Raw genomic sequence first — 54,751 nt, 5'->3', positions numbered from 1 at the left:
CTGTCGGGCTTGCGCGCCCACGACGAGCAGATTGCCCAGCTCCGCGCCTCTCTGGCTGCCTCGCTCGCGGAAACGCAGGGCCTTAGCGCGGATGAGAAGGCTAAAGCCCAGGCCAAGATCGAAGATCTCCTGGCCTATCAAGCCGTCTCAAAAGACGAAACCGAGCGCCTGCGGGCGTCTACGAGTCGGCCGCCGCGCGCGTGTCGGCGACGGAAGCCGAGATCGCCGAGTTGCGCGAGAAATTGACCGCAATGGAGAAGACGCGGGGAGGCGCGAAGTGACGCTGTTGGTAGAAGTGGCCCCCGGCGAGCTGATCGACAAGATCACGATCCTCGAGATCAAGCTCCAGAAGATTGAGGACGAAGCGAAACTGGCCAACGTGCGGCGCGAGCACGCGCATCTGATGGAGACTTTCCGCGCCAACATCCCGGAAACACCGGAGCTCCGCGAGCTAATCGACGAGTTGCGTGCAGCAAATCAGAAAATATGGGATATCGAGGACGAGATCCGCGAGCTCGAGCGCAATAAGGACTTCGGCGACGCCTTCGTCGCGGTGGCGCGTTCAGTCTATCGGAGCAACGCGCCCGTGCTGCGACGAAGCGCAAGATCAACGAGCTGCTCGACAGCGTCATCATCGAAGAGAAGAGCTACGCAGAGTATTAGGCCGAGGCTCGATCTGTCGCAAGCGTCGAACATGTCGCCCTCGCTCACCAGAAACGCGGAACAAAAGTGCTCGACAGCTCCAGGCCTGGCAGCGGCGTCACCATTTTTCTGCGGCGGTCTCTCTGGCCTCCTTGTCGAGTTCTGCTTCCGCCAAAACCTTCTTCCGGCGATCTAAAGCACTATTCGCGGCCGGGAATTCTTGTTTCGGGGTCGGTCGCCCAAGGAACGTGCACAGCGGATCCCACCCGAGACCAGCGGTGAGATCGATCTCGAGAAAATCATCTCGTCCTTCAAAGTACGCTCGGGCTCCGTCAACACGCTGCCGCCACTCCGCCCGCCAACCGTCTTCGTCAACCTCCAAGAACTTGCCCGAATACGTGCCGGCGGTCTTGCGCTCCCGGTTGAGGAGAACGTGCTTGGTCCGACTTTGAATCCACGAGTCGATCGGACGAACCGTAAGAATGAACTTGCTGCCCGGGTACTGCTCATCGAGCAGTTCATAGTTGCGAGCCAGGATGTGAACGTCGCTAAACGCATCCAGTGTCGGATCAAGTCCCTCTAACAAGGGTCGTCCGTTCTTGAGAGCCTCAGCCACCAGATCAGTGACTGTCTGGCCGCCCCAGTGGAACGCGTTGAAGCCGAGGGCTCGCAACGCCTCGGTCAGCGATGTCGTACCGGTCTTGTTCATACCGATGCCGAATATCCGGGGTCGTCGCGGGTCAGGGGTTACTGGCATGCGCTTCCGCTTCCTCTCAACTCAGTCCGCGGGCACACGGCAGCACGTCGGGCATGTCCGGTTGGGAGATGAGGCCGACGAACGGCCACGTCAAGCCGAGCCGTGTGAGCCGATCTCGGACGTCCACCCCGAAGTCAGTCTTCGTCTTGGCTTTCCACTTGTAGAACGTCGCGCTGGCCACCCCATGCCTGCGGCAGACGTCGCTCGTTGTTGATCCGACTTCCTGCTCGCGCAGGAGCCCCATAATTTGCTCTTCCGTCAACCGTCTCGGCTTCATGCCCATCCCCCTCAAGGTGATGGACTCTAACAATTTTAGCGTCGCAGAAAAACGTTTGACCTGAGCCCCGGAATCTCTTCCCTTGGAAGGTCGGAAAGCGCATTCGCTGTCGCAGGCCTAGGTTCGGATGGCTCACGCAAGTTACAATTGCACTAATCCCATCGGGGTAATTGAGGCGGGGCTACAGAGGCGGAGGGCAAAGCAATGGTAGGGTTGCGTGAACACCTATCGAGCTGGGTTTCGTCCCAACATTTGTTTCTCGGGCTTATGATAATTGCGATCGGCGTGAATTTCCTTCAGTTCCGTCATATTGATAAAAGGACAGTTCACAACTATCAGGCTCTACGCGACTATAGGGCTCATAAGAGTGGAAACATTTTTGAGATTGGCACAGCTCGCAGTCAATCAGTTCGGTACCGCGTAGGGCCTTTCTACTATTTCGGCGTCATTAGTCCTAATTCCACGGTCATACTGCCTTCTCGACGCCTAAGCAGTTGGTTTGAACTCCACACCAGTTTGATTGGGTTCGGCAAAGCCAGAAAATTCTGCTTCGAGACTACGATCCCGTAACAGAATTTGAGGGGTCAAGTAACAGTGCCTACGAAGTCGACTTAAGCCACTATGCTCCTATGAACACGAGACTGATGGAGGAGCTAAAGGAGCGCCTTTCTGTATTCAGGCTATCCCCTGACGCGCGGACATTTGTAGTCCTGGCACCGAAGGGAGATCCGGGGCGTGTCAATCCGATACTTTTTGTTGACGTGCAACTGTTGGACGATGCGCTCCGAGAGGCGTTGGAACTGTGATTTATGAATTCTTGGTCGTTAGTGTCGTTTTCGTTGCGGGCGTGTTCTTTGTGGCCGCCTTGGGAATGCGCGGCCTGGGGATTGCTGCTCTCGGCTTCCTCGTCGGATCGTTTGTCCTTGTGGCCGTCGGTTTCCTGCTCGTAGTTTGTGGTCTGCCGACGAACCCGGTCTGGATGCTCGCAAGCACACTCTTTCTCTCTCTTGCTCTTTGGTTTGGAAGTCCGATCCGCGTTAAGCCGACGCAACAGGAGTGGATCTATCTAGCCTGCGCCTTTTCCGGATTAGCGCTCATAGTTTTCCTCGCCCATGAACTCAATCTGGTCAAATATCATATTGACAGCTTCAGGTACCTACTGGGCGCATGGCTGCTGGCGAACGACAATTATGATCTCGCCAATCTCAACCTCATCACCAAGCGCAATCTAGCTGTCCCTATCCTGCAGTCCCTGGGGCGACTTTACGATGATGGCTATGTCAGAACGATCTCACCCGCCTTGTCGGCGTCACTGCTGTTAGCGCTGTGGTGGTATCACTCAACTGGCACTCAGCCCGCGCAATCAAATCGACCTCAGGGAACGCCATCGCAAACCTATCGCTATGCCGTCGGCGTTGCGATGCTCTTGCTTCTTGTGTCAAACAATCGGTATGTCTTCCATTCGTTCTACGTGAACGGTCATCTTTTTTTCGGCATCTGCTTTGTAGCGATTACGGCATCAAGTTGGCTGCTGGCTACTAGGCCAAACATGCCAGGGCCGGCGCTGCTGGGACTCATTGCGGCCGCCATAATGGCCTTGACGGTGACGCGGCCAGAAGCGCCGCTTGCGATTATGCTTGCTATTGCGCCGCTATTGCTAAGCGACATGGTGACTTTGCGCAGCCGCGCCCTTGTGCTTGGCGTTTATGGTGCTTCGACCATAGTTTGGAGCAGCTTTGTAATCATGGCATTCGTGAAGGCTGGGGCGCAGGTTCCCGCATTTGCAATTGGTCCACTTGTTCTCGGGATAGCAGCTCTGGTTGCCATCCCTGTTCTAGCCTGGTCAAAGCTTACCGGCCACCGCCGCCAATTGCTGATTGCCGGGGAAGCTTTGTTGTGGCTGGCGTTGGCCGGTGCTGCGATCCTCAATCCGCAGATCTTAGTTGAGAGCCTCGCGGCCACATATGAGAACGTTGTGGGTGGTGCGGGAGCGTGGGGAGCTTCATTGGCATTCCTCGCTGCCCTTGTGCTGCTCGTCCTCATTCTGTGTAGGGACGACACCCTTGTGTACCTGCAGTTTCCGTTGACGGCCGTCATTCCACTTTTTCTGCTGCTCGCTTATTTTCGCGGTGGAGGCTATCGTGTGGGAGATGGCGACTCGCTCAACCGAATGCTGATTCAGGTTGTTCCTCTTGCTGCTCTTTATATCGCGGTAGCGGCAACCTCGCGTTGCTGGAGGGCTCCTGCGTTTCTTGCGCGAAGGACGGGGCTCAAAAATCATTCCTAACGGTAGTGTCGGGATCCTGCAGGATCCCTGAGTTCTGCCGCAAGGCTGCATTCGGCGCTGACTGGTGGTCACCGCACGGCCCTATGACAAACTCAGGCGAGGCACGCTCTAATCTTCAGAGAAATTGAGCTGAGCTCAATTCACTGCCGCAGTCGCGGGGGTCTTGAGCTCAAGGCCGGGGGCCACCCAATTCCTGTCGCCACAACTTCAGTCGAATATCCTCTAGCAGGCGCCTGTTTGCGGCGATGAGATCCGCAATAATCCCCGTGACCAGCAGAATGGCAGAGACTGCGACTAAGCTTCCGCCAAGAATGAGTGACTGCAAATGTCCTCCCCCGTCTCCCAGGGCATAGAAAACGAGAAATCGACAAATGGCGATTAGACCCGGCACTAAGACTATCAAACTCAGCATTCCGAAAAACCGAGCCGGCTTGTAAACAATGAAAATCCGGAGAATTGTGATCAGTGAGCGCCAGACGTAACGGGGAATCGATGAGATCAATCTCGATGGTCTCGTGGGGCCGTTTGTTTCCACTGGCACCCAAGTGATAGGAATGTTTTTACGCCCCGCCTGGATTATTGTCTCTAGTGTGTATGTATAAGCATTGAAGGCGTAAAGCTGCATTGCCGCCTCGCGATAAATCGCTCGGAAGCCGCTGGGCGCGTCGGGGATGTCAGTGTTGCTTGCTACGCGTACGACCCAGCTGCCTAGCCGCTGCAACCGCCGCTTTAACCACGAGAAATCTTCGGTCCTCTGAATCGGACGCGCCCCGACGACTATCTGTGCGGAGCCGTCCAAGATCGGACGCACAAGCTCCGAGATATATTCGGCACGATACTGATTATCAGCATCGGTGTTCACTATGGTGTGCGCCCCAAGCTTTAGACTGGCCTCGATGCCGGCTATAAAAGCCACCGCAAGGCCGCGCCTTGTGCCAAGGCTCACTATGTGGTCGACACCATGCGCCTTCGCTACCTGCACGGTGTTGTCAGTACAACCGTCGTCAATGACGAGCCACTCTACGACGTCATATCCCGGCACCTGACGCGGCAAACACGCCAGTGTAACGGGCAACGTCTCTGCTTCATTTAAGCAAGGGATCTGGATGATCAGCTTCTTCTTCTGTCCATCCGGCCGTGGTTCCACTGATTGCATTGGGTGAATGTTCTCGGGGGAGAAGTCCATTCGACGGTCTCTCAACAGTGGATGAGCGGGTTGGGTCAAAGCCTCAACCATTATATCCGCAAAGGCGGTTAGCACACGACTCAAACATCGAAGGTCGCTAGCCGCAATGCCGGGGCACCCCTAGGCTTGCAGTCGCTCACAGCGGCTGTCTTCCAGAATTTTTGGGCTCCAAGCCGTGGCTTGATCGCTGCAAGCGCCGCAAATGCGACGAGAGCACGGAAAAGTTGGCCGAATACCGATCCGGGTATGCTGTTTACGTTAGACGAGATTGGCCTTAGCATCACTCGATATAAGGACGGGCAGGGCACAACCCCCGATTTCACCTTATTTTTCAGAGACTACTTATGTCGAGTGCAGCATCTCAGCAGTGCCAGACTACGGCCGCACCCCCGCTCCGTAGCGCGAGCCGTTTACTCAAGGCTGCCAAATGGCTCGTGCTGGTTCTGCTGTTGGGTGCCTTTGCGGCATACCTCTGGGCCAACCAATCCGAATTTCAACGATTGCTCGATCTATCAGGCATCACAGTGCTTCAGGTCGTGATGGGGCGGGCCATAGCCTATCTGGCTCTTATAGGCGCCACCACCTATTGCCTGCGGCGCTATGCGCCCAACTTGAATAGCTTAGAGTTTGTGGCTGCTAGTTCGGCGGGAACCATTTTATCGCTACCTGGTGCGGCGCAGGCCGCAAAATCGGCCTATTTGAAAGGCCGACATGGAGTCGAAGTTCAAAGGTCTCTAGCCATCAGCGGGGTCATAGTCGTCGTTGCGTTGAGTACGGCTTCGCTGACTGCGCTCATTGGTCTCGCTTGGCTCGAGGCACATGGGATGGCCAACCTGCATCTCCTTTGGCTGCTGAGCGCATGCACATTGTTCGGCGCTAGTCTCATTCTCATTTTTGCTGGGAGGCTACCAAAGACTGGTCGTCTGCAACGCTTTTCCTATTTTCCAGAGACCTGGGCTCAAGTCGTGGGAGACCATCGGCGCATGTTGACTGTCGCCACGCTGCTATGCGTAAGGTCGCTATCAAGCTTCCTTGCCTTCGGCCTCCTGTTCGCGGCTTTGGCTAACGTGCCAAATGGCTCGTGGTCGGCGGCGTGGTGGATGCGCTTACCTTCGCGCTGCGGCTTGTCATGATTACCCCTGGCAATCTCGGGGTCTATGAATGGGTTGTTGCCCTCTTATCCAGCAGTGTTGGTTCGACGCTGGTAACTGGTCTCGTCTGTGCGGCAATCTACCGTGCTGCCGGGCTGCTGGTCACTGGCTCGGCAGGGCTGATTTCTGTTTTGCTGCTGGGGGGCTCACGTGATTATCGCAAGGAGAGTGTCAAATGAACGCCGTCAGTGATCGGAGTTTGCCATCGTTCTCGCTCGTTCTCGAGACCGTCAATCTAGAGTTAGCTGATGTAGACGATGTCCGCCGTAGCTTGGCGAGTCTAGCGCAGCAGGATCTTAGTCCCGAAGCGGCGAACGAGGTCGTCTTGGTCGAGAGTGGTGAGGTGCCGCAAGAGGTGCTGGCCACGCTTCGTAAGGACTTTCCCTGGTTAAGCTTGGTCAAGGTTCCGAACGAGACGGGGTATGAAGAGGCCAAAATGGCAGGCGTGAAGGAGACAACGGGCGAAATTATAGTTTTTTTTGACGCCGATTGCGAATACCAACCCGGTTGGTTACGGCATCTCATCGAGGGCTTGGCTGAAAGGCCGGACATCAGCGTCTTAGGTGGCGAGACAATGATCCATACCGACTCGGCGTGGGCCATTGCTTCGGCAGTTCTATTCAGCTTCGATTGGTACACGGACCGCGAGGAAATTTATGAAGCCGAGCGGTTTCACTTTAACAATGTCGCGTTCCGTCGCTCGGCACTTGAGCGCGTCCCGCCCCCGACAAACCTGCCGGTCTTCCGGTTGCCGACGACCTATTATGCGGCGCTCCTGCGCGAACATGGCTACCGCATTGCTCGACAGCCGCTGAGTCGCTGCCGTCATGAGTCGCCAAATGGATTGGCCCACTTTTTCTGGCGCTATATCGTGTTCGGCCTGGACGGCGTTTACACTCAGAAGCTGCCCTGGCCCGGTCGCTCTGGCGCGCACCATAACAGACCATCGCGCGGGTTTTTGTTTGGCCGAATGTTCTCAGTTGGAGCCGATCACCTGACAAAGGTTTCTCGCCGACTTGTACGCATTTTCGCCGAGGATCCCAGACGGCTAATCTATCTACCGGTAGTCCTCCCGCTGGTCATGACGGGAGCTATCCTGATGGTTTGCGGCTTCGTTAGCGGCGCATTCGCCCCGAAGCTCCTGCCTTCCATGATGCCCGATAGCGTAAAACGGGGAACAGCCTATGATACTAGCCGCGCCCCTGTATGAGACTGCTGGCAGAATTTTCACATCCTGCTCAAGTCCACAAATTCAAGCACGTGCTGCGCCGGCTGGAGTTGCGCGGCGCTACGGTAAAGGTGTTAAGCCGTGACAAGGACGTCATGCTTTCTCTGCTTGATGAACTCGGCTGTGACCACCTTTGCATCAGCCGCGCCCGGAAAGGCTATCTAGGCACATTATTCGAACTTCTCGTGCGGGAATGGCGGACGTTCATCGCCGTCTTGCGATTTCGTCCAACGCTCGTGCTGTCGGCGCACTCAGTCGCGATCACCCACGTCGCGTGGCTCATGCGCATCCCGTGCATTGTGCATGAGGACACCGAGTTCGCCACATTGCAGCAACGACTTTTCCTACCATTTGCCTCGAAAATCGTAACAACGACGTCCTATTATAAGGACTGGGGCCCCGCCAATTGCGCATTAACTCGCTGGAACCCCTTGCATACCTTCACCCATCTGAGTTCCAGCCTGATCCTTCTGTCCTCTCGAAATATGGCCTCTCGGCTGAGGAGCCGTATGTGGTGCTTCGGCTGATAGCCTGGCGTGCGCTGCACGACCACGGGGTTTCCGGTTTGAGGCCGGATGACGTTGCCAAGCTAAGCACTACCATTGGGGCAAGCGGCATAAAAAAAATCGTGCTCAGCTCGGAGAATGATCAAGGCAACACACCCTTGGTTGGGGCCATCAAAGTGGCGCCGCACGACCTGCACCATCTGCTCGCTTTCGCCCGGTTGTGCATCTCGGAAAGCATAACGGTTGCAGGTGAATCAGCGGTGCTTGGTGTGCCCACAGTCTTGGCGAATCCACTTGAGGCCGGACACACCCGCGAGCTTGAGCGCTACGGCTTAATCGAACGCATCCTCGACAAGGAGACGTTAGGCGAACGGGTCGGCGCAATATTGGCTGACGAAGGTATCATGAAAACCAAAGCACAGGCGCGAGCGCGCTTGCTCGCCGAGAAGGTCTCCTTCACTGACGCCTTTGAAGATTTGCTCATCAACTTGCACCGCCAATATGCTGGCGCCTATTGACATGAGTTAGGTGGGGATTTCGTTAAGCAACAGTGGCACGCCCAATGCCGCGATGCTAGAGACGCGCGTCCACCGCGATCGGTCTAACAGCACCATCGTCGAAGAGAAGAGTTACGCCGAGTATTAGGAGCCTTCGCGCTCATCCGTCAGCGATCGCCGGATATCGGCCCGAACCGTGTTGAGCGCGGCCAGTACGTGTCCGGGCCGTTTCCACGGGGCGTAGAGAAGAGACTTTCCCAGCGCACCGAGCCCTGCACCGAAACGACCCTTCCGGTAATAAGTGGCGGCGAGTTCGTATTGGACCGCGGAAAGCAGAATCCTCTTCTGAGAAGGTGAAAGTCCGTAGCGTCCCTCGCGGGCGTAGTCTGCGATCTTCCGAGCGGCGGCAACGAGCTTCGCTTCGTTGACGTGCGCGTAGCGGTCGTGATGCACATCGGCGAGTGTTTGGCGCAAGCCGTCGAACGGCGCATGCCTGGCGGCTTTTATCATCCAATCCCAGTCCTCCAACCGGCCCAGGGTCTCGTCCATCGGTCCAGTGGTCTCCCAAAGGGCGCGTTCCACCATCAAGGTGGTGCCGGGCGAGATGCGGCAGCCCCAGAGGATTTCGTCGAGGTCGCTAACTTTCGGCGGAAGCCGCCGGTCAAAAACGCCGTGCTCGCCAACCAACGCAAAGCCAGTGCAGGACATCCGGCGCTCTGTCTCCGCCTCCATGAAAGCGATCTGCTGCGCCAGCTTCTCGCTGCGCCACGTATCGTCGGAGTCCAGAAAGGCGAGATAGCGCCCCGTGGCGGCGCGGGCGCCGGTGTTGCGTGCCGCTGCGGCGCCGCGGTTGCGGCCGTGGTGAATGAGGCGGAAAACGATCTTATCCCGCGCCTCAGAAAGCGCGTCGGCGACACGCTCTGTCGAGCCGTCGTCAACCACGATCAGCTCGTAGTCCTGAAATGTCTGCGACAGAACGCTACTGACGGCCCGCCGCAGGACGTCCTGTCTGTTGAAGACCGGTATGACGATCGAGACGGCTGGCACGCGGGTTGGCTCCGAGCTGATCCCGCACCCTGCCTCGACGGCCCCCCGCCAAATCAACCTGGATGGACGTGCCGACCCTCTAATCTCCAGAAACACTGTATCTTTTCGCGATGGCGAGGCGCCGGCGAGGCTTGTATACAGGCCGCTACGGTTGGTTCGCGCTAGGCGGCAGGGCGCCCGGCGCCAGTGGAGAACGCCCATGGCGGCGAAGCGCCTACGCATCGCCATGTTCAGCACTATGATCAATGGTGGCGCGGGCTATGCAGCGCTTCGCGTGCATGATGCGTTGCGCCTCAGTGGCGCGGGCTCCACGCTCTATGTCGGCCAGGCCGAGCGCGGCAGGCACCCCGGCATCAGGCGACTGCGGGGCGCTGAGGAGGGGTGCCAGCCCAGGCGGGTTCCTGGCTTGACCATTTTCTCGGTGGACCCGCCCGGCATTCCGGACGCCGAGCTCGATGAAATCATCGCGCAGGCGGACATTTTCAATTTGCACTGGTTCGCGCGATTTCTCTCGGTGCGTAACGTCGAGCGCCTGTCCAGCAGCGGGAAACCCGTGATCATCACGGTCCGCGACATGAACCCACTCACCGGCGGCTGCCACTTCTTTCATGGCTGCGAGAATTGGAAGCGCGATTGCTTCCCGTGCCCGCAGTTTATTCCCGATACGCTGCCGCTTCCTGGTGCCACGCTGGATGCGAAGAGGACGCTTTGGAACTTAGAGAACATCACGGTCGTCGTGCTGAGCGACCACACCGCGTCGCTCATCGAATGCTCCCCGCTCTTTGGACAGTGCCGCATCGAGAAGATTCCCAACCCCATCGATGTTTCGATCTTTAAGCCCCATCGTCGGGAGGCCGCCCGCGCGGCGCTCGGCATTCCGCAAGACAAGCACGCGGTTGCCTACCTGCCCTCGTTCGGCAGTTCGGTGAAGGGGGGCTCGCAAGCCGTCGCCGCGCTTGAGCGTTTGGCCCGCGATGTTCCCGCAAAGGATTGCGTGGTCGTATGCGCAGGTGATCTCGAGAAGCCGCTACAGGTACCATTCGAGACGATCGAGGTGGGATTCATCGCCGACAAGCATCGCTTGGCGCAGTTCTATTCCGCGGCTGACGTCACCCTGATCCCGTCGACCGAGGAGACTTTCTCCAACACTGCGGCGGAATCGGTCGCATGCGGCACGCCGGTCGTCGGCTTCCGTGTCGGCGCCATCCCGGAGATCGCGCAAGGCGCGCGAGGGCGCGCGGTCGCGGTGAACGACATTGAGGCCCTCGCAGGCGGCTTGCGCACCATGCTTTCCCGCTCGCAAGACAGGCCGGAGGAGCTTCACCGCTATGTGGCGGAAACCTTTGCCGCGAGTGCGATCGGTCCTCGATATTTGGCCCTGTTCGAGGAACTCCACGGGACCGCCCAAACTCAAACGGTATCGGCTCAGGTTGAGCGGCAAAACGCTCCAGCAGTTCACCGTTTCGACCAGCTGCTAGCCGATTATCGCGTGGTGAGGTTCGATGAGCTCCGCAAGGAGCGAGGCGCCCGAAGGCGTGAGACGCGCGGCCTGCGCGGGCGCTTGAGGCTCATGCTGCGAGTAATTCGCATGTTCTTCGCCGACAACGAAGATTTTAGGCGCCAATTGCGGAGCCTGCTGGAGGGTCGGCGCTGACCGGATCTGTTGCCTTTACAGGTCCGTTCCATGGGGTAGAGAAGGCCTCTGGACTTCGCGGTCGAGAGAGCTGAAGGCCAGACTTTTACGCGTTGCGAGTACGATCAGCATGAAGCCCTCCGACAAATCCTCCTCTAGCGTGCCATCGGATCCGCAGGGCGTTCAGAACCGCGTGCGGGGCGCTATGTCCGCGATGCTGCCGTTCTACCGGCGCCTCCTGCCGACGGAGGTGCGGGCTCTCATCCCCGAGGGTCTGCGGCGCGCTGCCAAATGGGCGCTCGGGATCAAGGATCCGATCGTCCGGGTGCAGGAGTTGCGGGTTCGCCTCAACGATCTTGGGTTCACTGAGCGCGCGCTCGAAGACTTGACCAGCATGTCCGAGAGCGATGAGCCGGTGGAGCGTCAGCTCGCAATTTGGGATCTCGCCGTGTGGCATGCCAACCGCCGCTCGGCGGAGGGCTCCGCGGCTGCACTTGAGCTTCTCGATCGGGGTCTCGATGACGTGGCGCATCCAGAGCTAAGGCGGCGGGAGGCGATCCTGCGGGCGGAGTGTCATGCGACGCTGGGAGAGGTCGACGCGGGGCGTCGAGTGATCGAGGAGGTTCTCCGCGTCACGCAGCATCCAGACCTTCACCTCGCGGCGGCCAACCTGCAGCAGGCCCCCGATGACCGGCAGCGACACATCAATGGCGCGCTGGCGCTTTTCAATCTACCCCATGTGTCGCTAAGGCCCAAAACGGGAGAACCGCTCTACGACTGTCTGACCGTGACCGAGACGCTGCCCCCGGCTCACGGCGCGAAGGTCAGCGTCATCGTGCCGGCCTACAACGCGGCCGACCACATCGGCACGGCGCTTCAATGTCTGATCGATCAAACTTGGCGGAACGTTGAGGTGCTGGTGGTCGACGACCTCAGTACCGACGACACAGCCGCGGTCGTCTCGGAGTTCTCGAGGCGCGAGCCGCGCATCAAGCTCATCCGGGCGGAGGCGAACCGAGGTAGCTACGTCGCGCGCAATATCGCTTTGAGTGAGGCCTCCGGAGAGTTCGTGACGACGCACGACGCCGACGACTGGTCTCACCCTCGGAAGCTTGAGATCCAGGCGCGGTACCTGCAAGCCCATCCCAAGGTCATGGCCAACATGTCCCAGCAGGCGCGCGCCACGAGCGAGCTTGTCTTTCACCGCCGCGGCAACCCGGGGCACTATCTGTTCGACAACATGTCGTCGCTGATGTTCCGGCGGGAACCGGTGCTGCAGAAGCTCGGCTACTGGGACTCGGTACGCTTCGGCGCCGACTCGGAGTTTATCGAGCGAATCCGCGTGAGCTTGGGACGCAACTCAGTAGTAAGCTTAGCACAAGCTGGCCCCCTGTCGTTCCAGCGGCAGTCCGAGAGCTCTTTAACCGGAAGCAGCGTCTTCGGCTTCCATGGTTTCTTCATGGGCGCGCGGCTTGCGTACCACCAAGCCTCGCGTCGCTATCACCGCTCGCGGAAGCGGCTCTTCTACGAGTTCCCCCAAAAGAAGCGCCCCTTCGCCATTCCGGAGCCGATGCAGCCTTTCAGGGAGATCTCCAAGGGCGAGCGGCGGCACTTCGATGTGGTGATCGCCTCGGACTTCCGGATTCCGGGGCGGATCAAGGCGCGTAACCTCCAGCATATAGAGCAAGCCATCAACCGAGGAATCCGGATCGGTCTAATCCAAACGGCATGCTACGATTTCGATCCCACAACCCAGGTTCTTCCCGAGTTCCGCAACCTGGAAGACCGGGGCGAAGTCCAGTTCCTCGTCGCCGGCGAGCACGTGGTCTGCGACCAGGTGGTGGTCCCGCACCCTCCTGTCCTCGAGAAGTTCCAACGCTTCATGCCGGCGGTGGAAGCCGGAGCCGTTCATGTTCTCGTCGAGGAGATTCCCCCGAACCTTTCGGACCTGAGGCGCTGGAGGGTTGGTTGGCGGCATGCGAGGCAAACGCGTCGCGGTATTTTGGTCGTTCCATCACCTGGTTCTCCGGAGACCCGCGCTTGCCCCGAGTTAGCTGGCTAGGGCGCCGAGGGTAACGGGTTTTGAGAAGTCGCCCGGGTCTTGCCGTGCCCCCGAAACTTCGCTAGGGGACTCGAGGCAAGGGAGACGGGGATTGAGGGGCGATGCGTGCGTTCAGGGACTATTGGGATCTGCCTTCAGTTATTTTCCTTGCGATCCTTATTGCGGGTGCCGCTGCCCGCTTCTACTTCGCCGACGTCAATTCATACTGGCTCGACGAGCATTACTCGGTCGTGGTCTACGGCATCGCCCATGATTCCGTGTCCGATGCATCCACAGGCTGACCCGCTCGATACATCCGCCGCTTTATCAGTTCATCCTATACAACTGGATGGTGGTTTTCGGAGACAGCGAGGTCGCGACGCGCTCGCTGTCCAATCTCTACATTGTCGGCGCGACCTGTGCCTCTATCTCGCAGTCCGGAGGGTCTACGGCGCGTGGCTCGGCGTCATCGTAGCGCTCTCGTTCACGCTGATGTTCACGCCGACCTATTACGGCATGGAGACGCGCTCCTACGCGCAGAGCATCTTCCTGTCTTCACTGTCGACGCTCTGTCTCGTCTATGCGCTGCCTCGGATCGCCGAGAAGTCGTGGCGTGCCCTGCTCAAGGATGGATGGTTCTACGCGTTACTGGCAGCGAACACGGCGCTGCTCATGACGCACTACTACAACGCGATGTTCCTAGCAGCGCAAGGCGTCTTCCTCATCATCTATCTCCTGTACCGCAGTGAACGGCCGTTCGACGCGATCGCCAAGACATTCGCGGTGGGCGTCGTGCCCGTGATCGTGCTCCTGCTCGTTTGGGGGCCGGTGATGATGAAGGTCTACGGCAAACATTCCGACGGCTACACGGTGGATGGTATGCCCAAGCTTCCTTGGGAGACCCTATCGGCGACGGTGATACAGCCGAACTTCGGGAGCTACTATACCTATTATGCCGTCGTTCTCCTGATCGCATTGGTGACAATCACGACCTTGGTAAGGGTCGTGCGACGCACGGACGGCGAGACACTCTTCACGTTATGGTTCATACTGGCCGCGCTTACGCCGGTACTCTTCGCCTTCCTCCTCTTTCTCTTCTCGGGGCACGAACGCTATAGCGACCGCTACTTCGCTTTTTCGGTTGGCCCGTTGTCTGTCCTCGTAGTCATCGGTATTTACCAGATCATGATGCTGTTGAGCCGCATGGTGCCGGTGTTGAGCCGTGCGGCGCTGTTCGCAACGGCGGTGTTCGCGGTCTACTTAGTCTATCCCGGCGGCTCTTATGGCCTGGAGAAGCCCAAGGCCGACTGGCGTGGCATCGCCGAGGCCATTGTGGAACGCATCAATCGCGAACCAGACAAGAAATTCGTGGTCTACGAAACCACGTTTAAAAAGTACCCCACTCTTAATTACTACTTGAGCAGGTTCTCCAACGACATCCGTGTCCACGAGATCTTACAGCGCCGTTTTGAGAGGAAGAAGGAGCCGATCTCAATCGCGGTGCCAAACGCCGACTATGCGATTGTGGCCTTTACCCACCAGAAGACTGAAGACTTTCCTAGGACGCTCGAGGCTTTCGATCGCGATATGACGCTTCAGGAGAAGCACTTCAACTCATGGAGTCACGGTTATCTCGTCTACTCGATCCATTGAAAAAAGCGCTGTTCCGAGGGCGGCGAAAGCCAACCCGAGAGAAGGCCAGTCGACTCCCACGGTCATTCTCGGCTACAGAAGAAGGCAGGCTGCAGAGGTCTCGTAGATCTCCTAGCCGGGGGTGGAGATGACCGGGTTGGGCGTTCAGACAAAGCCGCATTCCGCGCGCGAGAAAACCGCCAAAAGCATCTCGGTGGTCATACCGGTTTTCAATGAGCGGGAATCGCTGCTCTCCTTAAAGGAAGCTTTGCGGAGCGTTGCCCAGGACTCGCCTGAGATCGGATCGCTGCGAATCATATTCATCGACGACGGTAGCACCGACGGCTCTTGGCAAATCATCGCCGACATGGCGAAGGATGATCCGGAGATTACCAGTATCCGGCTGCGCCGCAACTTCGGCAAGGCGGCCGCACTGGACATCGGCGTCCGCGAAGCCGCGACAGACGTTATTATCACGATGGACGCGGACCTGCAGGACGATCCTAAGGAAATTCCGAAGTTCCTGGCCAAGCTCGACGAAGGCTACGATGTCGTGTCGGGTTGGAAAGAGGCCCGCAAGGACAACGCCGAAAAGACGCTTCCCTCTAAGGTCTTCAACTCCGTGACTTCGCGGCTTACGGGCGTGAAGCTGAGAGACATGAACTGCGGCTTCAAGGCTTATCGTCGCGAGGTCTTCGAATCAATCGCGCTCTATGGCGAGCTTCACCGCTACATTCCCGTCCTGGCAGACTCTGTCGGATACCGGATCGGCGAAATTCCGGTGAGGCACCACGCCCGCAAGTTCGGCGTCTCCAAGTACGGCTTCAAGCGCTACTCACGCGGATTCCTCGACCTTCTGACCACTCTGATGATTACACGTTACGACCGCCGCCCGGGACACCTTTTCGGAGGCGCCGGGCTGTTGCTTTCATTCATCGGCGCCGTCGTACTGACCTATCTCACGATCATTAAAATCGCGTTCGGCGAATCCATCGGCGAGCGGCCTCTGCTGCTTCTGGGCGTGTTGCTCGTTATCGTGGGTGGCCAGCTGTTGCTGTTCGGCATGCTGTCCGAACTGATCATTCACCGAACAGAGCCTCTCAACACTCGGGCCATCGTAGCCGAAGTGGTGGGTGACCCGAAGCGTTAGTACGAACGGTGCCGAATCGTATCGCCTCTCTCGCCCTGTCGGGCCCACGCCATGAACAAGTTCAGATCTGCTGCCTATGCGTTTCTTGAACAGCACGCAGCGCTCATCGTCGTGCTCTTTTTGGGTTTCGTGCTGCGCAGCTATTTGGCGCCGTGGCGTCCCTATTGGTATGACGAGTTCATATCGGTTTACCTCGATGGTTCTAATCACGATACCGTTTTCGATGCTATCCTCTCGCTGGCGTACAGCTCGATCCATCCGCCGCTGTACCAATTCATTCTATATAACTGGATGGATTTGTTCGGGACGAGCGAACTTGCGACGCGCTCGCTGTCCAACGTCTACGTCGTAGGGGCGACCCTTTGCCTCTACCTCTTCTCCTACAAAGTCTATGGGAAGCGCGTGGCGCTCGGTTCCGCCATCATCTTCACGGTGATGTATTTCCCGATGCGATACGGCTTGGAGGCACGTTCATACGCCCAGACCCTATTTCTGACGTGTCTCTCCTCGCTGCTCCTCTATCGCTACGTCACCAAGCTGCCGAGGCCGTGCAGCTGGCGAGGGCTTCTCAATCGAAGGTTGGTGTGGCTGACGCTGGCGAACGCTGGCCTAATCATGACGCACTACTACAACGTCTTCTTCCTAGGCGCGCAGGGTCTCTTTCTTCTGATCTATCTTCTTACGATTAAGCCGCATTTGAGCGCCATTGCCGAGACCGCAAAGGCTGCGTTGATTAGTGTTGTTCCGGTGGTCTTGCTTCTCTTTAGCTGGGGCTGGGCAATGGCGTATCGCTACGCTCAGTTTGAGGAGCGCGGTACCTACAGCGCAGATTTCCCTTCAGCTGACCCGTGGACAATTTTCTCTGACTACGTGATAGACCGACATTTGGCGGGGCAGACCTCGGCGCCCTAGCGCCAGTAGCCGTGGCGGCAGTGTTGATCCTTCTGACAATCCAGGGCGTGTGGGCCGTCTATCGATACGATGGACGGGGCGCTGAGGACCGTGGCTACTTCACACTCTACGTTGTCATCTGGGCCTTTGTGCCCTGTGTCATGGCATTCTTGCTGTTTCTTGTGGCTCACGCAGAAAGATACAGCGCGCGATATTTCATTTTCTGTGCGCCACCCCTCGCTGTCATGACGCTGCTTGCTGTGGAGAACATCTTTCTGTCTGCCAAAAAGCTTCTCTCAAAGATTAAGGCGCTTGATCCGGCACGTCACTACGTCCGGTATTCGTTGATTTACGCCATCGTCGTGGCCCTCGCGATAGCGGCTCCAGGGGGTCGCCAAGCTGCATCTCTGATCAACGAAGATTATCGCGGTATAGCTCAGCTCGTGGTGAATACGGTTCGCGGAAATCCAAGCGAAAGCTATGTCCTGTATGAAGCCAATCATACTGGCACGCTCAACTACTATTTGCCGAAGATGAGCAAGGGAGGGGTGAGGGTCGAGGACAAGATACGGCCATCTTACGAGAAGTTGTCCGCGCAAAAGTTTCGAGAAAAGATCGACGAGATCGATGGCCACGACTTTTTGATTGTAGCCTTCACGCATAAGCGGCTCAAAAGTTACCCAAGGACTGTGCGCCGGCTAGATGAGCTTTATACGAGGCACATTACGCAGCTTGATCGAAGGGGCCGCGGGATCATCGTTTGGGACACGAGGAAGTAAGCAGCTACCGCTTGCTGGACCATCGGCTCTCGAGAATCATCCCGCGAACACCAAGCATAGCGATCTTCCGGCGCGCCACTGACTTGAGATAGCCGCGCCGGTCCCGTTGCGCCTTGACAATTTGAGACACGAAACCGACGGCGCGATCGGCCAGAAGGGCCGCGACATAGGATTTGTTTATCGCGGCCTCCGGCTGGGTGCGATCATAGCGAGGCGCTCCATAGGCTTGCCGCATATACTTTCTATGAGGCTGAGTTGGCGTGGCGAGAGCTGCGTGCGCCAGAGGTCGATGCGATCCGGGTCCGGCGGCTTGTCGAGAAGCGCGTGAGCTTGGCTGTACCAGGATCCGTACTCGCGCATCTCGTTGCCCTTCGGAGCCGCCATCCCCGCCTCGTACTCGATGCCGAGATGCCCGCATACCTTCCTGAGCACCGGTTCAGGGTCTCGTACCAGATCCTCATACCGAACGAGAAGGACATCGTCGGGAAAGCGGTCCTGCAGATCAAAGCCTGCGGTTACGTCCTTCAACCACCGCAACGCCGCGAAGAAAGCGTTGCTCCGATGCACGTCTGAGCGGATCAGCGATGATACGACAGCCCGCGGGTCCCGCACGACATTGACAAACTTGGCGTGCGGCCATGCCCTCTTGAGGAGGGCGCCGTATCGCACGAAGCGCGGTGTTTTCTGTCCCCAGATTGTCTTGCCGACCTTGGCGAGATATAGATCGTGCAACTTCTCGATCGCCTCGCGGGCGTCCCCGGCTTCGGTGAGATCGCTGGCGCGGACATCCACGCCCCATTCTTCTAGCTCGTACTCTCGGACCAGCATCGCGAACAGCCGTCTGCGATCGATGTTCTGCGAGGCGCGTAGGTAGTCGACGATGAACAGAGACTCCAAAGGGATGGCGACTTGAGAGTGACGATTGAGCATGGTGCGCAGCAGCGTGGTTCCCGATCGCCCGCAGCCGACGACGAAGAAGGGCGAAACCGCAGAGCTACGCTTATCTCGGGAGGGCGTCAGGTCTCATGACTCCGAATGATGCGATGGCTTCACAGGAACCGGAACGAAGCGTTGCACGAGCCAGCCCATTGCGGCAAAGAGAAGATCGCCCAAGGTGGTGGCGACCCGGAAGGCCAACGCAAGAAGGGTTGCCTCTGCGACAGGTATCGTTAATGCCACCAAGGCAGCCATCATGATCGCCTCGCGGACCCCCAACCCGGCTGTCGCCCCGGGGGTGATGTAGCCCAAAGTCCAGGCAGCCGCCCACACAGCAATGGCACCGCTAGGGCAAGCTCGCCAGAACCGAGCACAGGCATCGCGAGCCACCAAAGAGCCGCGCCTCCGACCACGCGGGCGCCAATATGCAGAAGCAGCGCTGCGATGCTTGCTTGGAGAACCTGCGCCCGGAAGAAAGGGCTGAGGAAGCTCTGCAGGGTCTCTCTTCGTCCAAGGAGGAGGGCTGCCATCCCCGCGCCGACGACCAAGGCCAGAGAGCCAACCACCAAAAGGAGAAGGCTGGTGCTGCTGCTCAAGTCCGCCACTGCATTGCGCACCAGCGGCGCGCCGAAAAGTAGCGCCACGAGCGTGGAGGCGATCAGGATCAGCACCACCTCTGTGAGAAAGCCCCACGCCGCAGCCCTGTGGTCGACGCCACGTTGGCGGAGCATGAAGTACCGCCCGATATGGTGGACCACGTTTGATGGGACATATTTATAGATCTGCGAGATCGCGTAGATGCAGAAGCCTTCGCGCCAGGAGATAGGAATCTGCGAAATGCTCATGATCACGAGGTACCATGCTGCGAATATGAGGCAGAGACAAACGGTGAAAATCGCGGCAGAGGCGAAAATTCCAGCCAGGACCGCAGGATCCCGCCATGCGTCCGTCTCCAAAAAGTCGGAGGTCGATATGCTCCAGCCGATGAGGGCGAGAGCGAGCGCCGTGATCGCCCAGCCGATGAAGCGCAGGCGCTGCTCTATCAGGAGCTTATCCTTCACAGCCAAGCCCTCGAGAGCGTGTGAACCCAAGGCCGCATTGTTTTCAGTTTGACTTGCTGCTGCCCGACGCCAAAGGCGGTCGGGGCATGGTTAGCATCGAGCCCCCTCGAACGCCAGAAGGCCGCTCTGGACGGGACGAACCTTAGGGCCTAAGAGAGCGCCACGGTGACCAAGCGCAAGGGGGATTACCGCCTTCAGGGCGGTACGCCGCGCGGCGCGACCTGCAGAACAGAACGAGGCGGCCCCTCGGGAACGCGACATGGACGCAGCCGCATACAGGGACTATCAGCGCGAAAGCGAGAGTTGGCTCAAGAAGGGGCGCCGGAATCTGCTGAGCTCAATGGTGCGGCAGTCCGGAGGCGGCCGCAAAGATCTCAAGCTCCTGGAGGTGGGAGCCGGCGTAGGCCAGAATGTGCCCGCCTTGCTGGAGTTTGGCCAAGTCGATGTCGTTGAAATCAGCGACGTCGGCCTGGAGGCGCTCAGGAAAATCGGCGGGATCAGGCACGTCATGGGCGATCCCATCCCGTTCGATCTCAAAGAGACCTACGACGTTATCGTCGCCATGGATGTGGTGGAGCACATCGAGGACGACAGAGAAGCCTTGAACTGGATGGCTCAGCACCTGAAGCCCGGCGGCTTTCTCTTTGCCACGGTGCCGGCCTACCAATGGCTCTTCTCGGAGCATGACGTCGCTCTGCACCATTTTCGGCGCTACACCGCCCGTCAGCTCAAGCGCGCGTTTCCCCCCTCGGTCGAGGTCGTGCGATGCGGCTACTTCAATTCCGTCCTCTTTCCCGTCGCCGCCTCGGTTCGCCTCAGCAAGAAAGTCGTGCGCCGAAGCTCCAAGGAGCGGCCGGCTCGCAAGCAAAGCGGTCTGATGCCGCGACCGGTGAATGCACTCTTTCAAAGCGTTCTCGATTCTGAGGTGTGGGCCATACGGAAGGGTCTCGATCTTCCTTTCGGTCTCTCCGTATACTGCCTTGCGAAACGGCCGCCTGGGCAATTTTGACCTTTGGGAGGAGCCGCATACCGCAGCCGCCAGAGCCACGTCGCCAGCTTCCCGCAAATAGTCTGATGAACTACGGTGAGCCAAAGCTTCCGATGTTCCAAAATGGCCTCACACCATCGTGAGGATGAAACAGTGGCTTCGCTTCGTAAGCAGTCTCCGGACGCCCGGTAGGACTGAGATCCCCGATCCGATCGCGAGCCGCAAACCAGATCGGTAGGAAGCGATCCTGGTCAAAGGCATCATTTTGTGGGAATGGCCAGCGGCTCTGCCTGAAACCAAGGAACCAGCGGACACCTCTCTTAAGGCTGCCGCCCCTAGGAGGGTTGTAAGTCCAAAAATTGACGTTCCACCGCATCGCGAGCTCAGAAAGATTGATCCAACTTTGGAGATTGAAGCAACAATAATGCTGCGTCGTTTTGCGTTGGAGTTCGTGGGGCTGTGAGCCGTCAGCCGCGAAGTGAGACCCTATCCTTGACTGTGCTCGGGCGAGCGTCTCGTACAGCGTCTCTTTTCGGCCCAAGAAAGAAGCGATTGCGGCTACCTGCAAGTCATAACAGGTACCATGGTTATTCTTCGCCGCTCGTTCCTTCCTACCTTGCTTGGAGTCCATGAGCCAAGACAGATAAGCGTCTAGCCACGCAGAGAATGCCTCGACCTCTCTCCGGCTGATACTTCCTGCACGGTCAAGGATCCGAACCGCATCGAGGTAGAAGTACAAGTCCTTCATCTCGATAATGCCTGACGAGTATCCAAGATTGCTATTGTATCCGGCACGAACCTGGCTATAGACCAAGTGCGGGTTCATGCGACTCTCTTCGGCTATAAAAAACCTCCTGAAAATATTGCCGGCGTGGTCAGCGAAGACCTGATTGCCGGTGAGCTGCCACGCCATTGCTAGAACAAATGAGTCATCGAAGACACGCTGGAGGCGGCTCCGGTCATATTTGTCGCTCTCAGGCTCGAACAAGCTCGTACCGGGTATTCTCTCACCATCCCTTCGGACGTAGGGGAGACCGTCGGGGGTATCGGGGTTTGGCCACCAGTAGGGGGCCGGATGCCAGTAGTCTTGCGCACACCCACTCGGCGGGAGGGTCGTCTTGTCGACCACTGAATACGGTCCACGACTTAAGGCCTGCTCAGCCGTTTGCTGTATTAGGTCAATCAAGTGTGAAATTTTAGGGTCTGAAGATCGCCTTTCCTGATCCAAGACCAATTCTCTGACGCTTACCAACGTCTCTTTCGATGTTCCGGCAACTGACGCATCAAGGGCATGAAGAGTTGAGAGAATGGCGCTTGTGTGCGCTAAACTACGCTGCTCCCTGTCCTCAATCTCCTGATCTGCCACCCCTGAGGATAGGCGAGCAACCCAGCCGGCGACTCCGAATTGTCGTGCCTCTTCGGACAGAGTTCGACGCTGTTGATCCCACGCATCATCCTTATAGTGGTCCCACTCGCCAGCGACCTGAAGCCGCCAAAATAGCTCGACGTTTGAGTGTCTCCCGTAAGTAAAGTCTTCATCAAAACTTTCAGCGGCATCCTTCCGGAACACGAGCTGCGGCTCTTCACTCTGGTTACACTCGACCCGCTCCGAGAGGAGATCCTCGTTCGAGGCAACGCGTGTCATGGGCACCACAAAGTATTTTAGGTAGGGCTTGTGCTGTACGTCTGACATGAACTGACGCCAGCCTTGATTCGTAAAGAAGCAGGTCCCGTCAAATGGGAGAACCCATTTTGCTAGTCCGCGCCCCTCGCGCAGAACTGAGTTTTTGGCTCCGTTGTTATGAATGACGTAGTTGGCCTTCGAGCGATGGAGACTCATCAGCAAGCGCTGGCGTTCGGACACGCTCAAGAGATCCATCGTTGGGCCAGTCAAGAGCTCTGGTTCTGGCAGAGATTGGAGGTCAAAACCGATCCTCGCGTACTCCGAGCGATCGAATGGTACGACCGTGTAGGTCGCTCCGAATCTTTCTAGCAGAGCGACTATTTTCTGCTCCTCTTCTTGGTCAAAGATTCTGTAGACCAAGTAGCGCTTTTGGCAATTTGGAAGCGCCTCTTCGTGTTCAAGAATGAACTGAAGATTTGTTCGCGACTGTCCGGCTACAGGTGGATACAGATCGACTCCAACGATCCGGTAGAGGACGAAGGTATCTCGTACTGCCTGTAGCCCACTCTCTCTAGACTCCCGCTTGAGAGCGCGCACCTCGCTAAAGGTCAACGGCCGTTGAAAGAAGGAAGATGCCTTGCGGCTTGGGCAGCTGCTCTGAGAAAACCAGCGCACTATGCGTCCCTTGGCTTGCGATCTGCCGAGTTCACATCCATTGGCACAAAATACTCGGCAGCAAGGGGCCGTAACTCGTCAAGCGAAGCGAGCCCGGAAAAGCCCGAACGGAAACGCTCGCGAAAGGTGGCTTATCCTCTGGGACAGTCTCCCGAAACTGCTTATCAGCATCAATCTCCACAAGGACGCAGTTTGGATCATAGACAAGCTGATCTTGAACGCGGGCTATGACGGTGAGTTCGTTGTCCGCCTTGTGCGCTTTGTAAGCTGGGAAGAAGACAGGCCCCCCGTAAAGCTGTTTCACCCAGCTTAGACGCACCAACCCGAAGGCGGCGATGCGCCCTCGCCACTTTCCGCAGTTGAAGGCAAGCAGGCCGCGGTTGGTCTCCTCAAGACGCGCGTGTGCACTTCGGAGCCAGTCAACTCCCGGAAAAGCATCCTCCGCAACGTAAGCCAGATATCGAACGCGCAACTGAGCAGCGGTGTCGTTCAGGGTTTTGATGAAGCCCTGTCGCACCGTGTCCTCCACAATAAAGACGGTGGTCGTCATCCCCGCCCTCTTCAACAGGATCTTTGCGGTTTCGGTGGCCTTCGCGACATTTAGGCTTGGCATAACAATGGCGACGCCATCGGGGTCGCTGTATGACAGGAGGTGCAACTTTTCTACGCGTGTTGTTTTGATCAGCGCATCCATAGTCAGACTACTTTCTTTCAGCAAGACCGTTGTACATGGTAACGGTCGGCATCTGCCGGTGCGTCAGCTCGCAAGACGGCGAAGCGAAACGGCACCAAGATTTGAGCGACGGATCGGCAGGGCCCGTGGCAAATCTCCTTTGCGTACACGGCCATGGTGAATTGTACCCGGCCTATAGGCAAAAGCACGCTTGAGACTGGAATCTTGTCTCCAAGAAAGTTTGGCTGGCTGCTTAGGTGCCGATCTTCATGCCCTCCCCGACCCCGTTAGAGCCCGGAATCCCACGTCGACTCGGGCGGCGCAATGGGTTCTTGCGGCTCAGAACTGCAGGCTCTAGAGAGTAGCCACGAAATGCTATAGTACCGGCATTTATGGGGAGTTTGCCGTGAAGATTTGTATGATTGGCGCGGGATATGTGGGGCTGGTCTCAGCCGCCTGCTTCGCTGACTTCGGCTGGAACATTATTTGCGTCGACAAGGACAATGATCGCGTCGAGGGGCTGAAGAAGGGCCGAATTCCGATCTACGAACCCGGCCTTGACGACCTCGTCGAGAGGAACGTAGCCGCCGGCCGCATGCACTTCACTATGTCGCTCGAGGAAGGCGCCCGGGGCGCCGATGTGATCTTCCTAGCTGTCGGAACGCCGATGCGCCGTGGCGACGGTTACGCCGACCTGAGCTACGTCTTCGAGGCCGCCGAGGAGCTCGCGCAGCATGTCGGGTCAGAGATCGTCGTCACCACAAAGTCAACCGTGCCGGTCGGCACCAGCCGGGAGCTCGAACGGCGGTTGCGTGCTCTGCGCCCCGATGTCGACTTTGCGGTTTGCTCGAATCCCGAGTTCTTGCGGGAGGCTTCCGCCATCCGCGACTTCACCCACCCTGATCGTGTGCTCATTGGTGTTGACAGTCCGCGCGGTCGAGAGGTCATGGCGCGGCTATACGAGCCGTTGGCTCTGCGCAAGGCGCCAATAGTCTTCACCAGCCGCGAGTCCGCCGAACTAGCCAAATATGCCGCTAACGCCTTCCTTGCCATGAAGATCACCTTCATCAACGAGGTGGCGGACCTTTGTGAGATGGTTGGGGCCGATGTCGGTGAGGTGGCGAATGCCATCGGTGCCGACGGTCGCATCGGATCAAAATTCCTGCATGCCGGTCCCGGTTACGGTGGCTCTTGCTTCCCCAAAGACGTCAGCGCCCTTGTCAGGACGGCGCGCGAAGCGAGATGTCCGGTTTCACTCGTGGAGCAGGTCGAGAAAGTCAACGCAGAGCGCAAGATCTCAATGGGGACGCGCATCGAAGAAGCCGCTGGCGGGTCCGTGCGCGGCAAGACGATCGCGATCTTGGGCGTAACCTTCAAGCCTAACACCGATGATATGCGTGAAGCGCCTAGCCTCGTGATCGTGCCGATGCTCCAAGCTCGCGGCGCAACGGTCAAAGCGTGCGACCCCCAGGGTCGCGAAAATGCGGAGATGTTGTTGCCGGAAGTGGAGTGGTGCAGCAGTGCGCTCGAGACCGCGAGGGACGCCGACGTTCTGGTGGTGCTCACGGAATGGAATGAATTCCGTGCCGTCGATCTGAAGCAGCTTCGGGCAACGATGCGCGGCGACGCACTCGTGGATCTGCGGAACGTTTACCAGCCGGCGCAGGCGGAAGCCGCAGGCTTCACCTATCGAGGCGTGGGACGGGGTGCTGGCACTCTCAAGTCTCCGCGTCAACTAGATGTCGCGCTATCGCGGCAGAACGGCCTCGCAATGGAGATCACAAATACGGACGCCGGCTAGCGGTTTGTTTCTCAGGGCTCATCCGCCATCGCGGCGCCGCGTCGGGCCAATTGCGCTGGATCGCCGCAATCTTGGCGAATTCTTGCGCGAGACCGAAGTCGCAGGGGTGTCGGGAACAGCCGGCATCCAACAGAACCTCGGCCGCCGGCAGGTCCCGTCGAGCGTAAGACGCGGCTTACCTCGATGTGGCGGGGAGAGCCCGTTTCCCCACGAGAAACGACCAGGGGACGCCCCCTTGCGAGCACAACCATAGAGGTTTTTAAATAGATAGGACGTGTTCGGATTGCACGCCTTCTGCTGAGCCAAGTTTCATGTCATGCAACCCCAGGCAAGCCCATTGGGCTGGTGCGGGAGGGGGCTTATAGAGTTGCGACGGCGGGCGGGACGCCGTATCTATGTTACTCTAGGTTGTCCTGCGTCAACGTAGCGTGGTGTTGGGGGTTGGTTGTCTATCAGCGTTGAGGACCTTGAGATTCCGGATGTCAAAATCATCCGGCTTCCCAAGCATGGCGACGATCGGGGGTTTTTTACCGAAACGTACAGCAGGCGCAAGTTTGCTGACGCCGGCGTTAATGTCGACCTCGTTCAAGACAACCATGCTTTTTCTGCGCACAAGGGAACTCTACGGGGGCTGCACTTCCAGGTCCCTCCCTTCGCGCAAGCCAAACTCGTGCGCGTGGCCAGAGGTGCCATACTCGATGTCGCGGTGGACTTACGGGTCGGGTCGCCGACTTTTGGACGTCATGTGTCGGCCGTCATCAGCGCAGAGGAATGGAATCAGATTTTTGTCCCTGTTGGCTTCGCCCATGGGCTCCTCACGCTAGAGTCTAACACCGAGGTGCTTTACAAGGTGAGCGACGTATACTCGCCAGAGCACGACAAGGGCCTGTTGTGGAATGATCCGGCGCTGGGGATCGCCTGGCCGGTCACCGACGTGATCCTTTCTCCTAAGGACCGGGCACAGCCGCTACTTGCCAACTTGCCAGCCTATTTTCAGTTCGAGGGGGTGAAGCCGTGATTGTCGTGGTGACCGGCGGCGCCGGGTTCATAGGGTCGGCATTGGTGCGGATGCTGATCAATGAAACGTCTGTCAACGTTGTCAACGTCGACAAGCTCACTTACGCCGGAAACCTTGCCTCGCTTGCAGTGGTTGAGGGAGATCCCCGCTATCGTTTCGTCCGAGCCGATATCTGCGACGGTCAAGCCATGACTGAGCTCTTTCGCGTGATGGAGCCCGATGTTGTGATGCATCTCGCAGCAGAAAGTCATGTCGATCGGTCAATCGATGGCCCCTCGGACTTTATCGAGACGAACATCGTGGGCACTTACACACTGCTCGAAGTGGCGCGCGCCTATTGGTCGTCGCTGCCGCCGCAGAAGCAGGAAGCATTTCGCTTCCATCACATCTCCACGGACGAGGTTTATGGGTCACTGGGGGACATCGGAAGCTTCACGGAGACGACGCCCTACGCTCCGAGCAGCCCATATTCTGCGAGCAAGGCTTCCTCCGACCATTTGGTCAGGGCCTGGCATCACACCTTCGGGCTCCCGGTGGTCATCACTAATTGCTCCAACAACTATGGCCCCTACCAGTTTCCGGAAAAGCTCATCCCGCTGACCATTTTGAACGGCTTGGAAAGCAAGCCACTTCCCGTCTATGGTCAAGGCACCAACGTCAGAGACTGGCTCTATGTCGATGACCATGCGCGCGCCCTGTGGACGGTAGTAAGCCGCGGCGAGATTGGCGAAACGTACAATATTGGCGGCGAAGCGGAGCTTCGTAACATAGACGTTGTGCGGCAGATCTGTGACCTGCTGGATGAGTGCGTTCCGCATGCTATCTCGAAACACGAACTGGTTACATTTGTTGCCGACCGGCCGGGCCACGATGCGCGCTACGCGATGGACATCAGCAAGATCAAGCGGGAGCTGGGCTGGGAGCCGCGGGAGAGCTTCGAGGCCGCACTGCGAAAAACTGTCCATTGGTACATCGAAAACACCCGGTGGTGGGAGGACATTCGCAATGGGCGCTATGCGGGCAAGCGGCTAGGATTGCAGAACATCGCGGCTACAGTCTGATGGCGGGAATTCTACTTACTGGCGCCAATGGTCAGGTCGGCTGGGAGATCGCTCGGCAGGCCAGACTTCTCGGCCTGCCTTGCCAAGCTTTGGAGAGAACGTCACTCGATATCACCGTGGCTGACGCAGTGCTTCGCGCCGTCGTACATTTCGCGCCCCTCGTAGTGATCAACGCCGCAGCATATACGAACGTCGACAAGGCTGAAACCGACTCAGAGACAGCATTCTCGGTCAACCGGGATGGAGCGGCCCACTTGGCTCACGCCTGCGCTAGAGTCGACATACCCATCATCCATATTTCGACCGACTACGTATTCGATGGAACCAAGAAGACGCCTTACACCGAAGACGATCCCGGCTCTCCTCTTAGTATCTACGGAGAGAGCAAACTGGCGGGTGAGGCGGCCGTCCGTGAGTATTGTGCGAAGCATGTAGTCTTGCGAACGGCGTGGGTTTACGGGCTTCACGGCCCAAACTTCGTGAAAACCATGTTGCGGCTCGCAGGGGAGCGAGACCAGATCAAAGTTGTCGATGATCAGTTCGGCAACCCGACCTTTGCCGGAGACCTCGGCAGGGCGATTTTGACGTTGGTTCGGCGGTTGCAGTTAGGCACATGGCCGAAGCAAGGCTTCGGCACGTTCCATCTCGCGGGCGAGTGGACAACCAGCTGGTGTGGCTTTGCCCAAATGATTTTTGAAGAAGCTCGTCCTAGGCTGGCGCACGTACCAGCGATAGAGCCGATCACGACGGCTGATTATCCTACGCTAGCAAAGAGGCCTGCCTACTCGGCACTCGATTGCGGCCGCTTCGCTAGAATCCATGGTATCGCCATGCGACCTGGCAGAAGCGCTTTATCCGAGATGCTCGATACGACCCTTGGTCTTTTTCCGGCTAAGGGAATAAGGAAGTTCTAGCGGAGTTGGGGAAAAAGCAATGAAGGGGATAATTCTGGCTGGGGGATCCGGCACGCGACTCTATCCGGTCACGAGGGCAGTATCCAAGCAACTGCTACCAGTCTTCGATAAGCCCATGATCTACTATCCCCTAAGTACGTTGATGCTCGCGGGAATCCGGGACGTCTTGGTGATAACCACTCCTCAGGATGCAGCCAGTTTCGTCGAGCTTTTGGGAGACGGCAGCCAATGGGGCATCTCGATACAATTTACTGCTCAGCCGCGACCGGACGGGCTCGCACAGGCATTCATCTTGGGGAAGGAGTTCATTGGAAAAAGCTCCTGCGCGCTCGTGTTGGGGGACAATATCTTCTTCGGACACGGCCTCGTGGACCTATTGCGGCGATCATCAGCCTTACAGATGGAGCGACCATCTTTGCGTATCAAGTGCCGGACCCGGAACGCTACGGCGTTGTACATTTCGACGAAGAGCTCAGGGCCACAGATCTGGAAGAGAAGCCGACTAGTCCGCGTTCTAACTGGGCGGTGACAGGGCTTTATTTTTACGATAACGACGTCGTCCGTATTGCTGAAAGTATAATGCCAAGTGCGCGCGGCGAGTTGGAAATTACTGACGTTAACAAGGCCTACCTAGAACGTGGGAGACTTGGTGTCGAGAAGTTGGGTCGGGGCTATGCATGGTTTGATGCGGGGACCTGTGAAAGCCTTTTGGAGGCATCGTCTTTTGTTCGGGCTATTGAGAGGCGACAGGGAATGCGAATCTCAGTCCCCGAAGAGATTGCATTTGACAATGGTTGGATTGATTCTGATGAACTGGGCCGATTAGGCAAGTCCTATAAAAACAATGAATATGGAGAATATCTCGTCAGGCTTTCTTCATCATAGACTTCGCACTCCGTTTCCTCTGCTAAGAACCTGCCATGGCCAAACAACAACAGGCTGTTGCTGCGATAATCCCATTGCACAATGGTGGGAAGTATATCGAAGGGTCACTCAACAGCATCCTGTCTCAGTCTGTCCTTCCGACGGAAGTGGTGGTCGTCGACGACGGGTCTACGGACGATGGCCCAATAATCGTCGAAGCATTTGCGGATAGGAATGAGAAGATCAGGCTTGTGCGGCAGCAACAAGAGGGGCAGTCGTCGGCGAGAAATCGTGGCGCTAGAGAGGTGAAGGAAGCGTTGCTCGCTTTCTTGGATCAAGATGATCTATGGCTACCCGATCACATCGAGAATCTCATAGAGCCGTTTGCAGAGCGTCGAGCGAGACCACTGGGTTGGGTGTATAGCGATGTCGATCTGATGGATGAGAGAGGTTGTGTATTCAAGCGCTCCTATCTTGGGGCCACCAACCGGGGAGAGGAACATCCAAAGCGCACGCTGGCGGCTTGTTTGCGGAATGACATGATGGTGTGGGTCTCTTCAGCTGTCATTTCTCACGAAGCATTTGACGCAGTTGGAGGATTTGACGAGACTTTGCGTGGCTACGAAGATGACGATCTTTGGTTGCGCTTTTTCCAAGCTGGATTCGACAATGTCTTTGTTCCGGAGGTCTCAACGAGAGTGCGCAGACATGGTGCATCCGCTACACATTCAGACCGTATGAAAATCTCAAGAGGCCTATACGGAAAGAAACTTTTAGAGGCCTATGAGAACGGTTCGGGATCAAACGCAAACCTCGTCAAACATCACATTATTCATCGTTTTGTGGAAGCGGAGCTGAGAGATATCCGCCGCTGCATGAGAACAGATGACCACACAAAGATGGTGGCCTGCATGAACAACCTAAAGGGGTATCAGCCCTACTTGGACGCTGATACTGAACGTCGCGTCGTAGAGGTTACGAGTAAGATCGAAGCTGGCTTACTCTCAACTGAGAGCAACGCTTCAGAGGTGACATTAAGCTGCGATTTTGGCGCTGAGCATTTTTCAAAACTACCTTCAGTGCAGCCTCAGGAGATTTCTCAGAGCGATATCTTTGCCGCACTACAAGCAGCCTTCTGGAATGTGCGGGATCCAGTCCCCAGCGCATGGAGTGAGCATATTCCATTTTTGTTCAGCCTAGTGTCACTTCTGAAACCCCGTCGATATGTCGAGCTTGGCGTCCACCACGGAGCGAGTTTCTTAGCTGCTTGTCAAGCGGTGGAAAGGATGCAGCTACGGTGCAATTGTGTGGCCATAGACAGCTGGATTGGGGACCCGCACGCGGGCAGACATGTCGACAGTGTCTTCACTGATTTTCGCAACAATATTTCGAAAAGCTATGATTCCTTTGCTGGCTATATTCGAAAAAACTTCGATTCCGCTTTGGAGCAATTTGAGGACTCGTCGGTTGACCTGCTTCATATCGACGGATTCCATTCATTCGACGCTGTCCGCAATGACTTCACTACGTGGCAGCCAAAGCTGTCTGACGTGGGTGTAGTACTTTTTCACGATGTGAACGAATACCGAGCCGACTTCGGCGTTTGGCGCTTCTGGAACCAAATTCGTAAGCAGTACCCGAGTTTTGCATTTGGCCACGGACATGGATTAGGTGTTCTAATTGTAGGTGAACATAGTCCGCTCAGGCGTCCGATTGAGGGGCGATCGGCTTCGCTACTGTCGGACGATATATTGGACCTGGCAATAGTGCTATTTGGTGGCCTCGGTCAATTTCCCGAAACGGCGATACAAAAGCCATCGAAGGATGCCCTGCAAGCCAAAGACAATAGAATAAGGCAGCTGGAAATGCAGATCAGCGAATTTCAAAGGTCTACTTCATGGCGCATCACAAAGCCATTGCGGGCGCTGGCGCGAGCTTTATCCCTTAACAAAAATCGCTGACTGCGGGGCCGTTGCTGCCAGATCGCTTGCACGCTCTTGATCGTGTTGCAAGAGGACATTCAAAACGCACGTTGGGGCATGAGTTGGATATCAGGGCGATTTCATTGATACGCAATGAGCGAGATATCTGGCCATACGTACTGGAAAGAGCCCTGCAACTCTTCGACCACATCTATGTTGTCGACCACCAGTCAACAGACGGCACAGAAGAGATAACTAAGTTTTTTGCCAACGCTTATCCTAAAGCCATTTCAAGGTTTGCCCTTCGACAGCAGGGTTATTACCAGAATCAGGTATCGAATCGATTGGCGCGCAGAGCGTTTGAAGACGGAGCTGATTGGGTGCTTTTTCTGGACGCGGACGAGTTCTACCGCGTTAACGACAGGGCTGGCCTAGAAGACGCTCTGGCTACTCATGCTGAGACAGTCGTTTCTTTCGTTTGGCGAAATCTGCTGCCATCTGAATTCGGCTCATTCTGTGACTTCCCGATCGTTCAGCGATACTTCACGCTGAATACACCCTCGACCTTTTCGAAAGTTTCGATTTCTGCCCCTTGGGCAACACGCTTTCCAACTTTTCAAATTTCTATGGGGAACCACGGGGTAGCACCTTGGAGGGGCGCTCAGCCAATAGCCGGCCCACCAGTGGGTGAAATACTCCACGTGCCTGTTCGCTCTCTTGAAAGGCTAGCGTTCAAAATTGACTGCGGAATTTCTGCCTATGAGGCCAAAGCAAATAAGTCGCCAAATGAAGGTCACCATTGGTACACTTACGGGAGCTTCTGAAATCTGGTCAGGATTCGGATCTGCGAAGATTCGTTCTCAAGTATGGTTGCCGACCTGAGGACACAGGAGGCATGGAACAGGCTATTGAGGTCGTCGATGATTTTCTAAAAGAGAGCTTCGATCCTCCCGATACACCCGCTGTCATGCGCTCATCGGTCCATAGTGCTGAAAGGGCGCTCGGTTGGGTGCCCTCACCTGACACGCAGGACCCGGTTGCCCAAGTCGAGGGAGACGAGATAAAAATTGGGCTACACCCCGTCTCTGGTCGGGGATTGGACCAACCTACAACTTTCAGGCAGCTCTCTGAAACAAAGTGCGACTGGGCTGGAATTTCAGACCATCCGTTGCATCTGGGAAGCATTCCATCTGTGCCTGAAGTAGGCCCAGAAGACAGGTCACGCGACGTTGTCCCAATTATTGCTGTCTTGGTTGGGCTCCTAGAGCCTCGCAGATACGTTGAGCTCGGTGTTGCTACCGGAGAAGCATTTTTTGCTGCGTGCGAAGCGGGACGAGGCTATGGCAGTACAGCTGAATGCATCGCAATAGACGCTTGGGCCGATGATTCCGAATGGTGCAACTTCAGAAACTTAGCTGAGACACGGTTCCGAGATATGACTCACTATATCCGCGGTCGATTAGAAGACGCGTTGTCATTCTTCGAGGATGGTTCAATAGATTTCTTGCACGTCAGCCCTCTTGTTATCAATGACGGCACGTTGGAACTCAAGGCATGGCTCCGGAAAATGTCTGATCGAGGCGTGGTTGTAGTGCAATACGGCGCGCTCAATGCAAGCGAGATGCAATCAAATTGGAAGGACCTAGAGAGCAGCCTGCCAGTCTGGCGCAATGATTACTTTCATCTGGGGCTCGCGTACGTTGGAACTTTTGAAGGTATCGTGGCAGAGACGCTAAATTGGTTGAGAGATAATCCTTCAGCTGGGCGGAGACTGACCCAACTGTTTAATCTTTTCTGCCATAGCCAGAGTGTAATTGCACAACAAGCCTCGGCTTTAGAAGTGGAGAAGAGGAAGCGCCAGGACGCGAAGGATCAACTCTCGGCGGTTAAACGGTCCACGATGTGGCGGGTCACCAGTCCAGTGAGGTTGGTAGGAAGCTTTCTGAAACCGTTGCTGCGAGCAGGCTCTAGCAAATGTCATTGATCCTCGGGTCAGTGTTGCAACGCTTGAAGAAGGCCGGTTTTCCCAAAGCTGAAGTGCCCCTTATCGAACGTGTACGGCAGTCCCAACGTGATTTTTACTCAAAGATAGAGTTCAAGCTGCTGTTCGATAGAGGAAAGCAGAGGCGCTTCCTAGTCTTTATTCAATGCTCAGCGAACAGCTATAACAAGGCACTTCTTTCTAATAGAAATCGGTCGTTTGATCTGCTACTTAACTTTTACGATGGCGTGCCCGACCTTAGGCCGGAGGTTGAAATAGCCTGCCATCAGATAGGTTCCAAGTGCACTGCCATTTCTAAGATAACCTGTGAAAGCCCAGATCTGCTCGATCGGTATGAATGGGTACTCTTCTTGGACGATGACATTGAGCTAAGCACCGACCAACTGAATGCGCTGTTTGCTGAAGTGGATAACTCTTCCTTAGATGCGGCCCAGCCGGCGCTGAGCCATGACAGCCCGGGCGCTGGGACGCCCTTCGAGAGACCGGCTTGGAAGGTCGTACAGCGGTCACCAACACGATCGAGATCATGATGCCGTGTCTGTCAAGGCGAGCCCTTAAGGAAGCGGCGTGGGTGTTCAAAGAATCTGTGAGCGGCTATGGCGTAGACCTCTTACTAGGGGCTTACCTTTCCAGAAGGTTTGGGATCGATACGTTCGTTATCGGTTCTGTTGTAGCCACCCACCAGCGGCCCATCGACCAGCGCGACGGAGCTTTCTACAAGTTCCTTCGTAGCCAGCGTATCGATCCATTAGAAGAGCTGCGAGTTATCACAAAACTCTTCGGTCTTTCGCTCGAGATCTATCGTATACGGCTTCTTTAGTGGCGAGCATGCACCACTTCGGGTCGAAATCGCAATCCGTGGAGAGGTTCCCATGTAAGTTTGCGGCCGCGTAAGAGCCCATCGATAAGATCGCCGCCGCGGGACAGAACAGATGATTAGCCGACACTCGACGCCGCTAGAGGCACTCAAACTATAGACGGCCAGTATATCCGAAAATCGCCACATCTTTGGCGTATAAATCAGTTACCCGTTTTCTCGTTTCATAACTGTAAAGGTCGGCGGATGTTGATGAACTACTGCGGTTTTCGTGCGGAATATCGACCACCGGCAAGCCAATGTGCGCAGCAACAACGCGGAAATCATTATCGAAATTTTCGAACCGACCAATGAAGTCAACGTGATTGAGGTCAATAAGCCGACATTGTAGACGCAGGTGAACATCGCAGGTCTCAAGGTCTTTTGTCTGCACCCAATCGATGAATGAGTTGAAATTCGACATCGATTGACGCTGATCGCCACTAAGATGAAAATAATTCTGATCCAGAACCCTGTTGCGCCAGCATGAAGCGAGACGATCCAAGGGGTCGCGAACGAAAGCGAATCTGAAATAATTCGCAAAGTGTTTTGGCGGGTAGTAACAATTCATGGGATGATCGGCATCTAGCTTTATTCCTCCCGCATCGATTGCCGAAAATACTGTTCGCGTGCAAACCTTGCTACGCGATACCATAAAAAGCGCCGATCATGGGATATAGATATGTTGTACTGTGTCTCTGAGGGAAGCAACGGCAATCCACGACGGACTATAGCCGCATAGGACTGATATAGTTTGCTGTACTTAGTCAGTTCCTGTGACCGTTTGGCCGTTGCACGAGTTCTTATCAATTGTACCTCCTGAAACGAGGTTGCAATATTATCAGGGCGTCTATGGTGGGGCGAGAGCGTAGTGCAATGAAGTCATCGATCACTGAACGAACCGGTCCGGAGACTTTAGACAGCTAATTTCCACTCCCAAAAAGCTTGAGGCGCTATTTGAGAGGTCCACGCACCCTTCGCTGCGCTACATACGTTGGTGAGCGAGCTGCCCGCTACCAAGAAACTCAAGACGCAAGAAGCTAGAAACTCGTGCGTGCCGCAAGAGGGTCGACCTAGGCATCGAAATTTCCGACCATCCGGCTCGTCCCGATACCTAAATGGCTGTTCAGGGATAGGGAGTTTGGCAGTCTCAGCAATGGTAGTGCCTGCGCGGTGATAAAAAATGAGCAACGAAACACTACGGAATCCTAGCGGCAACTCCTTACAACCCAACTTCTGTGTCTTCACGACACTTGTTGGAAACTACGAGCGCTTAAATGAGCAATCCGTCGCGGCCATATCATCCGTTCCGTTCATTTGTTTGACGGATGACGCAAAGTTGCAGAGCACCAGCTGGCAGGTTCGGCGCGTTCCAACTCTATTCGGTGTGGACCCAATTCGGAGTCAGCGTGCGCTCAAGATCCAGCCCTTCGAATGCCTCCCGGAGTTCGACTGTTCGCTCTACATCGACAACAGCGTTCTTCTAACCAAAGCGCCCGAGAAGCTCTTTGAACAGTTCGATGAGCAAACGGGGTTTGGGATCGGCCAACACGCATTCAGGGAAACGGTGCTCGATGAGTTCTTAGCCGTTGTGCATCAGGGCAAAGACGAACAGGGCCGCGTTTTCGAGCAACTGAATCACTATTCTCTAGTATGCCCCGAGGCCCTGGAAGAAAAGCCCTTCTGGACAGGCCTGATGCTGCGTGACCATCGCAACCCGGATATTCGAGAACTTATGCGCTTTTGGTGCGCTCACGTCCTACGTTACTCCAGGCGCGATCAATTGTCGCTAAACGTTGTTCTTCGATCCAGCAATCTGCGCCCGCAAGTGTTGCCAATCGATACGCATGCGTCACAATTTCACTCCTGGCCCCATACGGCAGGGCGAAGCGAAAGCAAGCGCGCTACCATCGTAAGACTCGGCCAAGTTCCGTCCGCGGTCGGCATTCGGACCCTCGAACTTCAGATGCAGGAATATGAAAGGGCACTCACAGCGGAAAAAGCGAAGGAAGACGCTGCGAAGATTGCCCTTGACCGCGAACGCGCAGATCATATTGCCACGAGAAAGGCACTATCGACGTTAGAGCATTCGGTCTCGCAACTGCGGTCCTCGACTAGTTGGCGCCTCACGGCGCCGCTACGAGCTGTGAAAAGCCGCTTGCGCACGCCGCGAAGGCCGCCTCTTAACTCTTTACGCCCGGCTAAGGAAGCCGCTCGCCCCCGGTTTCATGTCAGCCCTTCGGACAGACGTGGACATGAACTGCTTCGCCGAGCGGGCGACCTAAATCCGCTGACCCTCAAAATATGGTGCCGCTTAGTTGCAGAAGGTCCGTGGACCCACATAATCGACGTAGGGGCCAACTATGGGGAAATGCTGCTAGGCACAAAACTGCCGACGAGCGCAAAAGTTTTGGCTTTCGAACCTAACCCGCTAATTGCACCCTATTTGGAATGGAATCTCGCCGAGGCGAGGATTCGCGCTGATGTTATTCAAACCGCTGTGTCCAATCACGTAGGCGAAGCGCCGTTCTTGATAGACTACAATTGGTCAGGAGTAAGCCGTATTGGCGGAGAAGACAGCGAGACAAAGGACAAGAACCAAACCATCACCGTACCAACAACGACGATTTCGAAAGTCCTTGGCGATGATTCAGATGTCGCCTCCGGGATCCGCTTGCTGATCAAGGTCGATGTCGAAGGACATGAAGTTCGCGCTCTCGCAGGCATGCTGGAAATGCTAGATAGTTTTGAAGATTTTGCGGCATTAGTTGAGCTTCTCCATGTTTCACCATCGGATCGCAGTTGGATTATCAAAAAATTCGACGTCGAACTCCTTGATAAGAAATCGCCTCTTAACGCTCTTGTACGAGTTGTGCCGGCAACGCCAGAAGCCTTCTCTGTAGCTTTGGGCGATGGTCAATATTATCGGCAAGACGTTGTCTTGCGCCGAAAAAAGCGAATTCCAAAAGCAGGCTAGGCAACCGCTCGACTTGGAGAGTGGAATTTTTCCGAAACTCACGCTTGGTCCAATGGATATAGTTTATTGCAGTAACCGGTCCAGGGCCTCCGAGATCTTCGGGGTATTGGCAAGGCCTCCGGTCGAGATGCAGGCCGCTTATAAAATGAGGGGACCATGGGGAGCTCTCGTAGCGACGGAGTCCACTTACTGGGGTTATGCGCCGACTACTCTTGGTGGTGAACTATTCTGTGTTGTCGGGGATCCTTTGGTGTCGGACGTTGCTGTGCGTGAGCGACTGGGGGCAAGCCGCACCATAGGAATCGCCGGAAAGTGGAAGCTCGATGCCAAGTCAGTTGAGCCCGAGCATCCGGCTGCCCTCATTCGGGCGCAGGCTCCAACGACGGTCCAGGTCATAACCGACGCCTGGGGCGCGGTCCCGCTGTTCTACGGTTTGTTTGGCGGCGATCTCTACATCGCAACGAGTCCTGATCTGATCGCGCTTTGCGTTCCAACCGAACTGGATGACCTTTCGGTCCGCGAGTTTCTGGCGACCACGCAGCTCTCGTTCCCCAACACTTTGTTCAAAGACATTTGGCAGATCGCACCGGCCTCAAGCACAACGCTGACGCCAGACGGCATTGTGTCGTCGAGCCGCTATTGGACCCCGCCGCTTCCGATCGAGGGAGAATCGGTTCCAGCGTGGGCTGAACGCCTTCGCGAGAGTGTTACTAAGACCTTCGGGCGGATTCGCGCGGAATTAGGCGGCAAAGGAGCCGCCACGTTAAGTGCTGGGTTGGATACACGATATCTGGTCGCAATGGCCACGCGTGGCAACCTGCTCGACGTCGAGGCAATCACGATTTCGCCGATTCGAAATCAGGAGTCTGGTTGGCGAAGCGCGCAGCACATTTGCTTGGCGTGAGGCATAAATGCGTCGCCCCCCCGAATGGCGGATACGGAGCGCGCATGCTCAAAAACGCGCCTGTCATTCCGTCCCACACGGACCGGGAGCACGCTCATTTTAGGGATCAGGCCCTCGGAGAGATAAAGAGTCCCTTCCTGCTCGGCGGATACATGGCCGACACGATATTGCATCTCGCTAGTCCCTTCTATTGGGCTCGGTGCAAGGCCATGCGGGCAGGTACCATCTCGAGCGATGCCCCGCGCTGGATGCTGACGACATTCGGTACAACGCTTGATAGTGAAACCGTCGACGGCATCTCTGGGCGCTGGGAACAGTCGGATGCGTTGCTGAGCATCACCGGGCACCACGAGCCGAGTTTGACCACCGCCTATCCGGCGACCCGCCAGGGACATATTGCTCATTTCCAGGCAGCACGGCGTGAATACCCCATTTACGAGGCGTTCATGACCCGCACGGCACTGGAGATCGGCTTCGAGATTCCGATCAAGCTGAAAGAACAGCACCCTAAGCACGCCTTCTATGCGCCGGACATGGAGGATCTCCTCTCAGGCTGATGATGCCTGAAGCTTCCGCGTTGATCACAAGCCGTATTCAGCAGCGACTACAGCGCGAGCCCTCGCATCAGTGGCCTCGATGGGCCAGGCTTAATTCGGCATGGCATTCCGCTCCCGGGCCCTCGCATGCGGAATACAGACAGAAGCTCGTCAACTCCCTAGATCAGGTAAGTAAGCGCTACAGGGGAGACTACACGACGGTTCCGCGGCAGCTATGCTTCCAGGTCGCTGGCGTACTGGATATTGTCGGACGCAAATTTTCGCCGATAACGCACGCGCCGGGGTGCAGAGATGGCTATCGGGCTACGCTCGCCGACTATGGTCAACCGTGGGGGGCGGATGCCGTCGAAAGACCGATCGGCGATAGCAAAGAGAGCTTGGCCTCAGAGCCGCTCGTTTGACGCTGCTCTGCTGTCGTCAAGATGGTGGCCATCGATGTTGCGTCGTCCGGAAAAATTTCGCCCTAGAATTCTGTTCGTCGTCCACGGCTGGGGTGGCGGCACGATTCGCTTCGCACGCGCTCTAGCCGATTTGGTGGCTGACAAAGTGGATGTGACCTGGGCGTGGGGCGTCAGGAACAAACTGTTCCATGTCTCGGAGCGTGGGCCGTATTACAGCCAAAAGAGCTATGATTTGGCAGCCGGATTTGATGTTCCGTTGCGGGATCTGAAGGAGCGCCAGTTCGACCGCCTGAATGTTATTCACACGATCGGACTACAGGAACACATCTCAGAACTCACAGAGGGTCTCAGCGTGCCGTACGACGTAACGCTTACCGATTACCACCACTTCTCTCCGACCCCACACTTCGAGGATGAGCGCGGGTACTTCATCGGAGACGATGCTATTGCCCAAATGCGCAATGCTGCTGGACTGACTTTGCCGCCTTTCCTAGCAAAGGCCGATCGACGAATTGCAATATCTGGTGATCTGGCGCATCGGTTGCAGTGGCTACTCCCTGAGTTGCCGGTGATCGCTGCACGAGTCCGCGATCCTCAAGAGGTTCGTGCAGCTGTAAAGGCCCCAGTACTAAAGCCAGGCCAGCCAATGAGGGTGCTGGTGCTAGGCCGGCCTCACCGGGCCAAAGGACTAAGCATCATCCTGGACGTGGCAAAATTCGCTCGATACGAAGCTCTTCCTATCGAGATACTTTGCCTTGGCGAGAGCAGTAGAGAGGCGGCAGCCGCGCTGGATACCTTGCCGAACGTCCGGAGTCTCGGTGCATATAAGGACACAGATCTTCACGATATTGTTGCCCAGATCGATCCCCATATTGCATGGCTTCCCTTCACGGTACCGGAGACCCACAGCTACGCGCTCTCCGACCTACTCGGCTTAGGTTTGCCCATCTTGGCGACAGCAATAGGCGCCGTGTCAGAGCGAGTTGCCGGAAGAGCGTCAACTTGGCTCGTACCGTATCGTCCCGCCAACGCCGACGACCACTTCAACTGGATTAAGAGGCTGTACCTTAGCGGTTTGGCTATCCGGCATCGTGGCAGCCAGTAAATCATCTTCCAGAGGTTGACCGTCAGTTCTATCCAGATATCTACCTCAAGCCGATCCTTGCCCAGCGCGGACTATCTTTGCGTTGGTTGCGTAGGCATTGGCCACGGTAGTCCTGGACAAAACTTCGCCATGCGCAATCGTCTACGAAAGATGAAGATACTGGTCACCGGTGCCGCTGGGTTTATCGGATTCCACGTTTCGCGCAAATTGCTCGACCGCGGTGCCGAGGTTGTCGGGCTCGACAACATGAACTCATACTACGACGTCAAGCTGAAGGAAGCGCGACTTTCCCAACTCACTCGTTACGACAGCTTCTCTTTTATACGTGGCGATTTAGTCGATTCGCCGATGGTTTTTGAGTTGTTTGCAACCCACAAACCCGAGCGTGTTATCCACTTAGCCGCGCAAGCCGGCGTGCGCTACTCACTCACGCGTCCGGAGGATTACATCCAATCCAACATTGTTGGCTTCCTTAATATTCTTGAGGCCTGCCGTGAACACGAGGCAGAGCATCTCATTTTTGCCTCCTCAAGCTCCGTCTACGGAGCGAACACGCGCGTGCCCTTCAGCGTCCACGACTGCGTGGACCATCCGCTCAGCATTTACGCCGCGAGTAAGAAATCGAACGAGCTTATGGCGCATGTCTATGCTCACCTCTATCGGCTGCCAGCGACAGGGCTCCGCTTCTTTACCGTGTACGGACCTTGGGGACGACCAGACATGGCATTGTTTAAGTTCGTGAAGCAGATACTCGCGGACGAGGTGATCGACGTGTACAACAACGGCAATCATGCCCGCGACTTTACGTATATCGATGATGTCGTAGAGGTGATGCTGCGCATGATCGACCGGCCGCCAGCACCCAATCCCGAATGGTCGGGGGACAATCCGGACCCGGGCACGTCGTTAGCACCTTACCGTCTGTATAACATCGGAAACCACACTGCGGTGTCACTGATGGACTTCATCGGTTTGATCGAAAAAGCTCTTGGTCGCGAGGCGCGGAAGAATTACTTGGATCTCCAGCCGGGCGACGTACCGAGGACATATGCGGACGTAACTGACCTGACGAGAGACTTCGGCTATAGCCCAAACACATCAGTCGCAGAAGGTATTAGCAGGTTCGTTGCTTGGTATCATGCCTATTACGGAGTATAGGTTCGCTCTGCAGCCCATCGAGTCGTCCTAAGGCGCAGAATGATCTGGTAGCGCAACCGTCAACGGAGAGCGTAAAAGTGCGCGAAAGTGCCGAGTATGCGAGGCTGCCCGATAAGAAGGGAAGAATTGTAAGCAGTTGGCGTGAGGCGGACGAAGCACCACTGAGAGCTAGATGCAAGCGATTGAGGAGAGCCGATGAGACGCTTGCGATGTTCGCTTGAGGCCGCGTGCTCAACTTAGTGTATTCAGGAGCGATGGATGGTCTCGTACGTGATTGTGTCAGTGCTTGCCTGGCACGGCTGCGCATTTCTTCTGTGAGCTGACACCTTATGTCTGTAAAGGAATACTTGCAGAGCCCCTGCCTCGCTCTCTTCCCGTTCGCCTTCGTTGTGACGTATGGGCGGTCAGGCTCTACTCTCCTCCAAGGCATTCTGAACTCGATTCCTGGCTACTGCATAAGAGGAGAGAACAATTCTACGCTCTTTTACCTCTTCGCTGCGGCTACGAAGTATGAAACCGCGCATCGCGGCTTTGGCAAAAAAGAGACTTCGTCCACATCGCCCTGGTTCGGTGCAGACACACTGGATCCGGGAAACTTTTCCCAAGAGCTCGCAGATCTATTTTTGAGGCTTTGCCTCCAGCCACCGGAGGCTGCTCGGTGCATAGGCTTTAAGGAGATTCGGTATACGCCAGCCCAGATGCCGGATGGAATGTTTGTCGCTTACCTAGACTTTGTTAAGAGGGTATTCCCTGGTGCCGCGATCATATTCAATGTCCGCGAAGTTAGAAGCACTCTAGATAGTGGTTGGTGGGCAGAAAGCGACCAAGCAGCATCGAGGGATATGTTGAACAAAACGATAGAGCGATTCCAATCCTACGCAGCGAGCCGAGATAACTGCTTTGTCTTCAACTACGATTCTCTTATCGAGAACTCTAACTATTGTAAGAATCTTTTTGACTTCCTTAGAGAGCCATTTGATAAGCATGCGCTGGAGCGAGTTCTTGGCCAAGCGCATAGCTATTCAGCGCCGCATCGTGCGAGCTTGAAAGAGCTGATTGTGAAGAAGGATACGGAACTCAAGGCATTATATGCGGAGCTTGACAGTGCAAAAAAAAGCTTCGAGTTAATGAGTCGAAAGCTGCATCAGCTAGAGCAGTCTATCGCTTTGATTCGCCACTCCACCTCTTGGAGAATAACGGCGCCGCTCCGGCAATTTAGCCAGTCGCAGCAACATTGGATTAAGAGACTAAAGGAGCGCCTTGCCCTCAAGTGAAAGTTAATGCCGCTGCGCTTTGCCCTTTTTGCCGTTCCTCATCATTTCGAGAGGTGCGCGACTTGCTGTGCTACTTTTTCATTTGATTTGATTGAAGTAAAAAGAAGCCCAGCGAAGCGGTGCAGTAAGCCGCCAAGACCGACTACTTATCATTGCCGCGACCTGCCCTTCTGATTTTTTGGAGTGAATCTCCGCTCGGCTTGCCCGGAAATCTGCGCGCCTTGCTCGCGTCTCCGCCTCAGCTGCTCGCTTTTCAGCTTGCGTAGCTCGTGACCTTGCTTGGGCTGCTCGTGTCTTTGTTTCCTCCCTGCTTGCTGCGGTGTAGTCATCGAGGTCGAGTTCGCACGTCACGGCTAGCTGGCTTTGCTGGTCGCTGCAATAGCTGTTATCTCCGGTGCCGCTCAGCATCTCTGGCAGAGAAAAAAATGCGAGTGGCTGCAAGTCATTCGTTGTCGCGACGATGCCCATGCCTTCGTTGACATCAATGCCTTTCGGACCTCCTTCTTGAGGATTGCCGCGGCCTCGCATGAACATTTCATCACTTAAAACGCGGTACGATGAGGACGGATAGTGCACGCCTCGCCAGTCAACACCGGGCCTCGCGTAAATTCGCACGAAGGGAGCGCCCGCATCGGCTACCAAAATTGCGCTTCCATCGGCTGTAAAGCGCAGACCGTGAGGATAATAGACGCCCTTCAAAATTCCTTGCGGACCTGTGGACGCATTCAGCGATCCATCATTGAGATAAACGAAAACGCAATGCTTGTTGTGGTTGCTAACGGCAATCCATCTACGATCGCTGCTCACACATATGCCGTCCGGAATATCAATGTGCTTTTGCAGAAGCACGGAGCTGTCTTGAACTGAGTAACAGCCCGCTGTCGTCACTATGTGCCTCGTAATCTTGTGGCCGAAGTTGTCGCATATTAAAACTTCGTAGCGGCCCCTGGAGAGCCTGTTGACTGATACCGACCCCGGGGAGTCCAAGAGGTCCCGCTCGGCAATCGCCCCGCTCGGAGAGATTTCATAGTGCCCGGCGCCGTTAGTGCATTCGGGTAGCCGCAATATGCAGGCGCTGCCATTTCGATTGGCGACAATGAGTGAATCGTCGCCGATGAAATCAAGCCCATGAGGGTAATCGAAGCTTTCAGAGAAGATCTCTGCTGCTCCCGTCAATATTAGCTTTGTTTCAGGACCGTGCGCGACAGAGAAATCGAACAGAAATACCTTACTTGCAGAGAACCCCGCGACGGCAAAGCGCCGATAATCCGGCGAGAACTTGATGTCCTCAGTTCTCCCCAGGCGGCCGATAACGTCGAGTACGTCCTGAGAACCCGTGTAGGCAATTACCATTGCACTGTGCCTGACGCTTGCGTGGTGCCTCGTCCCAATCACGACGAGAGTACCATCGGCCGACAGTTCCTCTACAACGGTTATCGTGTCGATCAGCCGCGACGTACCACTGGTCCGTTCGAGCCCGTGGCGTTTCGTTTGTCAAATAAGCTCCGCGGGGCTACTGAACGGGATAGCCGAAAAACTCCAACTCTTCATGGAACATCTCATTCAGTCTCTTGATGGTCTCCGGCTTCAGTTTCTTCTGGTAGTTTCCCGGATGGACCTGGCGGACGTGCCGATCGGGACGCTCGCCGTCAGGAAAAACATCGAAGGGCGCAACGGCGCGTGCGATCGCTTTTTTTGACCTATCCCAGCCGAACTGGCGGCACACATCCTGAGCCCATTCTTCTTTGCGATAGACCATGTCTTCGTAACGGGTGAGCATCGAACCCCTGCATGATGCGCGCACCCTGAGACCCCTCATCATATCGGCGACACCTCGGGTCGCGAGACGCAGGACACCTTGGTCCACGTCCACTTTCCTCAGAATTTCTCGCTGGTTTAGAAATGCCTGCTTTTTATCCGAGGCGACGGCATCGCCCGGCTCCGGGTGGCTGTCGCGCAGCGAGTAGTACTTTGAAACGAGAACGTCACGAATGTCGCGGACATGCACCAACGTGGGGGCGTCGATCGGGATCTCGTATTCCGTGGGCACATTTGAGAAGTGATAGAAGTATCCTGATGGCTGGAAGATCTCTGAGGTCGACGCAGGAATTTCACTCTGAGGGATACCAGCCTTGAAGAAGGCACCCCCGGGGCCGGTAGGCTGGAGACCCGATTGTCTTGCCAGCTCCCGCAGGATGCCTCGCGCCATCTTGCTGCCGGATTTTGGCTGCGTGAACATCAAACACGAGGGCTTGTTCGAGAGTGGAGGCGGCAATCGGTAGATCACCTGCCCGTCGTACTCGATGACGGGCCGGTTGCCCCATTGACCTCGAACAAGTTGTCCGAGCCGGAAGACGATTTGTGCGGGGGTGAGCATCAGACGGTTCGCGGGTCCGGCTAGGGTCTCCAAGTGTAGAAGCCATATAGCATGAACAGCAGCACCATCACGACGATCCAGAGGTGGTGGAGGCAGCCCTTCTCCCCGCTCTGCTCAATCTGCGCCACGCGGGCGCAGCAGTAGACGAAGGCCACCGTCAACATGTGAGGGTGGGCGCCATCGCGTGGAAGAAGGCTACGGCGCCGCTCAGGGATAAAGAAGGTCACTGACCAGAAGTCCCAGCCCGTACAGCACCCCCGCGGCGATGATCGCCAGGAAGTAGATCGCGAGCCCGCAGTTTAACCACGAGATAGCCCACATAACTATCGGGGGCCATCCGGTGTTTACAGGTTGCTTTGGCAGCTTGGGCAGGTGCATTCGTCGCGGCCTTAAAAGAATGCTACTTCGAGTACGCGCAGAGGCGAAGCGTGATCAGGGGATCGACGACCTAAGCGGAATCAGGCAGCGATCGCATTTGGCGGGCATCCATATTTTGAAGTGATAGCGCGCCTATCGCGGAACCCGCGTCTCTCATAGCTGCTGACCATCGGATGCAAGGTTGGCCCGTTGATCACTCTTAGAGGCTGGCGCAGCGGCGGTTTGTGAGGAGAATGAGTGAGAACGGAGGCTTTGCTGCCACAGGCTTTGAGCAATGCCCATGGGTTCGATGTTTCGCTCCCGCCACCAGTTCTCCTCCCTGCCTACGCGGTGGACCTCGTTGTGGTGGATGGCGCATAGCGGCACAGTAAACTCGTCGCTGACCTTCAAGCCGACCCCCCGTTCTTGCGCGTGGCGCAGATGATGCGCGTGGCTGGGCTGCCGCCCGCAGACGACGCAGGGTTGCCCCGCGACGAAGCGGAGGTGCTCCTTGCAGCGGACCCGTTTCGGCTCGCTGATTGTCAGGACACTCTTGTCGACCTTCGGGCGTGAGGTCTCGTTCACTTTGCTGGAGGTGGACATTTCCGGTTGAGAGTTCCCGCTGCCGCCGTCGCGCGGCGTTGCCAAATCGACGGCGCACTGCTTGAGGTGCCGAACGAGTTGCGGCGCGATCCCTGACTTCGGGAGGTGCTCCTGCCTTAAGGTGCGGCTGAGCGACCGGACGGCGTCAACATTCTGCTCCCACAGCGCGAAGAGCGCCTCCATGTCGGCCGCCTCGCTCATCGCCTTCTGGAGTGCCGCCGCGAATTCGCTCGGCTTCCCGAAGGTAGCCCCCGCCTCGCCGGAAGGTGACCGCAGCGTCCACGACGTCGCGGGCTCCGGCGCCTCCTGCTTCCTCATCTTGCGGACGCCGGCCTGCTCGGGGTCGTAGAGGGCGAGCCCGAAGGAGTTGCCGAAGGTTGAGAGCGCCCGCTTCGTTGCGTCCGTCTCGGCGGCCTTTAGGGCGAGGTCGTGGGCTTGGCCACGGGTCGGCCCCTTGCCTTCGCCGGAGCCGGATCCATCTCTCACGATGGTGATGTCCCCGGCGCGGACGGAGATGCGCACCTTGGCGGTGTACGCCGCGACGAAGTCTCCCCCGCCGGTGCCGCTCCAGACGCAGCTGTTCACGAGCGTCCTCCGGTCCCAGGCGTCGAAGCCGAAGATGCGGTTGGCTTCGGATACGGAGTGCCACCCCTCGACGTAGTGGAGGTCCACGCCGTCGGCTCTCCGCGTCTTGATGTGTTTTGGGTCGAGCTTCGCCTTAAGTTGCCGGAGCTGGGTGTCGCTGAGCGCCATTACTTGGTCCTCACGGTCAGAACGGGTTTCGGGTTGCTGAGTTGGGCGCCTCGATGGCGCCGCCGCGCTTCAGCTCGCTGACCACGGCCTGCCGGTCGAGCTTCGGCGGCTGAGGGATCCAGTAGGCTGGGGGGATTGTCTCCTCGGTGACCACCACGAGGGATGGCGTCCCGGGGCGGGTCGAGGCGGTGAAATCCGGCTGCTGGAGTTTCGAGAGCCCGACCTCGGTCATCGCCTCTAGCGCCAGTTCCCGCTTCTTCTTGAAGCGGAGCTCGAGGCGAGAGAGGCGCTCCCTCATCTCCTCGAGGCGGCCGCGGAGGCCGGCGTGGAGAGCTTCATCCACTAGCGCGGAGCGGATGACGGCGGCTATCATCTCGGGGAGGTCGCTGATTCCTTCCAACGTGTCCGTTAGAGTTTCGGGGTCTAGTTCAGGCCAAGCCTTGAGCAAGCGCTCCCTCGTGGCCAGGTAGCCTGAAATTCCAATAGCAAGGTTCATTTGGTTAGACCTTTTTAGATCGGATATGATCGCAATGATATCATTCAGACGCCCTCTGTCAACTAGATTAGATCAATTTCGATATGGATACGATCAGGCATGATCTTTTCAGCTGAATTCGGGCGGGCCGAGCTCTCCTGGGCTGGAGCCAGACCAACCTTGCCGACGCAGCTACGGTTGGCGTCGCCACGGTCCGGCGATTGGAGTCTGTCCGGGGAGAGATACGAGGTTCCGCGGAAACAGTTTGGAAGGTTCAGAAGGCGCTCGAGGCGGCAGGTGTCGAGTTTATCCCTGCGGAAGGGAAGGGCCGGGGGTTCGTCTCCGCAGAAACATCCAAACCCCTTGAGCCCGCGCGTCCTGATCGGGTGGGTGAGGAGCGCGTCTCAAAATTCTCTAGCCCCTCTGACCGATAAGGAATTGCAGCCGCCGCAGCGCGGCCCACTGGTCGGAGTGGTCGCTTAGGCAGCCCAATTTGATTCAGGGGTCTCGGCAAAGTATGGCGTCATGGCTTTGCTCTTATCGCGGGTGGCGAATGTCAGCAGGAAGGCGTCTGCCGCGTCTGGTGACGCGACACCTCGCTTCTTCAAGTCGGACTTCGCCTCAACCACGATTTTTCCGGCGGCGGTGTAGCTGTACGTCGGCAAGACCAGCTCAGCAATCAGCGTGTCGTCCTTAGGGATGGAGCACGCCCTGTCGGAAAACCACTCGCGACCCTTGAACCACAGCTCATCACGCAGCCGCATGCAGTTCTCCCGAGTGGGCGCAGTCTCACCGACATTGATCCCTCTCACGGGTAGGCCGCGCACTTTGCACTGGTCGTAGACGCCGGCACCGAGGCCGATGATGTCGATGAGGATAACGTGCGGCTTCATATCGTGGGGCGCGGCGTTGTACTCCTGCTCAACTACGCCGTCAGTTGAATGCTGTCCTTGTTACGCCACCTCTTGACCGGCTCGAGCAGCTTGTTCGCTTGTCGCTTCGCAAGTGCACTTGAGTCGTCACCGAAGCGAGCGACATCCAATCCCCAAATCGGGATGTAACTAGAAAGAGGCATCACGTCGCGGTCAACGGCTGCGAGCACCAGCTCCAGCGGCATGACGGTGTCATCGTCAGCCGTCGGGAATTCCCCAAGAACCCTGACGCGCCATTGGTTTGAATCCTCGCCGTATTTCGCTCGGATGTCCTCGATGTGCCCCTGCGCCCTCGGCACATCGAGGCAGCTGACGTGCATCGCGTGCCACCGATCCCTCTGCGAGTGGTGGGTGTCGTGGAAGAAGCCAGACGAACGCGTGGGGTTGCCCGCTAGGACAACCTTCGCGCCGGGCGCGAGAGGGCACCTAAGCCCACTTCGAAGACAACGTCGTCGATCCCGGAGGCCTCGTCGATCAGGAACAGCAAGTTGTCGGCGTGGAAACCCTGCAGAGCCTCGGGGTTATCTTTCGAGGCGGTGCGTCTCACCGCAAACGAGCCCTCGGGGTTGGTCAGCAAGACGACGCGTTCAGCTTGGACTTCGATCTTCTCCCTCAGTGGCGCCGGAAGTTTTCTGTGCCACTTGGCGATCTCGGGCCAGATCGTGTCCCTCAGCTGACTTTGTGAGTTCGCCGCAACGGGGATCTTGCAGCTTGAGCGCGTCAGCATGAACCATAACACGAGCCACGCCTGAAGCGTCGTTTTGCCGACGCCGTGTCCGGAGCGGATCGAGACGCGGTCGTGCTTCCCGATGGCCTCTAGAGCTTGCGACTGCCACGGCTCCGGCTGCGCCCCTAGGACGCCGGTCACAAACCGCAGCGGGTCGTCTCTGCTCTCAGCCCAGGCTTTCTGCCAACTCACGTCCGCGTCCATCGCTAATCATCTCCAGCAACTTTCCGAATGCATCCCCGCTTTGCGCATCGGCCTGAGAACTCTGGCGACCAATGTCAGCCACAAGGCGGAGGAAGGCTTCTGGGCGTCTCAATCTCAGCTTGGTGATCGCTCGCTGGCCGTGCTGCGCATACTCGGCCTCCAGCGCCTCGACGAAGTCGCGGCTCGCATGGGCTCGTGGTGCGGCGCCCCTCGACCCGCGTTTGCTTCGTCTACGCATTGGCTGCTGCTTTCGCCATCTTGCTTGACGTTCTCAGGTGGCATGCGTCGGGATGAGATTACGCCGCCGACTGCCGGGGCTCCGAAGTCGCGGGTGACGCGGCCGCGGCTCTCTCTTCATGGAGCTCACGCAGCATCTTCAACGTCTTCTCGACCTCCCTCGTCAGCCGGACCTCGCGTTGCGTAAGTTTTCCGAGGGCGTCGTTGTCGCTCGCGTCGTGGATCAGGCGTCGCCCAGTTCAATGCGGCATACGTCGTCACTCTCATCGCGCGCCGCAACGTCGGCGAAGCGAGCCGCGATAATTGCGGCCTCGAAGAGGGGTCCGCGGCGGAGGCGCCAAAGGAGAGCGAGGAGATGCCCTAGAAGCTCCGCCTTGACGGCACCAAGGGGCTGATACTCCTCCTCAGCGCCGCGCGGAGTGCCTCGAAGCTGTCGCCGCTCTCGCCGAGAATTAAGACGGTCTTCGCCGTCAAGCCGTGCGTAAGCGCGTTCATGCTGGAGCACGATTTCCCGGCTTCCGTCTTTGGTCCGGTGCTCTTCTTCGCGTTCGCTTTGTTTGCTGCAATCTGTTTGCTTGATGCCATCGACACTCTCCCTGAGGTTTTGTGGATCATGCGCAGAGGTTGTCGAGGCACGTGATTCGTTCCAACACGCCAAATCGTATGAGCTTCAGTTACAACTTATAATTGTAGTTTTGGAGTGTGCTACTTCAGGAGTGTCGTCTGAAAAACGAACCCAATTTGCGCAACTGTACTAGGAGACGGGGATAGAGCGGGCGTCCGCCGAATACGGTGAGCCGGTTCGAGAAAGGTGCTGGTGCCAGAGCCGACACCTTGGGGCACCTGCAGGAGATCTTGGAGGATGCAGGCGTGGTGTTCGTGCCGGCGGACGAGACGGCAGGGGTTGCGTCCGGCTACGGGAGCCAGAAAGCGGATCGCTGCGGGGGGTCCCGGCTAGGCTTCGAGTCGACTGACTACGTCTGGGGCGAGATTCTCAGCGCGCCTACACCGGTCAGTTCGGAGACGGCGCCTCCGATGCGGGCGCAAGGCCGGGCTTCACGCGGCGGTTCCATTGCGGACCGGGCTCCGGCCTAGGCCGCGTGAGCAAGCATCAGTCGACAAGGCCCTTCTGTGCTAGGGCGCTGCGCCAAAGAGGCGGTTCGCCCAGCATTCTCTGTATGGGAGTACGGGTATCGAGAGCTCGTAGGGCCTTGCGGGCCTCGTTGGCATCCTTGACGGTCATGGGCTCTCGCGTCGCTAAAGGCAGATCCAGCCAGGACAAATGCGTGGGCTCCACGTCGTCCCCATACTCGGGCGTGCTTACCATCGAAGGGTTCTCCAGGCTGCGTTGCTCGTCGTATCTTCCGCCCAATTTGGTTAACGAGATCTTGCGCGACCTTAGCCATGAGGAATCAATTTGCGCCGCCTCCGTGCGGCTCGCGTCGTGGCGGCGAGAAGCGGGACGAACCCGCCGTCCCGCCTGCCCATCAAAGAGCACGAGTAGGCTTCACGACCGGATGTCCGCCCAGGTGCGACTCACCCTCCTCGCCATCCCTAGCCTTACCGTTTCTATTCGACCTTAGTGATATCGGACTTCTTTGCCTCGTCAGGCTTTCCCTTCTTGAAGGCGACTTTGCTGTAAGCATCCCCCGACTTTGTGATCCTGCTGACCCAGCCGTCCTTCCATCGGATCACGGCAATGTTGTCGTTCTTTTTCGCTGTTTTCCAGTTTCCAGTCAGACTTTCGTCGGCTCGCTTTCCGGTAGCGGCGCCATTTTCGGCGAGCGTGATCTCCATCGGTTTGCCATCCGTATCCGTGGTCTCGTATTTGCCGACAAAATCGCTCGCTGCGGCCAAGGCAGCGTCGGCTGACAGGGCGACGACCAAAGCAGCAGTGGCGAAGGTGCGCTTCAACATGGGGAGGTCTCCTATGCTTAAGGGGGTAGCTACAACTTGCTGAGCTATAACTGCTCAAGTGATAATCAAGATCCAGCATCTGGCTCCCAAGAAAAAATTATTGCACCGGCGAAACCTGCGCGAGTTCATCGGCAACCAGCCGATCGTGCAGGGCGAAAATAGGACCAGGCTATGACCGACGAAGCGACGCTTGCTGCAAACCAACTCATAGGGCGCCGCGTGCTGCTCGAGATGTGGGGCGCCGGCGACCTTGGCGTCGCCGATGAACTTTATGCGCCGGATTACGTCGACCACGTGGCCCGTGGGCCCGAGCCATCACGGGTGGTCGGTGTCGAGGGCATCAAGCAGGCGGTCAGGCTATTCCGGGACGCTTTCCCGGACCTGCAGTATGCCGTCGAAGAGCAAATGGCGGAGCGCGACCTTGTCTGGACGCGGTTCTCGGCGGCCGGTACGCATCTTGGGTCGTTCCTCGGCGCGGCTCCGACCGGCAGGACCGTGACCTATACGGGTATGGACCTCAACTGCATCGCCGACGGCAGGATTGTAGAGTCGTGGGTCAACTACGACGCGCTCGCTTTGCTTCAGCAAGTGGGTTTGGTGACCCCCATTAACGGCTTTTAGTTGGCGCGCTCCCGGCAATCAGGATGCCGCGGACCCGAAACGCGTTCTTCGCGAAGTCAAGCCCGACGACCTGAACATCAACGCCGTCGAACTCAAATGTGATGCACCACGGTCCATTGACGTGGATCGAGTAGCGGGTCGGCTTGAGGCCCTCCGGGGCGCGATTTCAGCCAGGGCGTAGTGCACCGCCTCACCTCCGCGGCCGGCGGGCACGCTAAAAGGTACGTTCTGCAGACTGGGCCTAAGGTTTGATCCTGGTCAATACGGGCTTGGGCCTCGGGGACTATTTGCCTTTTGTAGCATCCCTCGTCTCGCTGCCTAACAGACGGAACCCATCACAAAATGGGTTCGCACAACCTCAAGCTATCTTGGGCTGCGCAATTATGCTGCATTGCAACATTGTGGTCTTGTTTTTTGTGCAGTGCAACATTAAGTCTAGAAGGTGATTGAAATAGGCCGCAAAGGCCGCCCTGAAAGGAAATCAGAGATGACTGAGCATCAAAAATTTAGTGACGAAGTTCAAAAGGCAAGCAAGCAGAGCTTGGATAATTCCACCCGCTCCTACCAAGAAGTGACCAAGGGCGTCCAGGCCGTGACCGCTGAGATGACAGGCTACTCGAAAAAGACTTTCGAGGATGCTACCCGGACCTTCGAGCAATTGCTTGGCGTGAAGTCTTTCGAGCAGGCCGTCGAGATCCAGTCGCAATATGCCAAGAAGGCCTTCGAGGCCCATATTGCTCAGATGACCAAGCTCGGCGAGATGTATACCGACATGGTGCGGAACGCTCAAGCCTTTCGAGCAGACCTTTTCCAAGTAGGTCTAGCAAAGAGATTTGAGCGACAACTGAAAGGCTCGGAGCCTCGGCTTCGGGCCTTTGTTGCGCCTGCCGCAGCGGTTGTGAGTGCCCTAGCGCCGTTCGCATCCGCCGGCGCATACGCTATCGCCGCCGACAACTTGGCAGCATGACCATCTGAAACCTGGACGAGGACGAACTGGCGCAGGCCGCGGCGCTAGCGGCTTAGCAACCCGCTTGGCCTCTCGGAGGTAGCCGGCGCGCCGTGGCCGCGATCATACTTGTTGCTGGCCTTCCCCATTCAGAACGAATCCAATTTCGTTGAGGGACCTCGGTGGGCGCCAAGGTTGGCGACGGAGGTGCCGATCGCGGCGGCAAGGCCGGCATGCGCGTCAACTGGTAATAATGCGAGTACGACGGCGGAGATGAGAGCTCCCCCGTATCGCCAGCGTTTGGCACGCGGGGCGTGATGTCGGACCGCCCGCATGTGCTATTGGGCGATGCGCAACTCACTGAGTCCTTGCGTAATCTCTTTAAACACTGTGGCGAGCTGTGCGTTAGAAGGCGAATTGTAATACATGTCGGGCTTTGAGGCGCAGTTCCTCAACAGCTGCTGCGTCGTCGAGTCGTGCACCTGGAACCCGATCGTATAAAGCAGGATGTCCTTCTCCTTGATGGCGTTGCACACCTCGGATGTCTTGTTATTGAGCGTCTGCTCCGTTCTGTTTCCGCTCTTCGAGCCCAGATGGCCGGCGTTGCCGCAGCAAGCAGCAAAGCCGAAGGCGTTGTAGAAGGAATTGTTGTGGCCGTTGCCGCCACCTCCGACGTCGTTCTGGCCATCTGTGAGCAGCACGATTGCCTTAACCCATTTCTCGCCGCCGTAGGGGGCCCCTTCCGTAAAAGGCTCTCCCGGTGAGAGCAGTCGCCAACCCCAAAGCAGCCCTGCCGGTATCACGGTACTGCCCTCCGGCTGTAGCTGCTCAACGGCCGAGATAACCCGGCCCTGTTTGTCGACAAGGGGCGTCACGGCGCGGGGCGGGCAGTTGAAGTCGGGGCCCTTGCTTGAGCTGCGCACAACCGCGCGGCTATACTTTGATGTATCGCGCTGGCATTCCTCCGGATCGGGGGAACCGCCGCCGCCCCAGCCACCCCAGCCCCAGCCGCCGGACGCTTTACACGCGCCTGCATTGCCGTCGTCGAGGTAGTCGTTGCTGGAGGAGTAGGTGTCCTGTTCGTCGGGAGCGAAGTAGGGCGCCCACTTCGTCGCGGCGGCACTGCCGGGCGGGTCGTCCGTCAATTCGTACGGTTCGGCGCGTTCGCGGACACACCCAGCCCACTCGCGATTCCTGAGATCGTCGTAGAGCGTCAGCGCACTTTCGCCGTTTCTAAAATCAAAGTCCTCTTTGGCGACACTCGACATATGCGGATATGTGCGCGTATCGATCCAGCCGGAATCAAGATTATCCGCGCCGACATTCACCGCGCCTGAAAATGGCACCACGCCAATCCTGAGTGTCTCCGAGTCAGATTTGCCTTTGAACAGGTCCTGGACCATCGTTTTCGCAGCACTCTGCATTGCCTGCATCTTACCCCGTTGACCCATCGAGCCGGTGGTGTCGAGGACAAGCGCAAGCTCAAGATTTCGTTGCTTCTTCGTGACGACGCTGGTCGCACCGACGTCCAGGGAATTGATATTAGCGAGGCCCATGAAGGTAGTCGGTAGCGACCCCGACACCTCCACGTGGATATCGTCACCTGAGAATGACACCTTCAGTGCCCGTGCAGTGCCTAGCGATGACTTAGGGAAGTTGGCGTTGAAGTAGTGCTGGGCTCTGGCCTCGAGCTCGGCTTCAGAAAGCCCGGTCCATGAGCCGATGGCCAGCGCGGCGGCGTCCGCCGCGTCGGCCATTCGCTCGCGCGCGGCAAGCGCGCGTCCGTAGTCCACAGCGGCGCCGATCGCGAGGAGGATCGGGATAAGAGAAAGGGCAAAAAGGAGAGCGACGCTCCCCTTATGGTTCCGGGCGAAGTGCCGAATATAGAAATTCATTGCATACAATAGGGCGCCGCCTTTCCGTGTGTCGCGTCACTCTCCTTCAAGTGGCTGGGTACGGAAAACTTCTTACCGCGAGGTGTCTCTTTGTCAGAAATGTCGTAAAGGCTGAGAGTCGACGGTGGTCCGGTCACCCATCATCTCCAGCACGCGTACTCGCCAAGGCTGTGCTATAGTGCGGGTCGGAGCTTGCTATGGGGGTGACAATGGGCAGCGGACCAAGGAACTA

At 57.1% G+C, this 54,751-nt stretch carries 53 protein-coding genes and 2 pseudogenes; 34 read left to right on the top strand and 21 right to left on the bottom strand.

The window, feature by feature from the left end:
* The coding region (locus AUC71_RS20475; RefSeq protein ID WP_204376766.1) for a hypothetical protein at window positions 1–246 on the top strand (246 nt) is incomplete at its 5' end.
* Between the two features lie 31 nt (window positions 247–277).
* Window positions 278–838, top strand: coding sequence for a DUF6165 family protein (locus AUC71_RS18260; RefSeq protein WP_244501013.1), 561 nt, complete (start codon window positions 278–280; stop codon window positions 836–838).
* Here AUC71_RS18260 and AUC71_RS16215 read toward each other — a convergent pair.
* Together AUC71_RS16215 and AUC71_RS22090 are read right to left on the bottom strand one after the other, a co-directional pair.
* On the bottom strand, window positions 761–1,399 hold the full coding sequence (locus tag AUC71_RS16215; protein WP_280139334.1) for a sulfotransferase: 639 nt from the start codon (window positions 1,397–1,399) through the stop codon (window positions 761–763). The two genes, AUC71_RS18260 and AUC71_RS16215, sit on opposite strands and share 78 nt — an antisense overlap.
* Before the next feature lie 16 nt (window positions 1,400–1,415).
* Complete coding sequence (locus AUC71_RS22090) at window positions 1,416–1,676, bottom strand: transposase (RefSeq protein ID WP_069625092.1); 261 nt, start codon at window positions 1,674–1,676, stop codon at window positions 1,416–1,418.
* Between the two features lie 802 nt (window positions 1,677–2,478).
* Here AUC71_RS22090 and AUC71_RS16205 point away from each other — a divergent pair.
* Complete coding sequence (locus AUC71_RS16205) at window positions 2,479–3,963, top strand: hypothetical protein (protein WP_069625086.1); 1,485 nt, start codon at window positions 2,479–2,481, stop codon at window positions 3,961–3,963.
* Between the two features lie 169 nt (window positions 3,964–4,132).
* Here AUC71_RS16205 and AUC71_RS16200 read toward each other — a convergent pair whose 3' ends face one another.
* On the bottom strand, window positions 4,133–5,149 hold the full coding sequence (locus AUC71_RS16200; RefSeq protein WP_244501012.1) for a glycosyltransferase family 2 protein: 1,017 nt from the start codon (window positions 5,147–5,149) through the stop codon (window positions 4,133–4,135).
* Window positions 5,150–5,583: 434 nt separating this feature from the next.
* Between AUC71_RS16200 and AUC71_RS16195 the strand changes: the two genes are divergently transcribed.
* Genes AUC71_RS16195 through AUC71_RS16180 form a run of 5 tightly spaced genes read left to right on the top strand, consistent with a single transcriptional unit; the run spans window position 5,584 to window position 8,552 of the window.
* Window positions 5,584–6,282 carry a hypothetical protein gene (locus tag AUC71_RS16195; RefSeq protein WP_141701781.1) on the top strand — a complete coding sequence of 233 codons (699 nt, stop codon included), beginning with the start codon at window positions 5,584–5,586 and terminating at the stop codon, window positions 6,280–6,282.
* The gene (locus AUC71_RS18995; RefSeq protein WP_141701780.1) at window positions 6,231–6,479 is read left to right on the top strand and encodes a hypothetical protein; all 249 of its coding nucleotides are present in this window, start codon (window positions 6,231–6,233) and stop codon (window positions 6,477–6,479) included. Before AUC71_RS16195 ends, AUC71_RS18995 begins: the two co-directional genes overlap by 52 nt.
* A complete protein-coding gene (locus AUC71_RS16190; protein ID WP_069625084.1) occupies window positions 6,476–7,510 on the top strand; it encodes a glycosyltransferase family 2 protein in 1,035 nt (344 codons plus the stop codon). The genes AUC71_RS18995 and AUC71_RS16190 overlap by 4 nt, the downstream gene beginning before the upstream one ends.
* Window positions 7,507–8,055, top strand: a complete 549-nt coding sequence (locus tag AUC71_RS16185; RefSeq protein WP_141701779.1) for a DUF354 domain-containing protein — start codon at window positions 7,507–7,509, stop codon at window positions 8,053–8,055. Before AUC71_RS16190 ends, AUC71_RS16185 begins: the two co-directional genes overlap by 4 nt.
* Window positions 8,040–8,552, top strand: coding sequence for a hypothetical protein (locus tag AUC71_RS16180; RefSeq protein ID WP_069625082.1), 513 nt, complete (start codon window positions 8,040–8,042; stop codon window positions 8,550–8,552). Before AUC71_RS16185 ends, AUC71_RS16180 begins: the two co-directional genes overlap by 16 nt.
* Before the next feature lie 123 nt (window positions 8,553–8,675).
* Here the strand turns inward: AUC71_RS16180 and AUC71_RS16175 are convergent, their stop codons facing one another.
* Window positions 8,676–9,578 carry a glycosyltransferase family 2 protein gene (locus AUC71_RS16175; protein ID WP_069625081.1) on the bottom strand — a complete coding sequence of 301 codons (903 nt, stop codon included), beginning with the start codon at window positions 9,576–9,578 and terminating at the stop codon, window positions 8,676–8,678.
* A 199-nt stretch (window positions 9,579–9,777) separates the two neighbouring features.
* Here AUC71_RS16175 and AUC71_RS16170 point away from each other — a divergent pair, with 199 nt between their 5' ends.
* The 7 genes from AUC71_RS16170 to AUC71_RS16140 all read left to right on the top strand — a co-directional run bounded on the left by AUC71_RS16170 (window position 9,778) and on the right by AUC71_RS16140 (window position 17,704).
* Complete coding sequence (locus tag AUC71_RS16170; protein ID WP_158007903.1) at window positions 9,778–11,232, top strand: glycosyltransferase; 1,455 nt, start codon at window positions 9,778–9,780, stop codon at window positions 11,230–11,232.
* 172 nt (window positions 11,233–11,404) lie between these two features.
* On the top strand, window positions 11,405–13,273 hold the full coding sequence (locus AUC71_RS16165; RefSeq protein ID WP_158007902.1) for a glycosyltransferase family 2 protein: 1,869 nt from the start codon (window positions 11,405–11,407) through the stop codon (window positions 13,271–13,273).
* 101 nt (window positions 13,274–13,374) lie between these two features.
* Window positions 13,375–13,554 (top strand): hypothetical protein, encoded by a 180-nt coding sequence (locus AUC71_RS16160; protein WP_069625078.1) that lies wholly within the window; start codon window positions 13,375–13,377, stop codon window positions 13,552–13,554.
* A gap of 190 nt (window positions 13,555–13,744) precedes the next feature.
* On the top strand, window positions 13,745–14,905 hold the full coding sequence (locus AUC71_RS16155; protein WP_069625077.1) for a hypothetical protein: 1,161 nt from the start codon (window positions 13,745–13,747) through the stop codon (window positions 14,903–14,905).
* A gap of 127 nt (window positions 14,906–15,032) precedes the next feature.
* Entirely contained in the window at window positions 15,033–16,034 is a 1,002-nt protein-coding gene (locus AUC71_RS16150; RefSeq protein WP_069625076.1) for a glycosyltransferase family 2 protein, read from the top strand.
* 51 nt (window positions 16,035–16,085) lie between these two features.
* Window positions 16,086–16,946, top strand: coding sequence for a glycosyltransferase family 39 protein (locus AUC71_RS16145; protein WP_069625075.1), 861 nt, complete (start codon window positions 16,086–16,088; stop codon window positions 16,944–16,946).
* Window positions 16,947–16,957: 11 nt separating this feature from the next.
* Complete coding sequence (locus tag AUC71_RS16140) at window positions 16,958–17,704, top strand: hypothetical protein (RefSeq protein ID WP_069625074.1); 747 nt, start codon at window positions 16,958–16,960, stop codon at window positions 17,702–17,704.
* A gap of 177 nt (window positions 17,705–17,881) precedes the next feature.
* Here AUC71_RS16140 and AUC71_RS16130 read toward each other — a convergent pair whose 3' ends face one another.
* Window positions 17,882–18,724: a sulfotransferase family protein gene (locus tag AUC71_RS16130; protein ID WP_083238528.1), complete on the bottom strand. Its 843-nt coding sequence runs from the start codon at window positions 18,722–18,724 to the stop codon at window positions 17,882–17,884.
* Between the two features lie 170 nt (window positions 18,725–18,894).
* The gene (locus tag AUC71_RS16125; protein WP_069625071.1) at window positions 18,895–19,701 is read right to left on the bottom strand and encodes a hypothetical protein; all 807 of its coding nucleotides are present in this window, start codon (window positions 19,699–19,701) and stop codon (window positions 18,895–18,897) included.
* Between the two features lie 259 nt (window positions 19,702–19,960).
* Here AUC71_RS16125 and AUC71_RS16120 point away from each other — a divergent pair, with 259 nt between their 5' ends.
* On the top strand, window positions 19,961–20,710 hold the full coding sequence (locus AUC71_RS16120; protein WP_069625070.1) for a class I SAM-dependent methyltransferase: 750 nt from the start codon (window positions 19,961–19,963) through the stop codon (window positions 20,708–20,710).
* Between the two features lie 70 nt (window positions 20,711–20,780).
* Here AUC71_RS16120 and AUC71_RS16115 read toward each other — a convergent pair whose 3' ends face one another.
* Window positions 20,781–22,910 (bottom strand): alginate lyase family protein, encoded by a 2,130-nt coding sequence (locus AUC71_RS16115; RefSeq protein WP_069625090.1) that lies wholly within the window; start codon window positions 22,908–22,910, stop codon window positions 20,781–20,783.
* Window positions 22,911–23,019: 109 nt separating this feature from the next.
* A complete protein-coding gene (locus AUC71_RS16110) occupies window positions 23,020–23,682 on the bottom strand; it encodes a hypothetical protein (RefSeq protein ID WP_069625069.1) in 663 nt (220 codons plus the stop codon).
* A 385-nt stretch (window positions 23,683–24,067) separates the two neighbouring features.
* On the opposite strand from AUC71_RS16110, the gene AUC71_RS16105 reads away from it, so the two are divergent.
* The 10 genes and pseudogenes from AUC71_RS16105 to AUC71_RS20470 all read left to right on the top strand — a co-directional run bounded on the left by AUC71_RS16105 (window position 24,068) and on the right by AUC71_RS20470 (window position 34,063).
* Window positions 24,068–25,462 carry a UDP-glucose dehydrogenase family protein gene (locus tag AUC71_RS16105; protein ID WP_083238524.1) on the top strand — a complete coding sequence of 465 codons (1,395 nt, stop codon included), beginning with the start codon at window positions 24,068–24,070 and terminating at the stop codon, window positions 25,460–25,462.
* 445 nt (window positions 25,463–25,907) lie between these two features.
* Window positions 25,908–26,480 (top strand): dTDP-4-dehydrorhamnose 3,5-epimerase, encoded by a 573-nt coding sequence (rfbC, locus tag AUC71_RS16100; RefSeq protein WP_141701777.1) that lies wholly within the window; start codon window positions 25,908–25,910, stop codon window positions 26,478–26,480.
* A complete protein-coding gene (gene rfbB / locus AUC71_RS16095; RefSeq protein WP_069625068.1) occupies window positions 26,477–27,541 on the top strand; it encodes a dTDP-glucose 4,6-dehydratase in 1,065 nt (354 codons plus the stop codon). Before rfbC ends, rfbB begins: the two co-directional genes overlap by 4 nt.
* Window positions 27,541–28,455 (top strand): dTDP-4-dehydrorhamnose reductase, encoded by a 915-nt coding sequence (gene rfbD, locus AUC71_RS16090; RefSeq protein WP_069625067.1) that lies wholly within the window; start codon window positions 27,541–27,543, stop codon window positions 28,453–28,455. The genes rfbB and rfbD overlap by 1 nt, the downstream gene beginning before the upstream one ends.
* Window positions 28,456–28,474: 19 nt before the next feature.
* Window positions 28,475–29,340: pseudogene (rfbA, locus tag AUC71_RS16085) on the top strand (glucose-1-phosphate thymidylyltransferase RfbA).
* A gap of 35 nt (window positions 29,341–29,375) precedes the next feature.
* A complete protein-coding gene (locus AUC71_RS16080) occupies window positions 29,376–31,280 on the top strand; it encodes a glycosyltransferase (protein WP_069625066.1) in 1,905 nt (634 codons plus the stop codon).
* Between the two features lie 83 nt (window positions 31,281–31,363).
* On the top strand, window positions 31,364–32,065 hold the full coding sequence (locus tag AUC71_RS18255) for a glycosyltransferase family 2 protein (RefSeq protein WP_158007901.1): 702 nt from the start codon (window positions 31,364–31,366) through the stop codon (window positions 32,063–32,065).
* A gap of 71 nt (window positions 32,066–32,136) precedes the next feature.
* Window positions 32,137–33,225 carry a class I SAM-dependent methyltransferase gene (locus AUC71_RS18250; RefSeq protein ID WP_083238520.1) on the top strand — a complete coding sequence of 363 codons (1,089 nt, stop codon included), beginning with the start codon at window positions 32,137–32,139 and terminating at the stop codon, window positions 33,223–33,225.
* Window positions 33,216–33,773: a hypothetical protein gene (locus tag AUC71_RS18990; RefSeq protein ID WP_069625065.1), complete on the top strand. Its 558-nt coding sequence runs from the start codon at window positions 33,216–33,218 to the stop codon at window positions 33,771–33,773. Before AUC71_RS18250 ends, AUC71_RS18990 begins: the two co-directional genes overlap by 10 nt.
* On the top strand, window positions 33,770–34,063 hold the full coding sequence (locus AUC71_RS20470) for a hypothetical protein (protein WP_069625064.1): 294 nt from the start codon (window positions 33,770–33,772) through the stop codon (window positions 34,061–34,063). Before AUC71_RS18990 ends, AUC71_RS20470 begins: the two co-directional genes overlap by 4 nt.
* 151 nt (window positions 34,064–34,214) lie before the next feature.
* Here AUC71_RS20470 and AUC71_RS18245 read toward each other — a convergent pair whose 3' ends face one another.
* Window positions 34,215–34,670, bottom strand: a complete 456-nt coding sequence (locus AUC71_RS18245; RefSeq protein ID WP_204376765.1) for a sulfotransferase family 2 domain-containing protein — start codon at window positions 34,668–34,670, stop codon at window positions 34,215–34,217.
* 612 nt (window positions 34,671–35,282) lie between these two features.
* Here AUC71_RS18245 and AUC71_RS18240 point away from each other — a divergent pair.
* The 6 genes from AUC71_RS18240 to AUC71_RS16040 all read left to right on the top strand — a co-directional run bounded on the left by AUC71_RS18240 (window position 35,283) and on the right by AUC71_RS16040 (window position 42,475).
* Entirely contained in the window at window positions 35,283–37,076 is a 1,794-nt protein-coding gene (locus tag AUC71_RS18240) for an FkbM family methyltransferase (protein WP_083238515.1), read from the top strand.
* Window positions 37,012–37,980, top strand: coding sequence for an asparagine synthetase B family protein (locus tag AUC71_RS16060; RefSeq protein WP_069625062.1), 969 nt, complete (start codon window positions 37,012–37,014; stop codon window positions 37,978–37,980). Before AUC71_RS18240 ends, AUC71_RS16060 begins: the two co-directional genes overlap by 65 nt.
* 44 nt (window positions 37,981–38,024) lie before the next feature.
* A complete protein-coding gene (locus AUC71_RS16055; RefSeq protein ID WP_069625061.1) occupies window positions 38,025–38,537 on the top strand; it encodes a hypothetical protein in 513 nt (170 codons plus the stop codon).
* Window positions 38,538–38,972: 435 nt separating this feature from the next.
* Window positions 38,973–40,043, top strand: coding sequence for a glycosyltransferase family protein (locus tag AUC71_RS16050; RefSeq protein ID WP_069625060.1), 1,071 nt, complete (start codon window positions 38,973–38,975; stop codon window positions 40,041–40,043).
* Between the two features lie 150 nt (window positions 40,044–40,193).
* Window positions 40,194–41,201: an NAD-dependent epimerase gene (locus AUC71_RS16045; protein ID WP_069625059.1), complete on the top strand. Its 1,008-nt coding sequence runs from the start codon at window positions 40,194–40,196 to the stop codon at window positions 41,199–41,201.
* A 329-nt stretch (window positions 41,202–41,530) separates the two neighbouring features.
* Window positions 41,531–42,475: a sulfotransferase gene (locus AUC71_RS16040; RefSeq protein ID WP_069625058.1), complete on the top strand. Its 945-nt coding sequence runs from the start codon at window positions 41,531–41,533 to the stop codon at window positions 42,473–42,475.
* Window positions 42,476–42,553: 78 nt separating this feature from the next.
* Here AUC71_RS16040 and AUC71_RS16035 read toward each other — a convergent pair whose 3' ends face one another.
* From AUC71_RS16035 to AUC71_RS15990, 10 genes are all read right to left on the bottom strand, one after another.
* Window positions 42,554–43,828, bottom strand: a complete 1,275-nt coding sequence (locus AUC71_RS16035) for a hypothetical protein (protein WP_069625057.1) — start codon at window positions 43,826–43,828, stop codon at window positions 42,554–42,556.
* A gap of 160 nt (window positions 43,829–43,988) precedes the next feature.
* On the bottom strand, window positions 43,989–44,852 hold the full coding sequence (locus tag AUC71_RS16030; protein WP_141701775.1) for a hypothetical protein: 864 nt from the start codon (window positions 44,850–44,852) through the stop codon (window positions 43,989–43,991).
* 20 nt (window positions 44,853–44,872) lie between these two features.
* Window positions 44,873–45,016 carry a hypothetical protein gene (locus AUC71_RS19840; RefSeq protein ID WP_158007900.1) on the bottom strand — a complete coding sequence of 48 codons (144 nt, stop codon included), beginning with the start codon at window positions 45,014–45,016 and terminating at the stop codon, window positions 44,873–44,875.
* A gap of 367 nt (window positions 45,017–45,383) precedes the next feature.
* Window positions 45,384–46,565 (bottom strand): Rad52/Rad22 family DNA repair protein, encoded by a 1,182-nt coding sequence (locus AUC71_RS20465; protein ID WP_069625055.1) that lies wholly within the window; start codon window positions 46,563–46,565, stop codon window positions 45,384–45,386.
* Between the two features lie 16 nt (window positions 46,566–46,581).
* Window positions 46,582–47,013: a siphovirus Gp157 family protein gene (locus AUC71_RS16020; RefSeq protein WP_158007899.1), complete on the bottom strand. Its 432-nt coding sequence runs from the start codon at window positions 47,011–47,013 to the stop codon at window positions 46,582–46,584.
* 506 nt (window positions 47,014–47,519) lie between these two features.
* Window positions 47,520–47,933, bottom strand: coding sequence for a hypothetical protein (locus tag AUC71_RS16015; RefSeq protein WP_069625053.1), 414 nt, complete (start codon window positions 47,931–47,933; stop codon window positions 47,520–47,522).
* A 32-nt stretch (window positions 47,934–47,965) separates the two neighbouring features.
* Window positions 47,966–48,292: a hypothetical protein gene (locus AUC71_RS16010; RefSeq protein WP_069625052.1), complete on the bottom strand. Its 327-nt coding sequence runs from the start codon at window positions 48,290–48,292 to the stop codon at window positions 47,966–47,968.
* 71 nt (window positions 48,293–48,363) lie between these two features.
* Window positions 48,364–48,891 carry a hypothetical protein gene (locus AUC71_RS16005; RefSeq protein WP_141701774.1) on the bottom strand — a complete coding sequence of 176 codons (528 nt, stop codon included), beginning with the start codon at window positions 48,889–48,891 and terminating at the stop codon, window positions 48,364–48,366.
* Window positions 48,892–49,500: 609 nt separating this feature from the next.
* Window positions 49,501–49,725 carry a hypothetical protein gene (locus AUC71_RS18975; RefSeq protein WP_141701773.1) on the bottom strand — a complete coding sequence of 75 codons (225 nt, stop codon included), beginning with the start codon at window positions 49,723–49,725 and terminating at the stop codon, window positions 49,501–49,503.
* Between the two features lie 984 nt (window positions 49,726–50,709).
* Complete coding sequence (locus tag AUC71_RS15990) at window positions 50,710–51,057, bottom strand: lipocalin-like domain-containing protein (RefSeq protein WP_069625048.1); 348 nt, start codon at window positions 51,055–51,057, stop codon at window positions 50,710–50,712.
* A 171-nt stretch (window positions 51,058–51,228) separates the two neighbouring features.
* On the opposite strand from AUC71_RS15990, the gene AUC71_RS15985 reads away from it, so the two are divergent.
* Window positions 51,229–51,678, top strand: coding sequence for an ester cyclase (locus tag AUC71_RS15985; protein WP_069625047.1), 450 nt, complete (start codon window positions 51,229–51,231; stop codon window positions 51,676–51,678).
* 55 nt (window positions 51,679–51,733) lie between these two features.
* On the opposite strand, the pseudogene AUC71_RS22890 reads toward AUC71_RS15985, so the two are convergent.
* A pseudogene (locus AUC71_RS22890) lies at window positions 51,734–51,832 on the bottom strand (type II toxin-antitoxin system RelE/ParE family toxin); the annotation flags it as partial.
* A gap of 333 nt (window positions 51,833–52,165) precedes the next feature.
* Here AUC71_RS22890 and AUC71_RS15980 point away from each other — a divergent pair.
* Window positions 52,166–52,645: a phasin family protein gene (locus AUC71_RS15980; protein WP_141701772.1), complete on the top strand. Its 480-nt coding sequence runs from the start codon at window positions 52,166–52,168 to the stop codon at window positions 52,643–52,645.
* Between the two features lie 317 nt (window positions 52,646–52,962).
* Here AUC71_RS15980 and AUC71_RS15975 read toward each other — a convergent pair whose 3' ends face one another.
* Window positions 52,963–54,519, bottom strand: a complete 1,557-nt coding sequence (locus tag AUC71_RS15975; RefSeq protein WP_069625045.1) for a TadE/TadG family type IV pilus assembly protein — start codon at window positions 54,517–54,519, stop codon at window positions 52,963–52,965.
* Window positions 54,520–54,751 lie beyond the last annotated feature (232 nt).

Origin of the sequence: Methyloceanibacter marginalis, assembly GCF_001723295.1 — a bacterium.
Lineage (GTDB): Bacteria > Pseudomonadota > Alphaproteobacteria > Rhizobiales > Methyloligellaceae > Methyloceanibacter > Methyloceanibacter marginalis.
Note: the sequence above shows the minus strand (reverse complement) of the source record. Positions and strands in the feature narration are given on the sequence as shown.

Excerpts from the sequence above, each read along its gene's own strand:
- AUC71_RS19840 (WP_158007900.1), bottom strand. The coding sequence starts at position 45,016 with ATGTTGACGGTGGCCTTCGTCTACTGCTGCGCCCGCGTGGCGCAGATT.
- AUC71_RS16015 (WP_069625053.1), bottom strand. The coding sequence starts at position 47,933 with ATGAAGCCGCACGTTATCCTCATCGACATCATCGGCCTCGGTGCCGGC.
- AUC71_RS15975 (WP_069625045.1), bottom strand. The coding sequence starts at position 54,519 with ATGAATTTCTATATTCGGCACTTCGCCCGGAACCATAAGGGGAGCGTC.
- AUC71_RS16150 (WP_069625076.1), top strand. The coding sequence starts at position 15,033 with ATGACCGGGTTGGGCGTTCAGACAAAGCCGCATTCCGCGCGCGAGAAA.
- AUC71_RS16040 (WP_069625058.1), top strand. The coding sequence starts at position 41,531 with ATGTCTGTAAAGGAATACTTGCAGAGCCCCTGCCTCGCTCTCTTCCCG.
- AUC71_RS18975 (WP_141701773.1), bottom strand. The coding sequence starts at position 49,725 with ATGGCATCAAGCAAACAGATTGCAGCAAACAAAGCGAACGCGAAGAAG.
- AUC71_RS16155 (WP_069625077.1), top strand. The coding sequence starts at position 13,745 with ATGTTCACGCCGACCTATTACGGCATGGAGACGCGCTCCTACGCGCAG.
- AUC71_RS15985 (WP_069625047.1), top strand. The coding sequence starts at position 51,229 with ATGACCGACGAAGCGACGCTTGCTGCAAACCAACTCATAGGGCGCCGC.
- AUC71_RS15980 (WP_141701772.1), top strand. The coding sequence starts at position 52,166 with ATGACTGAGCATCAAAAATTTAGTGACGAAGTTCAAAAGGCAAGCAAG.
- rfbD (WP_069625067.1), top strand. The coding sequence starts at position 27,541 with ATGGCGGGAATTCTACTTACTGGCGCCAATGGTCAGGTCGGCTGGGAG.
- AUC71_RS18245 (WP_204376765.1), bottom strand. The coding sequence starts at position 34,670 with ATGAATTGTTACTACCCGCCAAAACACTTTGCGAATTATTTCAGATTC.
- AUC71_RS16120 (WP_069625070.1), top strand. The coding sequence starts at position 19,961 with ATGGACGCAGCCGCATACAGGGACTATCAGCGCGAAAGCGAGAGTTGG.
- AUC71_RS16170 (WP_158007903.1), top strand. The coding sequence starts at position 9,778 with ATGGCGGCGAAGCGCCTACGCATCGCCATGTTCAGCACTATGATCAAT.
- AUC71_RS18240 (WP_083238515.1), top strand. The coding sequence starts at position 35,283 with ATGAGCAACGAAACACTACGGAATCCTAGCGGCAACTCCTTACAACCC.
- AUC71_RS16190 (WP_069625084.1), top strand. The coding sequence starts at position 6,476 with ATGAACGCCGTCAGTGATCGGAGTTTGCCATCGTTCTCGCTCGTTCTC.
- AUC71_RS16080 (WP_069625066.1), top strand. The coding sequence starts at position 29,376 with ATGGCCAAACAACAACAGGCTGTTGCTGCGATAATCCCATTGCACAAT.
- AUC71_RS16045 (WP_069625059.1), top strand. The coding sequence starts at position 40,194 with ATGAAGATACTGGTCACCGGTGCCGCTGGGTTTATCGGATTCCACGTT.
- AUC71_RS16110 (WP_069625069.1), bottom strand. The coding sequence starts at position 23,682 with ATGGATGCGCTGATCAAAACAACACGCGTAGAAAAGTTGCACCTCCTG.
- AUC71_RS16160 (WP_069625078.1), top strand. The coding sequence starts at position 13,375 with ATGCGTGCGTTCAGGGACTATTGGGATCTGCCTTCAGTTATTTTCCTT.
- AUC71_RS16215 (WP_280139334.1), bottom strand. The coding sequence starts at position 1,399 with ATGCCAGTAACCCCTGACCCGCGACGACCCCGGATATTCGGCATCGGT.
- AUC71_RS20465 (WP_069625055.1), bottom strand. The coding sequence starts at position 46,565 with ATGGCGCTCAGCGACACCCAGCTCCGGCAACTTAAGGCGAAGCTCGAC.
- AUC71_RS16200 (WP_244501012.1), bottom strand. The coding sequence starts at position 5,149 with ATGGACTTCTCCCCCGAGAACATTCACCCAATGCAATCAGTGGAACCA.
- AUC71_RS16060 (WP_069625062.1), top strand. The coding sequence starts at position 37,012 with ATGGTCAATATTATCGGCAAGACGTTGTCTTGCGCCGAAAAAAGCGAA.
- AUC71_RS20470 (WP_069625064.1), top strand. The coding sequence starts at position 33,770 with ATGATGCCGTGTCTGTCAAGGCGAGCCCTTAAGGAAGCGGCGTGGGTG.
- AUC71_RS16145 (WP_069625075.1), top strand. The coding sequence starts at position 16,086 with ATGAACAAGTTCAGATCTGCTGCCTATGCGTTTCTTGAACAGCACGCA.
- AUC71_RS22090 (WP_069625092.1), bottom strand. The coding sequence starts at position 1,676 with ATGAAGCCGAGACGGTTGACGGAAGAGCAAATTATGGGGCTCCTGCGC.
- AUC71_RS16185 (WP_141701779.1), top strand. The coding sequence starts at position 7,507 with ATGAGACTGCTGGCAGAATTTTCACATCCTGCTCAAGTCCACAAATTC.
- AUC71_RS16030 (WP_141701775.1), bottom strand. The coding sequence starts at position 44,852 with ATGCTCACCCCCGCACAAATCGTCTTCCGGCTCGGACAACTTGTTCGA.
- AUC71_RS16035 (WP_069625057.1), bottom strand. The coding sequence starts at position 43,828 with ATGGTAATTGCCTACACGGGTTCTCAGGACGTACTCGACGTTATCGGC.
- AUC71_RS15990 (WP_069625048.1), bottom strand. The coding sequence starts at position 51,057 with ATGTTGAAGCGCACCTTCGCCACTGCTGCTTTGGTCGTCGCCCTGTCA.
- AUC71_RS16055 (WP_069625061.1), top strand. The coding sequence starts at position 38,025 with ATGCTCAAAAACGCGCCTGTCATTCCGTCCCACACGGACCGGGAGCAC.
- AUC71_RS16010 (WP_069625052.1), bottom strand. The coding sequence starts at position 48,292 with ATGCACGTCAGCTGCCTCGATGTGCCGAGGGCGCAGGGGCACATCGAG.
- AUC71_RS16050 (WP_069625060.1), top strand. The coding sequence starts at position 38,973 with ATGTTGCGTCGTCCGGAAAAATTTCGCCCTAGAATTCTGTTCGTCGTC.
- AUC71_RS18990 (WP_069625065.1), top strand. The coding sequence starts at position 33,216 with ATGTCATTGATCCTCGGGTCAGTGTTGCAACGCTTGAAGAAGGCCGGT.
- AUC71_RS18250 (WP_083238520.1), top strand. The coding sequence starts at position 32,137 with ATGGAACAGGCTATTGAGGTCGTCGATGATTTTCTAAAAGAGAGCTTC.